The organism is Colwellia sp. 5_MG-2023 (assembly GCF_030547795.1).
GTDB lineage: Bacteria > Pseudomonadota > Gammaproteobacteria > Enterobacterales > Alteromonadaceae > Colwellia.
In genome coordinates, this window is sequence record NZ_JAUOPW010000009.1 from 57672 (window position 1) to 115342 (window position 57671).

A 57671-nucleotide genomic window follows, 5' to 3' on the forward strand; every position below is an offset into this window, starting at 1 on the left:
AGGAAATGACGCGCTTTACTATTTATCAGAAGAAAGTGGTTATTCTCATCTTTATTACAAAACGTTAAATAATGGTAAAACTAAACAGCTAACGTCGGGTAAATTTGAAGTAAGTGACGTTACTCTAACAAAAGACCAAAAACGCTTTATTTTTAAAGCCAATAAAAAACATCCTGGTATACATGAAATTTACCAAGTTGATTTGGCTAACAATGTTACGGCATTAACAGATCTTGGTGGTCAAAATAGCTATGCTTTAAGTCCTGACGAATCTGCATTGCTTATTGAACATTCTAGCTTAACTATGCCGCCAGAATTATATGTTCAATCATTAACGTCAAATGCACCAGCTACACAAATAACGCATACCGTTTCTGATGAATTTAAAGCTTTACCATGGGTTGCACCAAGTATTGTGGCTATACCGTCAAGCAAGCAAAAAGAGCCGATTTACTCGCGTGTTTATTTACCTAAGAATTATGACAAAACAACTGAGAAAAACCGCGCAGTAATGTTTACGCATGGTGCTGGGTACTTACAAAATTCTCACCTTGGTTGGTCTGGTTATTTCCGTGAATTCATGTTTCATTCAATGTTAGTACAGCAAGGCTACGTGGTTATTGATATGGACTACCGTGCTTCAGCAGGTTACGGCCGAGATTGGCGTACTAGTATTTATAGACATATGGGAAAAGTTGAAGTTGAAGATATGCGTGATGGTGTTAACTGGATTGTTGACAATGCTAACGTAGATGCTAAGCGTGTAGGCACTTATGGTGGGTCTTATGGCGGGTTCTTAACATTAATGTCAATGTTCACAGACCCTACGTTATTTGAATCTGGCTCAGCTATTCGTTTAGTATCAGATTGGGCTTATTATAATCATGGTTATACGTCTAATATTTTAAATACTCCTGAAGATGATGCCATTGCTTATGAGCGTAGTTCACCTATTTATTTTGCCGAAGGTTTAACTAAACCCTTATTAATTAACGCACCAATGGTTGATGATAATGTGTTTTTTGAAGACACTGTTCGTTTAGTTCAACGTTTAATTGAATTAGAAAAACAAGACTTTGAAACGGCTATTTATCCGGTTGAACCACATGGTTTTGTACAACCGAGTTCATGGTTGAATGAATACCGTCGTATTTATAAGTTGTTTGAAAATACATTATAAAGATAAATTTATAATGAAAACCAATTAGCTAAGCTAAATTAGTTAAACCCAATTGGATAAGATAAGTAGTTTATAAAGCTTTTTAGCGATCATCAGTGGTTGCTAAAAAGTTTTTTTTAAACAAAATAATTATTTAGAAAAGAAGATCATACGTGAATTAAAAGCGTTAGGCTTTTGGCGTAAAAGGTGAGTTTATTTCACTAATCGATAGTAATGGTTTTAAAACGAAAGAAACGTAAATATATCACCGTAAATACTAACCCACCAATCGCGCCCCATAAATGCGCATCAACAGCAACACTCGCTTCAATTAAATCACTGACATCGGTACTAGCACCATAAATTTGTTCGTGAGCTATTTTCATAAAAACGCCGATAAAAAGTAAATAACCTGTTTTATCTTTTGCAGCAATATCCATTATCGCCCCAAACACAAATATGCCATGTAATACGCCAGATAAACCAACATATTGTATTAATGACGGTGAGCCATAATAAATACCCATACTGGTAATGAAGGCGCAAAAAGTAAATAAAGCACAATAATTTTTAATGGTGTAGAAACGCCCATGTAATGCCCAAAGCATAACTAGTGCGGCTAGGTTGAGCAATAAATGATAACCGTTAGTGTGTAATAAATGTCCTGTGAATAATCGCCATATTTCTCCTTGGGCAATTAAGTTTCGGTGATAAACGAATACCTGAGTAACAGAGTCATTAATGAAAAATTCAGCCGCAAAAGCAAAAATTGAAATAACAGCAATAATTAATACTATTAACGAGTGCTGTTTCGAAAATGGAAAAGAACTTAATTTCATTTATGTTGATGCTTTAGGCTGAACTCATTGAAAGTTGAGTATACAATGTCAGCCTATTAATTTTAAGATTCTTGATGTTTTTATTTTATGGCCAGAAATTTATGCACACAATGCCAACGCCCCACAAGCGCTTGTATTTGTCGTTTTATCATAGAAACACACAATAAAACGCCTTTGTTAGTATTACAACATCCGAATGAAGTTAAACAAAGTAAAGGCACTGTCGCTTTATTAAATGGTTCGCTAACATCTTGTAAAGTACTGGTAGGCGAAGACTTTACTCATCACACTGAGCTGAATGAAATATTAGCGTCGCATCAAGTTTTACTACTTTATCCTGGTGAACACTCACAAATTCTATCTTTACCTGATAAAAAGAATGGAGGTAAGTTTACACAAACAGATAAGGCTAAGCCGCTTTTGTTACTGGTACTCGACGGCACCTGGAAAAAGTCGTACCGTATGTTTATGTTGTCTAAAAACCTACATTCATTGTCACAAGTCAGTTTACCTGATTATCTGGCGAATAATGGGCAATACTTAATTCGTAAAGTCGCCAAAAAAAATGCGTTATCGAGTTTAGAAGCAACTTGTTATGCATTAGCATTATTGGAAGGGGAAATGAAAATTACCACAGCAGACAAAAGGATGAATACGGTAGGAGCCGATAATATCGATTGTGGTAATTATCAACCTATGCTAAATAATTTCATAAAATTCAATGACTTTCAGTTATCTTTTAGAGGGTAACAGTTTTATTATTAGTGTTAAGTACCATCGTAACTTTTCATTATTCCTGTTTTAATATAAATAATAACTGTCATTAAATGCTTTCTAAACCCCTTTTAACATTATCTACGGTGAGTTTACTGTTAATTAGTAATCTACGAATATTCAATATATTCTCCTTTCATCGAATAAAACAGGTGTTTACGAGTAACAACTCCCTTTGTTAAAGTGCTATTTTTCCCGCAATACCTCTTAAAGGATACAGTATAGATGTTATCAGGATTCCCCAGAACAGTTGTTAGTACGGTTTGTTTATCTATGGTTAGTTGTTCAACCTTAGCTGCTACTAATAAAACAGTGTTATCCACGTCGAATGATAGTAAGAATATAGCAGAGGTTATCGTTGTTACCGGTACGCGTCATCAATCAGATCTTCTTTCACTAACCGGTAATATCGATCGTATATCAAGTGATGATATTGCTTTAGTTAACGCTGTTCATCCAAGTGACATTTTAAACAGAGCAACAGGCGTTCATATACAAACTAATAATGGTATGGAAACGTTACCTTCGTTACGCTCTCCGGTGTTAAGTGGTCCAGGCGCTGCAGGCGCTTTTTTATTTCTTGAGGACGGTGTTGCTACCCGAGCAGCCGGCTTTGCTAATAATAATGCGTTGTCAGAGTTAAACTTAGCTCAGGCGAGAGAAATAGAAATAATTCGCGGACCTGCCAGTGCAATTTATGGATCAAATGCGGTTCATGGCGTGGTGAATGTTCTAACTAAAGCTCCTAAAAATGGTGGGGATGTAACACTACTTGCTGGGCCTAACGACAGGTATCAACTGCAGGGAACAATTGGTAGCGAATCAGATAATCAAGGTGTTAGTGCTAGTGTTCAAGTTGTTGATGATGGTGGTTACCGTGATGATAGTGACTTTCGCTCTTTAAAATTGGGACTTCGTCATGATTATGTTAACGGAGATGATCATTTCAAAACGGTCATTGCTGGTTTTGTGCTTGATCAGAATACCGCTGGGTTTGTATCCTCTGGAGACAATGGCAATGAATGCTATAGTTCAATTTATTCAGATGAAACACTTTACAAAGATACTAACGCCATGCAAAAAAATTGTGATAGCGATGCCTATCGTGAATGGTCTTCAGTTCGTGTTGCAACGAGTTGGCAAAGAGAGTTAAGCGCAGACAGCAGCTTTACTATAACGCCATATTTTCGACTTAATCAAATGGAGTTTAGCCAGCATTATTTACCGTCAAAGGCTATTGAAGAAAATAGTCATTATAGTGTGGGCATCATAAATAACTATCATTGGCAGGTCGATCAAGACCTTGCTGTTGTAATGGGCATCGATCTTGAATGGACAGAAGGGGAGTTAACACAAACTCAACAACAGCCTGACAGCTATAGCTTTGGTAAAGCACGTCAACAAGGCTTACATTATGACTATAATGTTGATGCCTCAATTATTGCTCCTTATATCCAAACAGATTGGCAATTAACAGAACAATTGCAACTTACCGGTAGTGTCCGCTTTGATGCAACTCAATATCGATATAATAATTTAATTGCCGATGGCACGACTAAAGCCGACGGCAGTGCATGTGTAAATAGTAATAACGAGCCTATAGCTTGTTTATTTAAACGTCCTAGTGATAATAACGATAGTTTTAATAATACTAGTACTAAATTAGGGTTTAATTATCGATTAAATAACAAAATTGCATTTTTTGGTAGTTGGTCACAAGGCTTTAGAGCACCGCAAACAGCCGACATGTACCGACTTCAAAACCAACAGTTGGTTGGTGAGATTGAAGCTGAACAACTTGACAGTTTAGAGCTAGGTTTACGTGGAATAAGTAATAGCCTCACTTATGAACTTGTTATTTATAGCATGAATAAAGATAATTTTTTTTTTCGTGATGACGACGGTTTAAATGTTACGGATGGTGAAACCTCACATAAAGGGCTTGAACTGAGTATTAATTATGATTTAACTGAGCAATTTAGTGTGGCCGTTAATTATAGTTATGGTCAGCATGAATATGAATTTTATCGTGCTAGCAGTGGAGTTACTAAAGGCAATAAAGTAGACACAGCACCAGAGCAAATGGCTAATATTCGCTTTGCTTGGCAGCTTACAGATAACAGTAAACTTGAACTAGAATGGCTACATATGGGTGAATATTATTTAGATCCTGCTAACGAACATAACTATGCCGGACATGACTTATTACAACTTAGAACCTCACTAGCACTCAATCATAATACGCGTATATTTGCGCGAATAGAAAACCTTACGGATGAGCAATATGCAAGTAGGGCTGACTTCGCATTTGGAACATACCGTTTCTTTGGTGGTCAAACTCGAGCATTACACATAGGTGCCGCTATTTCTTTTTAAACAAAGTGAATGGCTTAAATTAGTTTGTATTTTAATCATACCTAAGCCATTTTTTCATGGTGATGATTTATATTACTTATGTTAATGTAATGTAAATTTATTGCGCACCTATTTATTACACGCTTAGTTTTCCTCTTTTATATTGATAGAAGACAGAGCAAAGTGTTTTCTATACTGTGAAAGCGAAAATAACGCAATAATGGATGTCGCATGGTAAATGCTAAACATTACATATTAAATACATATATTGGTTGATAAGTTTATGAATTATAAAGCAGTTAAGAGTGTACTTTTTGTTTGTATGGGCAATATTTGTCGCTCACCAAGCGCTGAAGCTGTTTTTAGGCAGAAAGCACAAGCGGAAGGTTTATCATTAAAGGTTGATTCAGCTGGTACTGTAGGTGCTCATGTTAGAGAAAAACCTGATCATCGAGCGCAAAAAGTAGGTGTTGAACGTGGCTATTCATTTAAAGGTATTAAAGCCCGAAAAGTGACAGTACAAGACTTTGATAACTTCGATCTTATATTAGCAATGGATAATGCAAACCTAGCAGAACTTCATAAAATTGCTCCTGAGCACTTACAATATAAAGCTAAACTTTTTTTAGATTTCGCTGATAACCATGACGAAGAGGAAGTACCAGACCCTTATTACGGTGGCGCTAATGGTTTTCGTTTTGTTCTAGATTTAGTTGAAGATGCCAGTGACGGTTTACTAAAACAGTTGAAGTAAGTGCTTATAAAGTTATTCAATTTGAACTGTTTTATGATTTTTAGAAAATTATCAGAATTTAAAAAGGAGTACACGTGTTGTACTCCATATAGTTATGAACCTTTGCGATAGTAAACAATTTTTTATAGCGTTTTTAATATAATAAAATCACACTACTTTAGTGATGTAACTACTTGCTCTTGGCTACCTAAACCTTCAATACTTAGAGTGATTTTATCACCTGGCTTTAAATATAAAGGTGGAGTTTGACCTAATCCAACACCTGGAGGCGTCCCTGTCGAGATAACATCACCCGGTTGTAAACTCATAAATTGGCTTAGATAACTGACAATATATGCGGGCTTGAATACCATAGTTTTGGTATTACCATTTTGAAATGTCTTTCCGTTAACAGCTAAATGCATTGATAAGTTATTTGGATCTTTCACTTCATCACTGGTAACTAACCAAGGTCCAATAGGACCAAAAGTATCACAGCCTTTACCTTTATCCCACTGGCTGCCTTTTTCTAGTTGAAAAGTGCGCTCAGAAACATCGTTACATACACAATAACCAGCAATATAATCGGTCGCTTCTTCTTCGCTAACATAGGAAGCATGTTTACCTATAACTATGGCAAGCTCAACTTCCCAGTCTAACTTATCACTGTTTCTAGGTTGTACTATGTCATCATTAGGGCCAGAAATGGCACTGGTGGCCTTAGTGAAAACTTCAGGCTCGTTTGGAATTTTCATACCAGATTCTGCAGCATGATCTGCATAATTAAGACCAATACAAAGGAACTTTCCTACATTACCCACACAGGCACCTAGTCGAATATCAGTACTGATTATTGGTAAACTTGATAAATCTAAAGCTTGAATACGTTGCAAGTTATCATCTGATAATATCGTACCGTCAATATCACTAACAACACTATGTAAACTCCTAATATTGCCATGATCATCCATAATTCCTGGTTTTTCTTGACCTACAGGTCCATAACGAAGTAATTTCATTTGATTTTTCTCTTAATTTCAGTTGTTCAGTTAAATTTTAGTAAGTTCTGTTACCTTAATTATTTAAGGTGACAAAGCCGCCATCTATCGGAATATTACTTCCTGTAATGAATGCCGCATCATCTGTACAAAGATAATCGACTAATCCTGCAATTTCATCAGGAGTTCCCATACGGCCGATAGGCTGACTTTTTGATAACTTTTCAAACATTTCTGCTTTGTTATCTGCATAATTATTTTCTAAAAAATTATCTACAAAAGGGGTATGAACTCGACCAGGAGATATACAATTACAACGAATACCATCAGCCAAGTAATCTTTAGCAACAGAATACGTCATAGTTAACACCGCACCTTTAGTCATTGAATATGCAAATCTGTCAGCAATACCAACGGAAGCAGCCACAGATGCCATATTAATAATAACTCCACTTTTTTGTGCTTTCATTGCCTCGATAGTGCCTGATATACAGTTATAAACGCCTTTAACATTGATATTGTAGAGTCGATCTAAGTCTGATTCGCTGGTGTGTTCAATATTACCAATATGTGCTATGCCAGCATTATTAACTAATATATCGATAGTGTGTTCTTCATTAATTTTTTTAAGTAAAGCTAATACTTCTTTATTGTTTGCTACATCAAGAGCATAGGCTTCAGCATTTCCGCCTGCACTGATGATTTCCTCTACGGTTATCTGAGCGGCTTCAAGATTAAGATCCGCAACCAATATTTTTATATTTTTTTGTGCAAGGCGCAAACAAATACTTTTACCTATACCACTTGCACCTCCAGTTACTAATGCAACTTTCGTTTTATTTTCTACTGTCATAATTAATTCCTAAATTGATAATTAATGTGAAGGTAATTGATAAAACTTGCGAGCATTGTCTGCCCAAATTTTATGTTTATCTTCATCTGTATACTTGCTGAGTAATAATTGGGTTAACTCTATCCATGAGTCATAGTTACCATTGACTTTGAGTACCGGCCAATCACTGCCCCACATGATTCTGTTTGAGCCAAACTCTTGAATAATGTGATCAACATAGGGTTGTATAATATTGGCATCAACTTGCCCATGAGGCGCTTCTGTTAATAAGCCCGACAGTTTAATGTAGACATTTTTGCAGCTAGCAATGCTCGTTATATGTCTTTCCCAAAATCGAGATAGTGGCGTAGATAAATTTGGCTTAGCGCAATGATCTATCACAATTTTTAACGTTGTATGTCTATTGGCAATGCTCTTAATATTTGATAAATGAACATCGTTAACTAACGCATCAAAAGTTAATTGCTTTTTTGCCATATATTCAAAAATAAGATTAAACTTATCGTTTAAGATCCAATTCACGTCGTCAATATCTTGTAGCATTGGACGAAGGCCTTTGAAGTAAGGATTCTGAGCCAAACGTTCTAAGGTTGTTATTGCGTTAACGTCTTCCATGTCAATCCAACCAACCACGCCTGCTACAAACCTTGTATTCTCGGCAATTTTAAGTAAAAAATGTGTTTCTTCTTCAGTAGCAGCTGCTTGTACTAATATGGTTTGATTAATACTTTGCTGCTCAAGATCAGGAGCCAATTGTCCAGGTAGAAAATCTTGATAAAGTACCGACAATTCAGGGGTTAGCCAATGATAGTCACCCCGCGATAGTTGCCAAAAATGTTGATGACTATCAACGCGCGCTATATTGGGTTTATTGTCTATTTTTGAATTAGCCATTACACAGTACCGGCTGAGGAGGGTAATGGTGCGTCTTTATCTAGCAAGTTTTCATCTTTCAATGTTTGCCAAAACTCTGCAGGGATAACCTCATTAAATAGCGCGATAGTTTGCTCTACACGTTTAGCACTACCTAGCCCAGGAATAACAGAGGCAACAACTGAGTGCCCCAAGGGAAATTGTAAAGCAGCGGCAGCTAAGGTGACTTGATATTGATGACAAACTGCTTCAATTTTGGCAACTTTATTAATAATATGCTGTGGCGCAGGCTCATAATCATAATAAGGCGTGTTATTACCTTTGACCCCCGTCGCTAAAATACCTGAATTATAAGGGCCGCCTAAAATAATTGACGCGCCATGAGCTTCACATTGTGGAAAAAATTGCTGAAGCGGTGCTTGCTCCAATAATGAGTATCTTCCCGCTAGCAAAAAGCAGTCAAACTGACCAATATTCATGACCCGTTCGCAAATTTCAATTTCATTCACACCTAAGCCTACTGCTTTTATATGGCCATGTTTTCTTAGCTCATCTAAGGCTTTATAACCATCAATCTCAAATTGGTCAAAGTAGCGTTTGTCACTATCTCCATGCGTATAAGCACCCAGATCATGTACCAACAAAACATCTATTTCAGCTAAACCTAAACGTTGTTGACTGTCTTCAAATGAACGCATAATGCCGGTGTAAGAGTAATCATAATGGGCATCGAAGGGCATAGGAGTAATAAAGCCATGACGCAATTGACTGATATCGGCTTTCGCGTCAGGTTTAAGCAATCGGCCAACTTTTGTTGATAACACATACTGGTCATGAGCTAAGGGTCTTAACGCATCTCCTATTCGGCGCTCACTAAGACCAGCGCCATAACGAGGTGAAGTATCAAACAAAGTCATACCCAATTTAATAGCTTTATCTAATGTGGATTTTGCTTCTTTATCTGACACAGGTTGATACAGGTTACCCATTGAAGCAGCGCCAAAGCCCAATGTTGATAAGTAAAGTGAGGTTTTACCGAGTTGTCTTTTATCGTCAATATTATTCATAAGTAATTACTTCTTTTAAGTACCGCTTTCATTAACTACATTGTTAGTAAAAATGTTACGTTTTACATCTTAGCTGTTTCATTATTTTAGTTAATTTCAGCTTATTCGAATTAATGGTATGAACTCTTCCTCATTACCTAAGGCAAGATGGGCCTATTGCAATAGGCTTTCCAGTGTCATTAAAGGCTTTATAAGTCAAAATAAACTCCTTGTGTCCTAATTGTTCTGACTTACTCATATTACCACTAGCAACACTAATCACTTGATCTAAAATAGTTTCCCCTACTTCAGTAACAGTAGATTTACCTTCAATTATTGATCCTGCATTCACATCCATATCTTCGCTTAAATTATTATATGTTTCAGGATTTGCGCATATTTTTATTACAGGAGATATGGCCGAGCCAACTACAGATCCTCTTCCAGTAGTAAATAAAATTAATAAAGCGCCAGAGGCAATCATTTCAACAATTTCAGCATTATCTGATATATTTGGGAAGCCGAACATTGGATCGCCATCAGGTACCACATCCATAAGAAATAAACCTTTCTTATTAGGAAGCTCGCCTGGTTTAATCAATCCGTTAATCTTTGATGATCCAGATTTTGCATAGGCACCCATTGATTTTTCTTCTTGGGTGGTTAATCCACCTTCAGCGTTCCCAGGTGCAAAACTACCATAGCCCATTTTAGTGTAGTATTTTTCAGCTTTTTCAACACAAGTGATTAGAGCTTTACCTAATTCTGGTGTTTCAGCTCTATCAGCCATAATGTGTTCACAACCAATTAACTCACCGGTCTCCTCAAAAATACAAGTAGCCCCTTTAGCTAATAGCATATCAAAGCAAGCTCCTACGGCTGGATTTGCACTAATTCCGCTAGTTCCGTCTGAACCACCACAAATTGTACCTATAACTAAATCTTCAATGGCTAACTCTGCGCGTTCTGCTGTTGCTATTTCATTTAATATAGCGCTGCCTTTCTCAATTCCTAACTCTATAGTCGTTTTGGTTCCACCACATTTTTGAATGATTAAGGTTTCTACTGGACGTTTACTGTCAATAATAGTTTGTAATAGTTTCTCACGATTAAACCCCTCACAGCCAAGAGAAATTAGTACTACACCACCTACATTAGGGTGTGTACAAAGCTTTTCCATCATCTGTAAAGAATAGTCATTTGGGTAACAACCAGGAAAACCAATAAGTTGTACATCATCATGATCTATTTTGTTAACAATAGTTTTTGCTACATGATGTGCACACTCTACTAAATAAGCAACAATGACAGTATTTCGAATACCTTTACGGCCATCTGATCTTAGAAACCCTTTCATATTACTCTCCAATTACTAATGATTGTCTGGTATGGCTAGGAATGTAATCACTTTTCATATTATGCAAATGCACATGCTCACCGCTTGCTATATCAGAAATAGCAGAGCCAATAGGAACACCGTATCGAATTATCTTTTGACCATTTTTAATCGCTTTCTTAGCTATTTTATGACCAACATCTATTGAAGTAGTTAAGCGGTACTCTAGTTTATCAATACATACGCTTTCTCCTGCTTTTGCTGCTTGACAACAGATAAAAACATTATCTGCATTATTCAGTAAAACAAATTTTGACATGTCTATTTCATCCTCTAAAACTTCAAATTAGGTATTTTTATAGGTATTGCAGTGGTGAAATATATATCCAATACACTAGCTTTTATATATAAAATATTATTTTATGTGTAAAACATAAGTCTTAATGTTAAACAAGTCAACTTTTTTTAATTTTTATTCAATATAATAGTTCATGTTTACACTTACTTTTTAAATTAACATGTTGATAATAGGTAGTATTTAAAAAAACATACCTTTTAAGTGTAAAATTAATTTGCATATATGAAATTATTGTGTGAGTCTATAGTTAGTTTATATACAAAAAATAATTCTAAATGTAAATAAATAGACCTTCCTTAAAGAGAAGGTTAACTTAATGATAACGGGGAGATAAAAATGAAGAGTTCAATAGGTGTTAATAGATTTGCACATAACAAGACTGCGAAGTTAGTCAATTTAGCAATAAAGGGAATGGCGATTACTGCGCTCAGTATGCCGATTATGTTCCAGGCATCTGCTGAAGAGAGTAAAGAAGAAATTGAAAAGATAACTGTGACAGGAATTAGAGGTAGTATAGCTAAAGCTACCGAAGTTAAACGTTCGTTAGATGTGGTCGCTGATGTTATTTCAGCGGAAGATATTGGTAAATTTCCAGATCAAAATTTAGCCGAATCTTTGCAGCGTATTAGTGGCGTACAGATTTCTAGAAATAGAGGTGAAGGTGACGATGTAAGTATCAGGGGCTTAAGCCCAGCATTTACACGTATTCAATTTAATGGCAGAACATTACCATCAGCTACAGGTGGTCGTAGCTTTGACTTTACTATTTTGCCTTCAGATTTTGTAAGTGCATTAGAAGTATATAAAACACCTTCTGCAAACATGGAAGAAGGCGCTCTATCTGGAACAGTTAATGTAAAAACTCCTCGCCCCCTTGATTTAGGTAAAAGTTCGCTCATTGCAAGTGTCAAAGGTATTTATGAAGAAAATTCAGGCAAAACAACACCTGATTTATCTGTGCTATATACCAATGTTAACGATGATAATAGTTTTGGTATAACACTCGGCGCGCATTACGATAAACGGACATTAGAATCTCATTTTTATGAAGCCTTTGGACTAGAGCCTGCCTCTGAATCTGCGAAAGGTTTGGATTATGATTTAAATGGCACTATTGATGGTTCACGATATCAATTTGATCACGCGACAAACTTTGCTCAAGCACAAGAAGATCGTGAACGAACTACTTTTTTAGCAACAGCGCAATGGCGTCCATCTGATAAAGTAGATATATGGTTAGAGGGCTTATATTCAGAATTTGATATTGCTGGCGCTAAAGCGTTGAACTCATTCCGTTGGACTAACGTTGTTGCTGGTGGTTCAGTATATGATAGCCAAATTTCAGGTGATTTAATTGAGAGTTTAGGCGTTATTGGTGTTGATAACCGTAACAATGCCAGAACTTCAGATTCAAACGATACTTTAACCTCTGTGTCTTTAGGCTCTGATTATCAGCTTAGTGATGATTGGCTTATTTCGGGGGAAATTGCTTATGCTAAATCTGAAAATGTTAGTTCGTCACTTTCACATGAAGTCATTGGACGGGCTAATGCAGCTTATGACTTTAGTGATGACTACGCTGGTATACCAACATTAACGTATGCTTCAGGTTACGATCCTTTAGACGGTAATAGCTTTCGCTCACTTGGCTTTAATGGTGCTCTTGACCAACCAATAAGCGATAAGAATATTGATCTTAAAATTGACGTGAAACACAGTATAGAATGGAAAATGGGAGATAGTATTTCTTTTTATAATCTAGAGTTCGGTGCAAAATATAGCTCAAGAGAAAAATTTAATGGCTTTCGCAATATTGGTGTAAGTTCAGAGTCACTGGCTGGCCTTTTAGGTGAAACATTTGATCCAAGTATTGAAGGCGGGAGCTTTAATGCTGCTAACTATATGTCTGTGTATAGCCCAAGTAATTTCTTTGATGGTTATGGTGGCTCTGCCACTTACCCAACACAATGGCTTTCTGCTAATGTAGATACATTGTTATCGCATGTTTCTTTAGCTGAATTAATTGCAGCAGGCACGCTTACAGAAGGTGGTTCAAGCGTAATCGATGTCAAAGAAAATGTATTTTCTGGCTATGCAAAACTTAGCTTTACCAGTGCTGATGATCGACTTAATGGTAATTTTGGTATTCGCGTAGTTTCAACTGATCAAGAGTCAAGTGGTAATATTCCTGACTTTTCAACAGTTAAGTTTGACCAAGGTGGTGCCCAAACTTTTGTAGACACTTCTGAAAGCTCAGTTAGCCGTTCATACACTGAAGTACTGCCAAGCTTTAACTTAGCCTATGACGTTTCTGACGATGTAATGGTTCGATTTGGCGCGGCACGAGTTATGTCTAGACCTGATTTATCGGTATTGTCTCCAGCGACAACGATCAATGTAAACATTAAATCAATTAACTCAAGTAACCCAAATGTAGATGCCTACTTAGCAGATCAACTCGATTTGTCTTTTGAATGGTATTTTGAAGAAGCAGGTATGCTTTCCGTTTCACCATTTGTTAAATTTATTGACTCGTTTGTTGTTTCTTCAACAAACCAAGAAGAGGTAACTTATACCAACTTAGATGGCAGTAATTCAAAAACAGAAACGTTTACACGATTTTTGCCAGATAACGGTAAAGGCTCAGACATGTATGGTTTTGAAGTGAACTGGCAGCAACCACTTGATATTATTGTTGAAGGTCTTGGTTTTATGGCCAACTTTACTGTGGTTCATGCTGATGAAATTCAAACAGCAGAAAATGGTCCACTATTGACCTTAGATGGTTTATCTGAAACAAGTTATAACATGGTTGCCTATTATGAGAACGAAACCTTCGGAGCAAGATTAGCTTATAACTACCGAGATAAATTTGTAAACAATGGTACTAACTATTTTGGTGATGGTTCATTTACTAATGAATATAAACAGTTAGACTTTTCAGCTAGTTACAATGTAACAGAGAATATATCAATTGATTTTGAAGCACTTAACTTAACTAATGAAGTTCAAATACAAACTAACTCATTAGGTGTTAACCGTGGTTTAGAAGATGTTGGCAGTCGTTTCACTCTCGGTGTTAGGGCTTCATTTTAAAGGGAGTTAATCTTTTAATATAGCTCAGGAGATAGCAAGTTCAGCTATCTCCTTTTTCAATTATTATCCAAATTTAATCTTAGGTGTAGTCAATGCGTATTCTTATATCGTTTATTAGTCTCTTTTTATTTTCATGCTCAGGAATGAATGAAAGTTCAGAAAAGGAAAGTAACTCTTCTATTAGCACGACAGAACGCTTAATTGTTTATCCTGAAAGCCAACAGGACAAAAATGGTTTCAGCTTAGATGACGCTCTGGCGAAAGCTAAAATATTATTATCAGCGAAAAAGAATGTTGAAATAAGACTAACTTCTGGCACCTATTACTTAACAAAACCTATTATTCTGGGTCCTGAATTTTCAGGAACCAAAGAACAGCCTTTTATCATCCGTGCAGATGAAAATGCGACGGTAATCTTGAGCGCTGCAAAATTATTAGATGTTAATTGGCAAACTAATAACCAACTGATGAAAGCTCAACTTTCGGTTGATAAAATAGACCAATTATACATTAATGGACAAAAACAAATTAGCGCACGCTTTCCTAATTTTGATTCATCGGTACAAGTGTTTAATGGTTATGCTGCAGATGCCATTTCACCTGAACGTGTCGCCACATGGAAAAATCCTAAAGGTGGTTTTGTTCATGCTCTACACGAAGGACGATGGGGTGGAATGCATTACTTAATCAAAGGGGTTACTAATCAAGGTGAGCTGACCCTTGAAGGTGGTTTCCAAAATAATCGTCAATCACCAATGCATGAAAAATATCGCTATGTAGAGAATATATTTGAAGAGTTAGATGCCCCTGGTGAATGGTATTTCGATCAAAACTTGTCGGTCTTATACTTTTATCCCCCCGCAGATTTAGACTTAAGTAATGCTAGAGTTGAAATATCACAGCTAGATAATTTAATAGAATTACGCGGTAACTCAAAAAATCCAGTAAAACATATTAATATACATGGTTTAACGTTTACCCAAACTAATCAAACATTTATGAAAACTAAAGAGCCACTTTTACGCAGTGATTGGGCTATTTACAGAGGTGGGGCAATATTATTAGAAGGTACAGAAAATATTCATATTTCTAATAATGAATTTAACAATCTAGGCGGAAATGCCATTTTTGTTAGCAACTATAATCGTAATGCTAATATTTCTGGCAATCAGATATTTGATATAGGGGCCAGTGCTATTAGTTTTGTTGGTAATGCCTCTGCCGTTAGATCCCCTAGTTTCGAATACCATGAGTTTGTTGATATTACTAAAATGGATATGAAGCTAGGGCCAAAAAATGAAAACTACCCTTCTCATTCAATTGCTAGTGATAATTTAATTCACGACATTGGTTTAGTTGAGAAACAAGTTGCTGGCGTGCAGCTATCTATGTCATCAGATATTACGGTTAGCCATAACTCGATCTATCGAGTACCACGCTCAGGTATCAATGTAAGTGAAGGAACTTGGGGCGGCCATATTATTGAATATAACGATGTTTTCGATACTGTGTTAGAAACCGGAGATCATGGTGCATTTAATTCATGGGGCAGAGATCGTTTTTGGCATCCAGAACGTGCTGAAATGGATAAATTAGTTAAAGAGCATCCTAATTTATACAAAGCTGACGTACTTAATCCAATTATAATAAGAAACAACCGCTTTCAGTGTGATCACGGTTGGGATATAGATTTAGATGATGGTTCTTCCAACTATAAAATTTACAATAATGTTGCGTTAAGTGGCGGTTTAAAATTGCGTGAAGGCTTTAATCGCACCGTTGAAAACAATATTCTTTTAAATAACTCTTTTCACCCTCATGTATGGTTTGAGAACAGTGATGATACTTTCCGCCACAACATAGTATTAGCAAGCCACAAGCCAATATTAAATAACTATTGGGGGAATGAAGTCGATAAAAACTTTTTTACCACCGAGCAAGCCTTACTAAAAGCTCAAAAATTGGGGCTGGACTCTCATTCAAAATTTGGTGACCCAAAATTTATAGCACCTGAAAAAGGTAATTATCAAGTCAGTAAAAATTCACTAGCGCTAACCGTCGGTTTTACTAACTTTCCTATGGATGAATTTGGTGTAACAAGTGAAAAGTTAAAAGCAAAGGCAGAAAAACCAGAATTCCCTAATTTATATCTCAATGCTAATGATGTCTCTAACTCAGCCGATTTGGAGTTATTTGATGCGACCTTTAAGTCAGTAATGACACTTGGTGAACAGTCAGCTCTAGGTATCCCTGAAATTGCAGGAGCGCTTATTCTAGAAATTGTTCCTAATGGTAAGGCGCATTTAAGCGGATTAAAAAAAGGTGATGTTATTTTACGTGTTATCGATAGTGAGTTTGGTGGTATGGATAAAATTACAACTATTAAAGATTTGTTGACCTCATACCGTTCGCGTAAATGGCGCGGTAACTTAGAGGTGGTGATTATGAGAAATCAACAAGAACAACTTTTAGTTATTAATTTACTCGATTGATATTTTATTTCAGTTTTTTATTAGCAATTATTTAGAGGCAAACATGGTAATCAATAGAATGTTAGTTAAATTTGTTGGCGCTTCACTACTAACAATTTTCAGTATGTCAAGTGCTTACGCACAAAATAGTAAACCTAATATATTATTTATTTTAACCGACGATCAAAGCTTTGATGCTTTAGGTAGTGCAGGCAATCCTGTAATAAAAACACCTAACTTGGATAAATTAGCTGCCCAAGGGACAAAGTTTACACATGTCTATAATCAAGGCTCATGGTCTCCAGCCGTTTGTGCTCCAAGTAGAGCAATGATTAATACAGGACGAAATTTATTTGAAACAGGTATGCAAAACCGAAAAATCCCTCTTAATGCTAGGCCTGATTACCCACTGTGGGGAGAAACATTTAGGAATGCTGGCTATGAAACTTTTATCACGGGCAAGTGGCACATCTCGCGAGACGCATTGCTACGAAGTTTTAGTGTAGGTAAAGCGGTTCATGAAGGCGGTATGACTTATGATCATTATAACGCTGTCATGCTAGATATTAATGATTCTGAAAATAGAGTTTCTGCAACCTACCCATCGAAGAAACATACGAGTGAATTAATTGCTGATGAAGCTGTTAATTTTTTGCAGAAAAATAAAGCAATTCAAGATAAACCTTTCTTAATGTATGTCGCTTTTTTAGCGCCTCATGATACACGACAATCACCAAAAAAATTTCTTGAAATGTATTCCAAAGCATCAATACCGTTGCCAAATTCTTTTAAGCAGCAACACCAATTAGATCAAGGTGATTTTTGGATTAGAGATGAGAAATTACTCAGCATTCCAAGAGACAAAGATAAAACAAAACAATTTATCGGCGAATACTATTCAATGATCACTCATTTGGATGAGCAAATCGGTCGGATACTTGATTCACTTGACTCATCACCTTATGCAGATAATACCCTTATTGTTTTTACTTCTGACCATGGTTTAGCGGTAGGTCGTCATGGATTATTAGGTAAACAAAATCAATATGACCATAGTGTTCGTGCCCCATTTATCATTGCGGGAAAAAAAATTACTAAAGGAAAAACACTTAAAGGTAGTATTTATTTAAATAGTATTTTTCCAACAACAGCTGAATTAGCAGGTATTGAAATTCCTAACACTGTACGAGCACAAAGTTTTGTTCCTTTATTAACAGGTGAACAAGATTCAATGAATAAATATATTTATGGTGCTTACCGTCATTTTCAACGCATGGTTAGAACGGATGATTTAAAATATATTTACTATCCAATGATAAAAGAAACTCAGCTTTTTGATTTACAAAATGATCCTGAAGAATTAATTAATATAGCTACCAATCCCAAGTATTCTAAGCAGCTAGTAGATATGCAGAGTAAGCTTAAGGAATTAATGACAAAATACAATGACCCTGTCGATCTTGATAGTCCAATGAAATCATACAGTGAAGCTGGCTTTAATACTGATGCTTGGTCGCTTCAGTATACAGAATATCATTAACAAGCTAGAAAGGAATCATGTCAGATTAATTTTGTATTAAAGCTAGAGATGATCCTTATTCCTCAAGCTAATGAAGTGCGTTAATTCTTTATTATTTGAATATTTACATTGAAGGAAAATTATATGAGTAAACATACGAGTTCTGAAGTATTAGCTGAATCAGACACTAAACACTCGCTTGTCGCACCTGGGATGTTAATTCCATTTTTAATGATTACTGCTTTATTTCCGCTTTGGGGATTTGCAAATGATGTTACGAACCCTTTAGTTAAAGCGTTTAAAGACATTTTTCTCATATCAAACACGCAAAGCAGTATGGTGCAATTTGCCTTCTATTTAGGTTATGGGATTATGGCTATTCCTGCGGCTATTTTTATCCGAAACTACTCGTATAAAGCTGGAATTCTATTGGGGCTTGTACTATATGCTGCAGGGGCAATATTGTTTATTCCTGCGAGTATGTATATGGAGTTTAACTTTTTTCTCGCAGCGCTTTGTATTTTAACTTGTGGCTTGGCCTTACTTGAAACAACAGCAAACCCTTATGTGTTATCTATGGGACATCCAGATACGGCAACTAAACGTTTAAATTTAGCACAAGCATTTAATCCTATAGGTTCGTTAACAGGAATGTTTGTTGCTTCGACACTAATCCTCAATAAGTTACAAGTTGAAGAGTTTAGAGCAGCAGAGAAAGCCGCTCACCCAGAATATAATGATTTATTGCCATCGGTGGTTGATGGTAAGTTAACCGAAGCATTAAAGAGTTTTTCAGTTGATGACCCCATTGCTCATCAGGCAATGCAAGCTGCAGATTTGGTAACCGTTAGAGGTCCATACGTGGCCATTGCCACTATTGTTACCGTATTGTTTTTTATTTTTTTATTTTATAAATTGCCTAATACCATGTCGCATAAGGCGCCGTTAACCTTGCATGAATTAAAAGCAACCTTTGCGCGTTTATTCAAAAATAAAATATACAGGGAAGGCGTTATTGCTCAAGCTTTTTATGTTGGGTCGCAAATCATGTGTTGGACCTTTATTATTCACTATGGCATGACTGTTGTAGGCTTAACGTCATCACAAGCACAAAACTATAACATTATCGCCATGAGTATATTTTTAGTTAGTCGATTTTTGTGTACTTTCCTTCTTGGCTATATGAAGGCAGCACAATTATTGATGCTACTTGCCATTGGTGGCAGCAGTTTAATTGTTGGTGTGATTTTCTTAAATGGTTTTGCTGGTTTATATTGCTTAATTGGTGTTTCCGCGTGTATGTCGTTAATGTTTCCTACTATTTATGGTCTTGCGCTACAAAATATGGGCGATGATGCAAGCCTAGCTTCTGCCGGTTTAGTGATGGCGATAGTTGGTGGGGCGCTAATGCCACCGTTACAGGCGTCTTTGATTGATGCTGAGCCTTTGATTCAATCTATTCCATCAGTTCAAACTTCATTCATTATGCCTCTGATATGTTTTGTTGTTATCGCTATATTTGGCTATAGAGCCTATTTCATTCATCAACCTAGGAGGTAAAACCACCGATGAATAAACAATATTGTTTAACATTAGAGCTTCAAGATGATGATGAACTTATTAGGTTGTATGAGGTTTATCATCAAGCAGGTAATGTATGGCCTGGAGTTATTAAAAGCATAAGAGATTCTGGCATTAAGCACATGGCTATTTATCGGCAGGGTACTCAGCTTATGATGATATTAGATGTTGATGAGACTTTTAGCTTCGAACAAAAATCACTGAGTGATTTGGGTAATGAGCGAGTTCAAGAATGGGAGTTACTCATGGAGAAATTTCAGAAAATTGAGCAAGGTAACTCTACTAAAAGTAAGTGGAAACTTGTAAATAGAATTTTTTCTTTGGATGAACATTAGTTTTTACTTTACGTGATTTGAATAACAAATTTCATTTCATATATACAAATTTTTTTATTGATTGATTGATTATGAGTTATAATTACAATTAATACAGTTAAGCTACTCAACTACCTTGTTGAAATGGAAGTCAAATGACTGAAAAAAATACCACTAAAGAAACTGGCTCACGCAAGAAACATTATTCAGCTCCGGCACTTGAAAAAGGCTTAGATCTATTAGAATTACTTTCTTATGAAGTTGATGGTCTTAATATCGCAGAAATTACTCGCAGACTCGATAAATCAGTAGGCGAATTATTCAGGATGTTAGCGGTATTAGAGCAACGCGGTTTTATTGAAATGCCAATGGGGAGTGACAGGTATAGATTAACATTAAAAATGTTTAGCTTATCTAATCGCTTTCCTCCAATAAAAAGATTAACGTCTTTAGCTAACCCATTAATGCAAAGTCTTTCATATACTATTGAGCAGTCTTGTCATTTAGTTATTTATTATGAGGGTAAAGGGCATGTTATTGTTCAACAAGACTCTCCATCTACTCGTATTTTTAGTGTTAGGTTAGGAGCTGAGGCGCCTTTAATGAATACCTGTTCAGGTCATTTGCTACTTGCATTTTCTAGTCCTGAAAGAAGAGAGTTGATGCTAAAGAGAATACCTAAAAGTCATCCTAAGCCGAATAAAAAAGCATTAAACAATATAGTGACAAAAATAGCAGAGCAGGGTTTTGAAAAAATTATCAGTGCACAAGCTCAAGGTGTTGAAGATATTGGTTATCCTGTTTTTGATGATACAGGTCAAATAGCTGCTGCACTAGTAGTACCTTTTATTGGTTTTCTTGATGGTTCACGTTTAGTTAGTTCAGATTCAGCTCATGAAAAAATTAAAGCTACTGCGGAAGATATGTCGCGATTGTTAGGTTATTAAGCGGTATTTATCATTTTGAGTATTTAGTTATTAAATTTTATTTTAGTATCTTTTTGCTTAAGCTGATAAAAAGTAGATAACTAATAGTACTCATGTGTGAACTTCAATTTTATAACGGAGATAGCTATTTGCTTGAGTAAAGTTTTGTAAATTACCTGAAAACAACTGCATAGCTTTGTATAGTCACCCAAGTTAAAGAATATGAAATCATTATATTCTTGCAATATTGGGTGTTTACTATGAAAAAAACCATCATTACACGACTTCTATCGGGGTTTGCGATATTTCTATCCGCTTTTATTTTTTTACCACCTGTTAATGCTGCTGAGCAACTTACCGCGACCATTATTGGCTCAGGTTCGCCGATTTATAATGAAAGCCGTGCAAGTGCTAGTACGTTAATTTCAGCAGGTGATACCCATATTTTAGTCGATATGGGAAACGGCACACAGGCTAATTTGAATAAATTAGGTTTTGATGTCCGTAACCTTTCTGCATTAATGTTCACTCATCATCATCTTGATCATAATGAAGAATTTGTACCTATGTTCATCCGTTTGTTATTAGGGCGAGGTGATTTCAACATTGTGGGGCCGCCTAATACTGTTACGCTTACCGAGTCAAATTTAAACTTTTATGAAGAGGATATCTCATACCGCTTAGGTAAAACTAATCGAAAAATTTCAGAGCGTGTAAAAGCCTTTGAAGTGAATGATTTAACCGGTGGGGAATCCTTTAAGATTGGCGATATTCTTGTTACTACGTTGAAGGTACCACATACTATTTATACCCTTGCTTATCGTTTTGACTATCAAGATCAAGCGGTTGTTATTACGGGAGATCTTACTTATTCTGACGAGTTACCAACACTAGCCAAAAATGCCGATTTTATGATTATAGATTCAGGCGGTATGGTAATGAAAGATGGACGTCGTAATACGAATAAAGGCAATAAAGTTAATAAAAATGGTAGTCAAAGTCTTCGTGGTAAAGGGAAACAGTCAACAGAGCGTGCCCATCTTAATTTAGCCGACTCAAGTAGTATGGCAGAGCAAGCGAATGTTAAAAATTTAGTGTATACCCATTTTAATGCTACTACGGTTGATACGGTTGCCAGTTTAAAAGAAATTCAAAAGAATTACCGTGGTAATGTAATTTTTGGTGAAGACTTAATGGTTATACAAGCAGGCATTGTTTCGGTGCCAACTGCACCGTTAATATCAACTTCTAATTTGCCTAAAGTAGATAGCAGCTACGCTATTGTTGATACTGGGCAACGAATTGCTTATAGCAATAATGATATTATTTCATTACCGGCGGATAATGATAAGTTTTTCGGGCAAGATTCAAGTTATATCATTAATGCACCGTCTTATACTGACAATAATGACGGCACTATAACCGATAATGTTACAAGCTTAGTATGGCAAAAAGATATGGGACAGAAACTATCTTTTGAGGAAGCGTTAACAAAAGTTAATGAAGTGAAATTAGGTGGCTATAGCGACTGGCGCATACCTACAATTAAAGAGCTTTATTCGTTAATTCAATTTTCAGGCAGTGTGAAAGGCGAAAAAGCGCTTTATCCTTTTATAGACACAAGATTCTTTACTCAACCTATTGGTGATACAAGTTCGGGCGAACGTGAGATAGACGCGCAAACCTGGTCGAGTACTGAGTATGTTGCTAAAACAATGAAAAATGATGATACGGTTTTTGGTGTTAATTTTGTTGATGGCCGTATTAAAGGTTATCCAAAGTATAACCCACGTAGCAAAGCAGCTAATAAAATGTACTTTAGGTTTGTACGAGCTAATACTGATTACGGCAAAAACAGTTTTGTTGATAATAATGATGGTACGGTATCAGACACTGCAACAACACTAATGTGGCAACAAGCGGATAGTACGCAAGGACTAAACTGGCAAGAGGCACTGGAATATGCACAGCAATCAACGTTAGCTGGTTACAATGATTGGCGTTTACCTAATGCTAAAGAGCTACAAAGTATTGTTGATTATACACGTTCACCAGAAACCTCAAATTCAGCAGCGATAGACCCTATATTTAAGGCTTCATCAATTAAAAATGAAGGTGGTGAGCTAGATTATCCGTACTATTGGAGTTCAACGACTCACCTTGATGGCCCTGTACCAGAATCAGGTGCTGTTTATGTTGCTTTTGGTAAAGCTTTAGGTGAAATGCAAGGTAAAACAATGGACGTTCATGGTGCGGGGTCGCAGCGTAGTGATCCGAAAACGGGCGAGCCAATGTCTAGAGGTCCACAAGGTGACATGATTCGCGTTGAAAACTATGTACGTTTAGTGCGTGGTGGCGAAGTTAGTATTGCAACAGGGGAATTATTAGAAGTAAAAAGTGAATATAACAATCCTAGTTCATTACAAAGCAGTTCATCACTAAGCAATTCTATATCGAAAAACACAGAAAAATCGCTAAATAGTAGCAATAAATTCATTAATCGCTTTGATAAAAATAATGATGATAAGGTTGAATTGTCAGAGTTTAAGGCGGGTGAACAACGCTTTAAGCATTTTGATAAAAATAACGATGGTTTCATCAGCGCAGATGAAGCACCAACCGGACCACCGAAAGGTGATCATTAAAATATTATTGATTTATTTACTAATTACGGCGGTTTCTATGCTACCTTTTACTGATAATGTTGGGGATAACAAAGATGATAACCGTGTCTATGCAGCAATTTCAGTCATCTTTTGTGGCTGTATTGCAAGGTGAATTATCCTAGTTTGCAAAGTTTAGGCTAGTACCTTAAAGCCCTCACAAATAAAATTAATAAGCATAAAGACGTTTCATCACAGGTTGAAATATAGTTATGCTTTTTACCTATTGTTAGCGTTATTAGGAGTTTTAATAAAATGTATTCAGCAGAGCTATCAATTTTATTATTAAATTTAATTATTATTTTACTTGCGTACTTCTCTATCTATCCAAAATTAGCAGGCAACAGCTTTAATAGAATTTCTTTTTATGACATTTTTACATCAGGCTTTGCTTTGTGCGTTGTTGGATTTAATTACTGGGAAAGTGGGCATCAATTCAACTTGTTATTTTATCCAGTAAACTGGTTTTGGTTTACGCTGTTAACTTATGCGGCAATAGAAATACCAATTATGCTTTTGTACTTTAAAAAATATGACGTTAAGCTATGAATAACGCTAAAACAAAACATACAGCAATGGGGTTTTCAATAAAATAGTTGATTAGGCTTATGGGAAGTTAATGTAAATAAGGAAATGAAATGGATGTAGACGTATTTAGTAGAACAGAAACGAGTGACAAAATAATAGGCGCTTCAACTTACAACTTGGTTATTGGTTTGACGCTGATATGGGGCTTTGCCATTAACTGGTTTATGGTGCAAAATATTTCAGTTGAATCTATTAGTAATATCAATCCAATAGTTTTTTTTATTGGTTATTTTGCCTCGTGTTTTTTCGGTATTTATTTGTTTCGTAAATCTGACAGTCCATTAGTTAGCTTTATTGGTTACAATTTTGTGGTTGTTCCTTTTGGGCTAATTATTAATTTAGTGGTTAGTCAATATAACCCCGACATTGTTCTCGAAGCGATAAGAGTTACGGGCATGGTAACCTTTGTTATGATGTTGTTAGGTTCAATGTATCCTGCGTTTTTTAATAAAATAGCAGGGGGGCTCACTATTGCTCTGTTTTGTGTGATTGTAGTAGAGCTAATTGAGATATTTATATTTAATACGCATCATGGCATTTTAGATTGGATCGTTGCCGTTATTTTCTGTGGTTATATTGGTTACGATTGGGCAAGAGCAAATGCGATCCCAAAAACATACGATAACGCGGTTGATAGTGCCGCGGCTTTATATATGGATATTATTAATTTATTTATACGTATACTAAGAATACTGGGCAGAAAATAGTATTTGAACTAATAATAAATAACGAATTGCTCAATCGAGAGAATATGGAAAATATATATATGAAATTATTAGCAAATATTTTTGTTTTTTTTGTGGCAATAAGCCATGTTGGCATTTTAGTTTTAGAAATGTTTTTTTGGAATCACCCTCTTGGCCAAAAAATATTTTTGATGACGCCTGAAGTCGCAGAATCATCAGCAGTGCTTGCGATGAATCAAGGCCTTTATAATGGTTTTCTTGCTGCGGGCTTGTTTTGGGGGCTGATCATCAGTCGTTTTGATATTAAAGTGTTCTTTTTATCTTGTGTCATCGTTGCCGGTATATTTGGTGGCCTTACTGCAAAAATGAGCATTATATTTACACAAGGATTACCAGCATTAATTGCTCTAATTTTTGTGATTATCAGTTCCCGTAAAACTGTTCATTAATAGTGTGTTAGGCTCGGTGGTGCTTGCAAATAAATCATTCAAGCATCACATTTACAGTCTTTTCCATTTTAAATTAGCTTTAGTTTTATAATACCTTATTCCATTATTCACCTAAGAAGTAAGCAGATATGAAAGTACTCACTGTTTTTTTATTCACTTTGTTTATATGCTCATGTGCAACAATTAAAACGATTAATCCTTACAATAACCATATTAATATCTCTCATTTTGGCAAGAAAAGTTATTGTAAAGATATACCAAGAATTTATAGTGGTATTTCATACAACCTTTGTCTTATGTACGGGGAACCAAGTAACAAAAAAAACATAGGTAGCTCTGTTAATAATGTTCCCTTAGTGTTTATTGATACGGTTTTCTCTGCCGTTTCAGATACAGTTGTTTTACCCTATACCATCGTTATGCAGGCTGAAAAGGGCGATATTAAGGTTAATTAATAAAAACTTCAGTTTCATTACTAAGTACACAAAGGGCGAGTAACTCATCATATGTATTGTCGATTTAAATCAATTGTTATCTTAATCTTTTTGTTTATTGTTATTGTTGGTTGTTCAGAGCAAAATAAAACAATTAAATTAACGCAAGACAGTGTCATTCTTGCTTTTGGTGATAGCCTTACTAAAGGCACAGGGGGGACAGTAAATAAGAGTTATCCAAATATTTTACAAACAACCTTAGGTATCACGGTAATCAATGAAGGTATACCTGGTGAAACAAGTAGTAAAGGTCTACAGAGGTTAGACAAAACACTTAAATTAACAACGCCAAGCCTTGTTATTTTATGCCATGGTGGAAACGACATTCTTAAAGGTTTATCCAAAGAAAAACTTGAACATAATTTGGCACAGATGATTGAGTTGATTCAGTCTTATGGCGTAGAAGTCATATTAGTTGGTGTGCCCAAACCTTCAATCAATTTATCAACGTTACCCTTATATGAAAGGTTAGCGAGCCAGTATATGTTGGTGTCTGATCTAAAAAGTTTACCTGATTTACTTAAGCAGCGAAGTATGAAGTCAGATAGTGTCCATTTAAATGACAAAGGTTATCGTCAATTAGCGTTAAACCTGGCCGCTAAAATTCAAATTATTTAATGTAAATAACTAATATCTATCAGGGAGTGCTCAATCAATGAAACTGGTATAAGTTTTTTTTGAGCAAGCATTTGTATTGTCCTTTGTAGATTTCTGGCCTGAGTATACGGCATTTACCAATCAAGGAATTGATGGTGGTTTTTATCAGTCAGACTTCACGCTAACAACAGCTAGCGGATCTGCTTTGCTAGTGTTACTAAGCGATAACCTTGAATAATTTCTACGTCTTGTTGAATCAGTGGAAGGGAAAATTACTAAACCTATGTTCTCTTTTCCTGGCGGTCTTAGATTTCAACTAACTGACTCCTATGGTAATGAATCAGCGGTATGGGCGAAAGCTAGTGAATCGTTTGAGCCTTGCTTAGCTAATATTTAGTTATTATCCCACTATATTAATTTTTAACAATATAGTGGGAATTATATTCTCTAATGCTTTTATATTATATTTCTAGTGAGTAGCGTTTTCGCCCCAAATTTCTTGTAAGCGTTTATCTCGACCACAACCCCAACGATAAGCGTTATAACGAACAGGACTATTTTTATAAAAGTCTTGGTGATAGCTTTCATCTCCCTTAATAGGGTAAAAAGTACCAGCAGCTAAAATAGGGGTAACAACGAGTTGATTTGGGAACTTTGCTACAACAGCTTTTTTTGTCTGTTCAGCTAATGCTCTTTCTTGTTCATTGGCAACAAAAATGGCACTTAGGTAGCTTGGTCCTTTATCGCAAAACTGGCCTTTAGCATCAAAGGGATCAATATTTACCCAAAAATGGTCCAATATTCCTTGATAGCTTACTTTTTTTGGATCATAGGTTATTTCAACTGCCTCATAATGTCCGCGATGATCGCCTTGATAAGTAGGATTTTTTACTTTACCCCCTGTAAAGCCTGAAACAACCGAGGTAACGCCAGGTAATTTTTCAAAGTCAGATTCCATGCACCAAAAACAACCGCCAGCTAAAACGGCCTTATCTGCATTCGCTATGGATGTATAAAAAAGTAACGATGTTGATAAAACTAATCCAAGTATTTTTTTCATAAAATTTCGCTCTAATTAATATTTATATAGATGTAATTAATAGACCTGAACTAGATAAAAAATATTTCAATAACAGTTAAATTTTAATGAAAAGTTAGGGTGATTTTTCATATTTGAATGAACAAAAAAGATACAAATCCAACGTGTGAAAGCAGGGCTTTTTTTGTATAAATATTAACCATTTTGTTTTTTTATTTGCATAAAAAAAGTACTGAAATTTATAAAAATAGAGTAAAAGTTCTAATTTTTTTATGAATTTCAAAAAAAAATTATGCATCAAAAATAAATGATTTAAAAAATATGGCTATCTCTGAAGGCTAGTAATAACAAGGGCTTCAAGTTTTTTGTTATTTTATCAAGTCAAAAAAAATTTATTAAAAATTATCTAAGTTTCCTTGAGGTTCGCATGGAACACTTGGCAGTTAGATTAACAAATACTACAATACGGCCTTACTAAAATACGACAAGGATGCATTTTAGTACAAGTTATTACGCAGTTGAAAAAAATAATTTCAAGCAGTTAATTGCGTAAAAAATGTGTCTGTTTTATCGGGGTAAATTCATTCTCTATGTTAATTACTAATTCGCAAAATGACATACTAGCAATCTAATATGTACTGAACAGTAAAAACCTCATAGATAATACATACGTCATAAAATCTCTATAATCTTAAAAATAAAAGTGGTTGAATATGCAATTAGAACGCATTCGAAATAGTGAGTTACATCAAAAAATAATGTCGGCGGAAGAAGCTTGTGATTTCATTGAAGATGGAATGACAGTCGGTATGAGTGGTTTTACTCGTGCAGGAGAGGCTAAAGCTGTTCCTAAAGCATTGGCAGAAAAAGCAAAATTAAACCCTATGAAAATCAATCTAATGACAGGTGCATCATTAGGTAATGATTTAGACAAACTGTTGACGGAAGCAGGTGTTCTAGCACGTCGTATGCCATTCCAAGTAGATAACACATTACGTAAAGCGATCAATAATGGTCAAGTAATGTTTATTGATCAACATTTATCTGAAACTGTAGAGCAAATGCGTAATAAACAATTGCCTCTACCTGATGTAGCCGTTATCGAAGCTGTTGCAATTACAGAAGATGGACACATCGTCCCTACAACTTCTGTAGGAAATTCTGCAAGTTTTGCTATTTTCGCTAAAAAAATAATCGTTGAAATTAACACGTTGCATCAGCCAGAGTTAGAAGGTTTACACGATATTTATATTCCTTCTTACCGTCCAACGAGAACACCAATTCCATTAGTGAAAGTAGATGATCGTATTGGTAGTACTGCTATTCCTATTGATCCAGCAAAAATCGCTGGTATTGTTTTCACTAACCAAAGTGATTCATTCTCTACGGTTACTGACCCTGATGAAGATACGGCAAACATTGCAAAACACTTAGTTAACTTTTTTGAACAAGAAGTTGCAGAAAAACGTCTTCCTGAAAATTTAGGGCCACTACAAGCAGGTATTGGTAACATTGCGAATGCTGTAATGATGGGACTATTAGATTCTGACTTTAAAGATCTAACAATGTATTCAGAAGTTTTACAAGATTCTACATTCGATTTAATGGATGCAGGTAAACTAGACTTTGCGTCTGGTTGTTCTATTATTTTATCTGAACGTTGTAATTCACAAGTATTTAATAACTTAGAAAAATATAGAGACAAACTTGTTTTACGTCCTCAAGAGATGTCTAACCACCCTGAAATTGTGCGTCGTCTAGGCATTATTGCAATAAACACAGCATTAGAGTTTGATATTTACGGTAACGTAAACTCAACGCATGTTTGTGGTACTAAAATGATGAACGGTATTGGTGGCTCAGGTGATTTCGCTCGTAACGCAAACCTTTCTTTCTTCGTAACTAAATCAATTGCTAAAAACGGTGCAATATCAAGTGTTGTTCCTATGGTTAGCCATGTTGATCATACTGAGCATGATGTTGACATTTTAGTAACAGAGCAAGGTCTAGCTGATTTACGTGGTTTAGCTCCACGTGAAAGAGCAGTAGAAGTTATTAACAACTGTGTTCATCCTGATTATCGTGAAGCAATGTTAGATTACTTTAAGCGTTCTTGTGAGCGTGGTGGACATACCCCTCATTTACTTGAAGAAGCTTTCAGCTGGCATACTCGCCTTGAAACTACAGGTACAATGAAAAAAAGTTAATTCGTTATAATGCTAGATGTTAGCAACTAACGATATAAAATTTTTTAGTCTCATAAAAAGCTCATTTTATTTAATAAAATGAGCTTTTTTTATAAATGAAGTTTAAGTTTCTATAAATAAAAATTAATGGCGCTTAAGCATAAAGGCATATATTTATACAATAGCAATAGATAAATTTGTATAACTCTACATTAAAGAAAGCGAATTATTAAACACTCATGAGATAAATCAAAGAAAACATTACTGCCATTTTAATACTAGCCATAATCCACTATGGATAAAATTTCACAGTTAACTCGTATGATCAACGTTATGGAATACCAAAATATACGGGTGTTATAAAATAAATTAAATGCTCTTATATAATATTACTTAATTATTAACATAGTGTTGTATGATAGAGAATAGTCTCCGCTCAATAAGTCCAACTAATTGTAATTATAGTATTTAAGGAAAATAATCATGAGTATTTCAATAGGGTTTAAGCAAAGGATAATGTTGGCTTCGACGCTGTTAGTGGCCGTTTCTTTGTTGGTTACTAATTGGCTTGATTATACTAATAATCGCAATAAAAGTATGGCTAGGGTTGAGCAACAGGCAAGTTCAGAAATTAATCGTATCAAAAATGATATCAATATATGGCTAACTAATAGTATGACTGTTGTCTCTAATGCGAAAGAGCAGCTTAATAGTAATGATACAGATAAAAAAATAGAAATTGCTAAACTGCTGGTGGCTTCCACACCTTTAGATGCTATTAATTTTGCAGACAGTGATGGCTTAACTATTGGTAATGCAGGTGTTATTAAGGACTATGATGCTAAGCAAGAAGCATGGTATCAAGATGCTAAATCTGCCAATCGGTTAATGATGACAGAAATATATTTTGACCAAGGTATATCTGATAAATATATGTTTAGTTTTTTAGATGTCCAAAACAATGGTGTTATTGGTGGGGACATATTTCTAGAAGCTGTAAATGCCTTTATCAATAATGTTGATTTTTATGGTGCTAATGTAAGCCTTTATGATGGTAAGGGTGGGCTTATTAGTACATCAGGAGAGGGAGCTTTTGGTGATAGAATTTCTGATAATAAAGCGTTAATAAATATTGAACAAAAAGTGTTATCCACTAGTAGTGGCACATATCGTTATGAAGATGATGGTGATAAACATTATGCTGCATACTCTGAATTAGACTTACTTGGCGGTGGTAAATGGCACATTGTTATTGATATTGATGAATCGATATCTTTCGCCTTTTTAGATGAACTATTGTTTTCTGCCATGTTAACCACATTCATCTTAATCGTATTAACAGTGATACTGTTAATTTTTACTCTATCAAAAATATATACACCAATTATAACGCTAAAACAAAGAGTTGAAGATTTAGCTAAAGGTAATGGTGATTTAACTCATCGTATAGAGGTTAAAGGAGATGACGATTTAGCAAAAATCGCTGAATCAGTTAATACGTTTATCAGCCAGTTACAATCAATGATGATTCAAATTTTAGCTTCATCAGATCATATTTCAAAAGAAATTGATCAACTTAAAAATATGTCAGATTTAACTGCTCAATCTCTAACAATACATAGTAGTGAAACCGAACAAGCAGTGACCGCAATTACTGAGATGAGTGCTTCTGCCAGTACGGTTGCAGATAATGCGAAACAAACAGCATTAAGTACCAAAAAAGCAAGTGACGAAGCTTTATCATCTAAAAACTTGGTGCTTACATCTTCACAAAGTGTCGAAACCTTAGTAAATGAAGTTGAGTCTGCAGCAGCATGTATTAATACCATGAACGATAATACACAAGAAATTGTATCGGTATTAAGTGTTATCGGCGCAATTGCTGATCAAACGAATTTATTGGCTTTAAATGCTGCAATTGAGGCAGCACGTGCAGGTGAACAAGGACGTGGTTTTGCAGTTGTAGCGGATGAAGTTCGCTCTCTTGCTGCACGAACGCAATCGAGCACTGCTGAAATCAATGATTTACTTGCTAAATTAACCAGCGATGCAGCACTGGCGGTTAAAGCAATGGATTTAACGAAAGAAAGTTGTCAATCAACTACCGACAATACATTATTGGTTGGGACAGGTTTAGATGCTATGGCGGGCTCTATTATTGAAATCAATGAATTGAGTACTCATATCGCCACGGCTTCTGAAGAACAAAGTCATGTAGCAGAAGAAATAAATAGAAATATGGCTTCAATCCAAGAAATGGTAGTCAGCTTGACCGAAAACGGTTTATTAACGGTCGCAAGTACAGATGAATTGTTAGCAGAGAATACTCAATTGGTTAATTTAGTCAGTCGTTTTAAATTGAGTTAATGAATAACTCTGATAGTGTTATAAATCTGTAAATTAAAACTTTATAGGTTCGTAAGTAATATAAATCATAGTAAGGAAAGTTAATGCCACATTTTGTAATGGACTGCTCAGAAAGCGTCCTTGAATATCACGATGAAGAATTTATTATTGAACAGATACATCTTATTGCAAACTCTACAGGTTTGTTTGATGAAGGTGATATAAAAGTCAGAATGAACCCATTTAAAAAATATTCTGTAGCGAATAAACGTGAAGATTTTATTCATGTATTTGCGCATATAATGCAAGGACGAACTACAGAGCAAAAGGCAAATTTATCGAAACAAGTAGTTAATAAATTAGTGCTTTTGTTTCCAGAGATCTCTAATATAGCAATGAACATTAGTGACTTTGAAAAGGCTACTTATTGTAATCGCGCTATGTTGTAGTGCAGCCTATTTTTAATCTTACAAGAATTTATAAATGTTAAGTTACTTATGGAAATCATTTTAATTCGACACGGGAAGCCAACGTCAGCCAACAATCCGATGGTGAATGCTGCTGAGTATGCTAAATGGATCAGGCGATATAATTTTTCAGACGTTGCTGATAATAGCCGGCCTAAAAGTATAAATACTAATTACATATCACAGTACACGATATCAAGTGATTTAAAACGAGCAATACACTCTACAAATATTTACGTGGGTAAAAAACCAGATGAAATTAATAGGCTTTATAGAGAAATGGAAATACCTAGATACAAACTGCCATTTAGCTTAACCGCTTGGCAGTGGGTATATTTTTGTAGAGTGCTATGGATGTTTGGTTTTACAGGTTCATTTGAGACTTTTAAACAAGCCAAACAGCGCGCTAATATTGCGGCGAGCGAATTAATAAAAGCAGCTAATAAGCAAAACACGGTAGTATTGTTTGGCCATGGATTTATGAATCGTTATATTAGAAAATCACTTATTCAAGCCGGTTGGACGTTAACATCTAAAAGTAATGATTACTGGGGTGTTACTCGCCTTAAAATTTGATGAACATTATGAAATTAGCAACACCAACTGATCTGCAACTTGTTGAGTTAATGTCTTGGTTTACGAGTGAAAAGGAGCTCACGGTTTGGTCTGGCCCCAATTTTAGCTATCCCTTTGATCTAAAATCGTTTAAACGTGATTTAAAGCTTAACACTTTAGCGTCATTTTCGATGGTTTCAAACGAAGGCGATTTGCTAGCATTTGGACAATATTATTTAAGGTTAGGTAAGTGTCATCTTGGCAGGTTAGTGGTTAATCCTCGCTTTCGGGGGAAAGGAATTATTGCTAGTTTGATAAGTCAGTTGAGCGTTTTAGGTAAGTCAGATTTAAATACGCAATCATGCTCACTATTTGTTTTAGCTCATAATAAAAATGCAATTAAGGCCTATACCAAGCTTGGCTTTTGTATTACCGATTATCCAGAAAAAATAGCATTAGCAAATTGCTTATATATGGTGCAACAATAACTACAAAGTAGAAGGTTAACTTCAAGCTATTTGTTCGCACACGCCTTATAAAAACAGTATTTGTTTATCCACATCATCATACTTTTCGTTAGTTCCATTAGTCCATTAGCTCTGTTAGTGAAGCGCTTATGTAGACTTTACTATCAGATGTCATAATTTAACTTCAATGTCTTTCAATCACTAATTGTGTGTTTTTTAACCGCGGTTAAATCTTATATAAATTTATAACGATAATTGACCTATTGTACCAATCGGTATAGAATTAGGTGCAAGTTACCGATTGGTACAATAGGTGTTTTTTAATTTTCAATAGGAGCAAAAAGTGGACGGTTTAATTAAAGGTAAAGTAGCATTAGTGACTGGGGCTAACCGTGGGATTGGCAGAGCAATTGTCGACTCACTTATTACTAATGGCGCTGCTAAGGTTTATCTTGCTGTACGTAAGCCTGAGTCAGCTAAAGAAATTGAAGCACAATATGGTGATAAAGTTGTTACCTTAGCTGCAGATGTTGCTGATACAGCATCTATTCAACATTTAGCTACTCAAGCTAGCGATGTTGATATTCTAGTAAACAACGCAGGTATTATGCATATTACGTCACCATTAAGTGAAAATGCCGAAGCGTCGTTACAGGATCAATTCAATGTTAATGTTTTTGGTTTGATGCGTGTAGCCAATGCATTTTCAGATATTTTAGAGCGCAATAAAGGTGTGCTAGTGCAGTTAAACTCAATTGCTTCTGTTAAAACGTTTGGTGATATTGCGACTTACTGTGCATCTAAAGCCGCGGCATATTCGATCACCCAGGGTTTGAAAGATAAATGGTCTGATAAAGGTATTCGTGTATTGAGCGTTCATCCAGGTCCAATTGGTACTGATATGGGGAATTTAGCTGGTTTTGAAGGTGCACCTGAGGCAACAGTGGTTTCAGAGGCCATTATTACTGCGCTAAATAATGGCGATTTTCATACCTTTCCAGATCCTGTTGCAAAGCAAATTGAAGCGGCTTATCAGTCTTTCTCTGATGCGATTATTACTAGCGATATATCAGTGTAGAGCGTTGATTTAATCAGGATATTCTTTGATTTACACTTGTGTAACGCGAATCAGAGAACATTAAAAATCGATTAATGTAAATTAATCGATTTTTTATTGAGCTATTTTAAATCTTATTCTTCCAACGACAATAAAGTGCTGATAGCTAGGGGATATCTGCTATCTAGGCAATACTGACTGTTAACCTATAAGCTGAGCATTTTCTTCTTTAATCTTGCTAACTCAATGGCATTAGAGCGTACGGTGAGTTTAATATGATCAAATTCATAATCTTCTTTAGTCACACTCATAGTAGAGCGTATTTCACCAACGATGCCTTTAGCGGTATAAGGAATAACAATTTCTTCTTCAATCATTTCTTCTTGAGCAATGTTAACAATATATTGATGTAATTTGTTAACATCGGTCGGATTACGAGCTGATGTTAACATGGCCTCTGGAAATTCTTCCATCAATGCGTTTTGTTGCTCAATAGTGAGTTGATCAGACTTATTAAGTACGAGTAGTTTTTTACTTTCTTGCACACCAACTTCTGCTAAAACCTCGTGTACTACATCAAGTTGTGAGCGAAATGAAGGATCTGAAGCGTCAACAACGTATAGTAATAGTGACGCATCATGCGCTTCTGCCAACGTAGAATGAAATGAGGCAACGAGATCATGGGGTAACTTTTTAATAAAACCTACGGTATCAGAGACTAATATGCGAGGGTGGGTTACTGGAAATAAGGCACGAACAGTGGTATCAAGTGTTGCGAAGAGTTTATTTTCACCTTCAACATTACTACCAGTAATAGCGCGCATCATCGATGATTTACCCGCATTTGTATAACCGACTAACGCAACACAAAAATTTTCAGAACGTTGTGTACGTCGACCTTTCATTTCATCTTGAACGTTGACTAGCTCGCGTTTTAATTCTGCTAGTTGATCACGTACTTTACGGCGATTTAGCTCTAGCGTAGTTTCACCGGCACCTTTACCCATTTGGCGCTCTTTGTCACCACAGGATGTTTCACGTAGACGCGGTGCGACATAATTTAAACGTGCAATTTCAACTTGCAACTTAGCTGTTTTTGTACGCGCATGACGACTAAATATTTCAATAATCACGCCGGTACGATCGAATACTTCTACGCCCAATTGATTTTCGACGTTACGTAGTTGAGAAGGTGTTAAATCACAATCAAAAACAACAACGTCGGCACAGGCAAAGGGAAGGTTCTCTGATGGTATAGTAGTTAATTCATCGTCATCAAGTGAAACTTCGTTTTCTTCACTCATTTCAATAATACCTTTATTACCGGTGAGCTCAGCTATTTCAGCTAGTTTGCCTAAACCGAGTACATTAACTCTTTTTGTTGAACTTTGTTTTTGTGACTGGGTGCCAACTACTTTGAACCCCAATGTAGTTACTAAGCGCGCAAGCTCTGCAAGTGATTCTATTGCTTCATCACCTTTAAATTCTGGTGTACAAACAGAAATGAGTAAAGCGTGATTAAGTGATGCTTTTGCGGTTAATTGCATAATTTTTTGTTGTTAATGCACTAACTAGTGCAAACCTAATTTTTAATCTGAATATGTATTGATCTTACGCTGTTATCGCTTCGCTTTATAGGGGAGATAATGTTTATTTTAGTAGTCAGATATAGTTGCTATATTTAAAAGAGGTAAGCGTATTTTATTATTTTACTGTGTTGAGTTATCTTCAGGGGATAAGAACAAAAAGGATAAAACCGGTAAAGTCTTATCCTTGTATTTTGATTTTTTTATTCGGTTATTCAGTGATAACTTGATAGATGGTTACCGAGCCACTGACTTCATTACCAATAATCAGTAATGGCATTCCACTAGGACTTTGTTCACTCGGTACAAACGCGATACTTTCAGGGCCTAAATCACCAGCACTTTCAATCATTGTGCAGTCCATCCCTTCATTTGGATCACAAGGGTTATCTAAATCATCATCTAATTCAAAGTCTATGTCAAAATCACGATTATTATAAAAAGATGAAAAACTCACATCAAACGGATTAGTAATGTCATAAATGAATAAGTTTCCAGAGCGTTCGCTGGCTATAAAGCCATAAGTTCTTTCACCTATTTTTCCAACAGCAATAGCTTCAGGCTCGCCACCTTTATCATCAGATCGATTATCACCTTTATTTTCGGTATGAGCACTATTAAAGTTATTACCGAGTACTGAGGCAGAAATTTTACCAAAGTCATCACCTGAATCAAAAATAAGATTGATATTTTGGTCCCAAATTGAGAATGAACGAGCGCCATAGCTATATAATGCTTCATAAGTACCATCATTATCAGCATCGCCTAAAGCGGTAGTGACTTTTAATCGACCTAAACCATCGTCACCGCCACTGGCATCGTAAATTGATTGTAATTCGGCAGATAAACTTTTATTCAATTCTGTAGGATCAATGATATCAGCGACTCTAACTTCTTCTGAGTAAGCATCATAATCGCGAGAATCACCTTCGTTTGCTGATAATATAAAAGTTGCGCCATTCCATTGATACGCGGTGATCGTATCAGGTTGGTACATGCCAAATAAATTTGTAACATGTTGGAATGATGCGATTTCGTCTTTATTGGAAAAATCTAATTGAAACTCATCCCAATCTTTAAAACCTAACGGCTTAATTTCAATAGTATTTTCTTCTAAATTTAAAATACCAATAGCATTGTTTTCTTGTAATGATATATAAGCGGTTTTGCTATCGTCACTCACTGTTATATATTCTGGCTCTAAGCTTTGAGCAAGTGTTGTGCCTATTGGGCCAGCAAACTTTAATCCAGCTGCTTTTAATAGTGCTAATCGTTTCGCGTCGGTATTAAAGTCATTGTCATCAAGTAAATCACTACTAAAAGTGATATCACTCGTTAAGTTTATTGTGCTACTTAAATCCTCAGGTACTGAGTTATTGATATTGATTATTGAGATAGAACCTTCAGGATCAACAGAGTAATCATTTTTTGGTTCGCCTTCATTAGCAACTAATACTTTTTTTCCATCTGGGGTAAAGGTAAGCATGTCAGGTAGAGCGCCTACTTTAACGGCTTTAATAAACGAGCCTACACCTTGACTATTCAATTGATAAAATAATACGGCACCTTCTTGAGTTTTGTCATTAGCTTCGACCGCAATGGCTAAGTTGTTCTCAAAAATAGCAATAGAATTTGCCGCACCTAAGGTAATGGTTTCTCTTGTGTTATTCGAAAGTAACACTTGCACTTCACTAGGAAAGTTAAAGGTAGTTGATGATAAACTAGTATCAGTAATTGGGTTGCCAACTTCTGTGGTTGGAAGGCTTACTAAATTAATTACTTCTATTTGGTTACTTGCACTATTAACCGCAAAAGCAGAGTTAGAGGCTTGATGAAATTGTACAATTTCAGCAGCACTTCTACCTGCTATTTCACTACCTCCGGCACTAAAGCGTCCAACTACTTCAACACTCACCTGCTGCGTAGCATCTTTTCCTGGAATACCTTGAGGTCCAGTAGGGCCTTGCTGACCGGGAGAACCTGCTATTCCGGCTTCGCCATTGTTACCGTCATCACCAGTAAACTGGCAAGCAGAGAGAAGTGATATGATTGATAATGCTATTATTGATTTTTTTATAGACATGTAAATTCCACTTATGTATTTTTATTTTAAAACGCATGAGTGTAATCACATTAAATGACATTTTTATAATAAATTAATGAAGGAAATATTACAGCTGAAAAACAGGGGGTGATTAATAAATGAGCATATTTTAATGGTGAAACCACGCAAATATGCTCAAAGAGTTAGTCTAGGTATTAGCTGATATATTTAGTTTAAAGGCTTAGTTCACTTGTAGATTGTCAACATGCTAACCAAATTACTGTTTTAGTTTTACAGCGTTAGCGAGTAAGGCTAATATATCTTCACTAACTGTTAAATCAATACAAGCATCGGTGATACTTTTACCGTAAACGAGAGGAACATCTGCTTTAACTACTTGATTTCCTGCTTCGATAAAGCTTTCGATCATAACACCAAATACACTGTCGCTGCCTTGGTGGATTTGTTCAGCTAATGAACGAGCCACATCAATTTGCTTGTTATGATCTTTATAGCTATTACCATGGCTACAATCTACCATAATACTTTGATTAAGTTGTGCTTTTGCTAGTTTTTCACAAGTATCTTTTATGTCTTCAGCACTATAGTTAGGTGTTTTACCGCCACGTAATATGACATGGGCGAACGGGTTACCATGTGTACGATAAATACACATTTGTCCACTTTTATCGGGAGAATAAAGTACATGGGGCACGCTTGCTGCTTGAATCGCATCTAATGCTATTTTTACATTGCCATCGGTGCCATTTTTAAAACCAACAGGGCAGGAAAGGGCAGAAGCTAGCTCTCGATGAACTTGGCTTTCAGTCGTTCTCGCACCAATAGCCCCCCAACTTATAAGATCAGAGATATATTGCCCGGTAACCATATCTAAAAATTCAGTCCCTGCAGGTAAGCCCATTTCATTGATATCAACTAGTAACTGGCGAGCAAGATTTAGCCCTTTAGCAACGTTAAATGATTTATCTAAGTCTGGGTCGCTAATGAGTCCTTTCCAACCTACCGTTGTGCGTGGTTTTTCAAAGTAAACACGCATCACAATCAATAATTCATTACTGTATTTATCACGTAATTTTTTTAACCGTTGTGCGTAATCAATAGCGGCTTTAGGATCATGAATCGAGCAAGGCCCAATAATAACTAATAAGCGCTTATCTTCGCCTGTGATTATTGCTTCGACTTCTTGTCGACTTTTCATAATAAAATCGGCGGTGCGCTTACTCAGTGGTATTTGCTCTGCTAATTCGGCTGGTGACACTAAGTTTTCAATTAAACTTGTGCGTAATTCATCTGTTTTTATAGTCATGGGATTAATTATTTTGTTGCATTATACGCAGCAGTTTAAAAAGTGATAAAAATCCTGCGTATAAAGTAGGGTATGTGGCTAAGATAGCTAAATTAAGGGGTAATGTGAACTATTTTAACAATTTAAATAATGGTTAATTACCTTTGTTTGTTAATATATTTGTGCGTTAGTATTTATATCTTTGCAGTCCTGTTTCATTTAGGATTTTAGCGGTAATCTCTTCTACTGAAAATTTAGTGGTATTAATAAAAGGAATCTTCTCTTTTTTATACAATTTTTCTACTTCACGTACTTCCATTTTGCATTGTCTTGCTGAGGCATATTTAGAGTTAGACATTCTACCTTCACGAATATCGACTAAGCGTTGGGCATCTATGGTTAAGCCAAAAAGTTTCTTTTTATATGGTTTTAAGAAGTCCGGTATTCTAAGTTCATCCATGTCATCATCAGTAAAAGGATAATTAGCAGCTTTAATTCCATACTGTAAAGCTAAATAAAGTGAACTTGGTGTTTTACCTGAGCGAGAAACCCCAACTAAAATAACATCAGCTTCTTCATAATTGGTGACATTTGAACCGTCATCGTTGGCTAATGCATAATTTACCGCTTCAATTCTATAATCGTAACTATTTTCTTGAATGCTATGTGTTCTATGCGCTTTAGGCTTAGCTTTCATATTTAATTTTTTTTCTAACGGTTCAACAAAATGCTCTAAAAAGTTAAATATAACACCATCACAACTATCAATTATTTCGCGGATTTCGTTATCTACAAAGGTATGAAATACCAAAGCAGGCTCTTTAGAGCGAGCAGTTGCTTTATTGATTTTCTCTTTTGTCGCGAGTGCTTTTTCCGTTGTTTCAACAAAAGAAATCGTTTGATGCTCAAAAGTTGTGGGAAATAACGAAAGTAAAGCGTGTCCGAAGACCTCTGAAGTGATAGCTGTGCCATCGGAAATATAAAAAGCTGTACGCATTTAAGGTCCTTATAATATAGTTTTGAAAGTAATACTGAAAACTTCTAAGTTTTATATCATTTTTGGTTTTAGTTTCAATAGTTGGCAGTGTAGAATGTTCCCAGTTATAAATATAGTAGTAAACTTTAATTAGCTTTTTTATCTTTTTGTCGATTCAATGGAGAATTGTTGTGCAAGAAAATGTACTTTGGTATGAAAACTTGGGAATGGGTGATGTTGACCGCGTAGGCGGAAAAAATGCATCACTTGGAGAAATGATTTCAAATTTGTCAAACGTAGGAGTGCAAGTTCCTACAGGTTTTGCGACAACATCTTTTGCCTTTAATGAATTCTTAGAACAAAGTGGTATTAATGAGAAAATATACCAACTTCTTGATACCCTTGATGTTGATGATGTTAATGAATTATCAACATGCGGAGAAACTATTCGCCAATGGATTATTGACACACCTTTCTTACCACAAATGCAACAAGACATTGAGCAGGCTTATAATAAATTAGCTGGTGACTTCACTGACGATGCTTCTTTTGCTGTACGTTCATCAGCAACCGCTGAAGATATGCCAGATGCTTCATTTGCAGGACAACAAGAAACCTTTTTGAATGTTCGTGGTCTTGAGGCCGTTATGATAGCAATTAAGCATGTCTTTGCTTCGCTGTTTAATGACCGAGCTATCTCTTACCGCGTTCACCAAGGTTATGATCATCGTGGTGTTGCACTATCTGCGGGTATTCAACGCATGGTACGTAGTGATATTTCAGCTTCAGGTGTTATGTTCACTATTGACACCGAATCAGGCTTTGAAGATGTTGTATTTATTACATCGAGTTTTGGTTTGGGCGAAATGGTAGTACAAGGTGCTGTCAATCCAGATGAATTTTATGTGCATAAACCAACATTAGCGAAAGAAAAGCCTGCTGTTATTCGTCGTAACATTGGTAGTAAAGCCATTAAAATGGTTTACACTGCATCTCAAGAGCATAATAAACAAGTTGAAATTGTTGATATTGATGAGAAAGATTCTAATCGTTTTTCATTAACAGACAATGAAGTGCAAGAGCTAGCTAAACAGGCTGTAATTATTGAAAAGCATTATGGTCGTGCAATGGATATTGAATGGGCTAAAGATGGTTTAGACAATAAACTTTATATTGTTCAGGCTCGCCCTGAAACTGTTAAAAGCCGTGAAAACACCAATGTAATGGAACAGTTCCAATTACAAACAAGTACTAATGTTATCTGTGAAGGTCGTTCTATCGGGCATAAAATCGGTAGTGGTGAAGCTAAAGTACTATCTTCAATTGAAGAAATGGATAAAATTTTACCTGGTGATGTACTTGTTACTGACATGACAGATCCAGATTGGGAGCCGATCATGAAGCGAGCTTCTGCCATTGTTACTAACCGTGGCGGTAGAACTTGTCATGCAGCGATAATTGCTCGTGAAATGGGTATTCCAGCGGTAGTAGGTTGTGGTAATGCAACCGATTTAATTAAAACTGGCGATGAGATTACTGTTTCTTGTGCTGAAGGTGATACCGGGTTTATTTACCAAGGTAAACTTGATTATACGGTTACCACGTCTGAAATCGATGCAATGCCAGAATTACCGCTTAAAATAATGATGAACATTGGTAACCCAGACCGAGCATTTGCTTTTGCCAAATTGCCCAATGCAGGTATTGGTTTAGCGCGCTTAGAGTTTATTATCAATAAAATGATTGGTATTCATCCAAAAGCATTATTAAATTTTGATAAGCAGTCTGCTGATTTACAAGACGAAATTAATGACATTATTGCCGGTTACGAAAGCCCAGTTGAGTTTTACATTGCTAAACTTACTGAAGGTATTTCAACGTTAGCATCCGCTTTCGCACCAGAAAAAGTGATTGTTCGTATGTCTGACTTTAAATCGAATGAATATGCTAATTTAGTAGGTGGCGAAGAATTCGAACCTGATGAAGAAAACCCAATGATTGGTTATCGTGGTGCTGCACGTTACATTTCAAAAGATTTCCGTGATTGTTTTGCATTAGAGTGTGAAGCAATTAAACGCGTAAGAAACGAAATGGATTTAACCAATGTAGAAGTAATGATTCCGTTTGTTCGAACTCTTGAAGAAGCAGCCGATGTTATTGATATTTTGGCAGAGCACGGTTTAAAACGTGGTGAAAATGGCTTACGTATTATTATGATGTGTGAATTACCGTCAAACGCTTTACTCGCTGACCAATTCCTCGATTATTTTGATGGTTTCTCTATTGGCTCTAACGATTTAACTCAGCTAACACTCGGTCTAGATAGAGATTCAGGGTTAATCGCTCATTTATTTGATGAACGTGATCCTGCAATAAAAATCTTATTATCAATGGCAATTAGTGCATGTAAAAAACGTGGTAAATATGTCGGTATTTGTGGTCAAGGCCCGTCAGATCATGAAGATTTTGCTGCATGGTTAGTTGATCAAGGCATTGATAGTGTTTCATTAAATCCAGACACCGTTTTGCCAACATGGTTATATTTAGCCGATAAGTTAGCCAATAAATAAGCGGCATTATTGTTAATGAATAAGGCATCACTAGATAACTAGTGGTGCTTTTTTTTTGATAAAAATTAACTTGGCAATCCATTATTACGTAAATTTTTCACATTACGATTAATAATATGTCTTAAGGCAATTCTGTACAGTAGTTTTTTAAAGCCCTTTAGATTACTGCCGTGGATATTATAAAAATCGTCAGGGGTGTCGAATATGCCAAAATCATCGGCAATACCTCCAGATTGAATATAAGTAGACTCAGTTGTTATTTCATTGTCGGGTTGCTGTAAATTCGAAACATTAATACCATAGCCGTTAAAATTTTTATTGTTTGGATAGGCTTGTTGTACCTGAGTTAGTAATGTTTTATCAATAATGAAACCTTCATGGTTTAGCCATACACCCTTAATTTTTACCTCTACCCAGCTATGCAAAATACGTTTTGGCGCAAGTAACATTAAGTCATTAGGAATAACGCCTCGTTGCAAAGCATTATAAATGGTAAAACCATGGAATTTACAGGGAATATTTAATGCTCTCAGTAAGGCCATAAATAATGTACTTTTAGTATTACATTGACCATAACCATCATTAAGTACATCACTAGCAGGTATGGCGTCATCTCGGTTGTAACCAAACTGTATTTCATCACGGATAAAATAGTATACCGCTTGCAGTGCTTGCTCTGGTGCTAATGTTCGCCAAGCTTTGTGTTCGATAAGGGATTGAATAGTTGGGTGCTGATAGTTAAGTAGTTCACTGCTTGCTATATAGTTCTTTGTCATATTAACCTCTAAAATTTAATTTTATATTTCATTAATTTTTAGAGAAGCATAACGAAGAGAAGCTGTGAATTATTGAATAAACTAGCTATGTTATTTTATTTAAAACAACTCAATAATTGTTTGCTGGTCATGCCAAAGGTGCTTTTAATGGTTCGACACAGATGTGCACTATCGCTAAAACCGGTAAGATAAGCTGCTTCCGTTATATTTCCCCCTGTGCTAATTGCCTGAATAGCGCATATTAGTCGACGCCATAATAAATAAGGCCGCCAGGATACACCTAACTCTTTAGTGACAAGGTGTAAAAATTGGCTCTCTGAAATTGCTAACCAATTCGCGACATCTTTTGCGCGCCATTGCTCGGGTTTCAGACAATCTCCGGTTAAACAGCTATCTAGTCGCGCAAGTAATTTTAATAAATGCTTACTTCGGCATTGATAAGGATTATTTTTTAGCGACTCAACTAAAAGTGCGTACTGACCAAGATTTGTCAGTAACGCACTTATGCTTACCTCTTCGCTGGGGATTAACATAGGCAAAGGGGGCAATGCCTTAGTCAATATTTGCGCTGAAAGTTCACGCATTGTGTTCCCAAGTTTACTCTCAGGCTCTGCAAGTATGATCCAACCTTCAGGCATTGATAACTGATGCGGTTCGTTTGGCGGGATAATTTTTCCGGTTAATAATATCTCACCATTTAATGTGCTAGTTTTACTAGGAATACAGAGTTGCCATAAAGAGTGTTTATGAGGCTTGGTATCAATTGCTGTGCCATGAGCCATGACTAAGCCAGGTGACAAGTAGAAACAATGGTGATTATTAAATGCTAAGGTCATGGTGCTATATTACGTAATAAGTTTTGTCATGTTTACTATACGAGATAATTCTAGGTATTAATGTAAACGAGTTAAGGTTACTTCGCAGGGAAATTATTAATAATGGAAAATAATTAATTTTCAACATAAATAGGCAGTTTTGACAATTCTAGACTAAAGTTAGGTTGTTATTAATATTTTAGGGCCCTTAATCCATATGGATTCACCTATAGATACTACTCTTTTAAATCATCAGTTTATAGTCAATGATCCGCTTCATTATTTATTTGATGCGGTAAAGGCTATTGCTGTGCAAGGTTACGATGAAGAGAGATGTGTTATTTATTGGAATAAAGGGAGTGAGTTATTATATGGCTATACAAGTGAAGAGGCATTAGGGCAAAAACTAGAAGATTTAATTATTCCACATGACATAAGGAAACCTGTTGTTGATGAAATTACCGTTTGGTTGCAAAAAGGCACTGAAATTCCTGCTTCTGAAATAACGCTACGTCACAAAAATGGTAAGGATGTCCCTGTATTTTCAAGTCATGTGATATTTACTAATAAATACAAGAATAAACAATTGTATTGTATCGATGTAGATTTAGCCGATGTAAAAACCGCACAGGCACTTGTCATTTATAAAGAGCGCATGCTGAAAGCCGCATTTGAAACAATTCCCGATTTATTTTTTTTAATGGATGAAGAAGGTGTTATTAATTATTACCATACCAGTAAGAAGAAGAATTTATATAAACTACCGAAAGACTTTATTGGTAAACCAATGGGTGATTGTTTACCCACTGATATTGCTGATAAATTCATTAAACACATTAAAAAAGTGGTTAAACAAAATACAGTCGAGTGTTTTGAATACAAATTAACTATGCCTCAGGGCCTTGTTTATTTTGAAGCAAGAATAAGCCATTTACATGAATATAAACAAGTAGTGGTTATTATTCGTGATATTACAGAGCAGCACAAATCGGCAGAAATTATCAAACATCATGCCTATTATGATGCGTTAACCTTATTACCAAATCGTTTTCTTGCATTAGATCGATTATCCCAGTTGTTAAGAGAAGCTGAGAGAAATAATGAAAAAATAGCCATACTTTTCATTGATTTAGATGATTTTAAAAAAGTAAACGATACCTTGGGTCATGAAATAGGTGATAAATTATTGATTGAGTCTGCGAATAGGTTAAATAAGGTTGTACGTAAGGAAGATACGGTTGGCCGGTTAGGTGGTGATGAGTTTATTGTCTTATTGAAAGATGTAAATGATAACCTTAATGTGTTAACCGTTGTCGAAAATCTATTGAAATGTTTTAGAGAGCCTTTTAGTTTAGATGGTCGAGATTTAACTCTGACACTAAGTTTGGGGATTGCATTATACCCTGATAATGGAACAACTTCTTCTGAGTTGCTACGTAATGCTGATATAGCTATGTATCAAGCCAAATCGTTAGGACGAAATACTTACTCATTTTTTACCAAAAAAATGAACAAAAGCATGCTACGTCGGTTAGAAATTGAAGAGCAAATGCATGGTGCATTAGAGCGAAATGAGTTTGAAGTACATTACCAACCCAAAATTGATATAAAACATAATAGTTTAGTTGGTGCAGAAGCATTATTGCGATGGCATAACCCATCTCTAGGTAATATTACCCCAGATGAATTTATTCCTATTGCTGAACATACCGGGCTAATTGTACCAATTGGCAGTTTTGTGATTAAACAGGCGTTAAACTTTCTTCATCGGTGGCAGAATATTCAACAAAATCCATATACCATGGCAATCAACATCTCACCACGTCAATTTCGAGATACAGAGTTACTTACTTTTGTTGAAAATACGCTTACCACTGAGAATGTTAGTGCTAAAAGCATTGAGTTTGAAATTACAGAAGGCGTATTAATGAATGGGCAATCTTATATTCAGGAAGCATTAATTGGATTAAATAAATTGGGCATAAAGCTTTCTATGGATGATTTTGGCACTGGATATTCGTCATTAAGTTACTTACGACGTTATCCTTTTGATGTTTTAAAAATAGATAGAAGTTTTGTTAAGGGTATTACCATCGACAAAGCCGATCTGGATCTGGTAAAAGCAATAATATCTATGGCGCACAGCTTAGGTATATTAGTTGTAGCTGAGGGCGTAGAAACGAAAGAGCAAGTCATTATACTGCATGAATTAAATTGTGATTATTTACAAGGGTATTATTATAACAAGCCAATGACTGAGCCAAATTTAATTGCGTACTCAAAAAAACTATTATGCTTTTAATGAGATTACTTTAGCTAAGTTAATTATTAGCAATATCTAACTAAACATTTTTGTAAATAATTTGTTCAAATAAACCGTATCAAGGATTAATCTAAAGCTAATTTATGTAATAAGTCTTAAGTTGAAATTACGGCGAAGCTGGCTTGGCTTAAGGTTTTTAAATCCTTTGGTGCAAGTGCTATTTCTAAACCTCGTTTACCACCACTAACATACATTAACTCAAGCGTTTCAGCACTGCTATCGATGACTGTAGGTAAACGTTTTTTTTGGCCTAACGGACTTACACCACCTAGTACATAGCCAGTTGTTGCTTCTACTCGTTTAGCGTCAGCCATTTTTACTTTTTTTACTTTTAATACTTTAGCAATTGCCTTTAAATTTAACTTTAAATTTACGGGAACTATTGCAACAGCAAGTTGATCAGTATCACAACAAACAACCAAGGTTTTAAATACTTGTTGCGCATTAAGGGATAATTTTTCTACGGCTTCCAGACCAAAGGAAGTGGCATTAACGTCATGATCATATTGCAGTACGTCAAAGGGGATTTTTTTTTGCTTTAGTTGTTGAGTTGCTGGTGTCATTTTCTCAATCTATAGTTTTTATTGTTAATCATTAATGGTTTATTGTCGCCTTTCAGGTAGAATTATCAACTATTATTTTCCTCATCATTAATTTTCCTTTTTATGCGCATTATTCACACATCTGATTGGCATTTAGGTCAATTTTTTTATGGTAAAAGCAGGGCTAATGAACACCAACAGTTTTTAGATTGGCTATTAACTCAAGTTGAAGACAAGGCTGTTGATGCTATTATTGTTGCCGGTGACATTTTCGATACCGCAACACCGCCTAGTTATGCAAGGCAAATGTATTTTAACTTTATAAGTAAGCTACAGCGATTTAATTGCCAACTTGTTGTATTAGCGGGTAATCATGACTCTGTCAGCATGTTAGCAGAATCAAAAGAGCTATTAAGCGCATTATCAACAAATGTTATCGCTAACGTCACAGATACTTCAATTTCTGCTAATTTAGCTGATCAAGTTTTTGCCATAAAAAATAAACAAGGCATCGCACAAGCTGTTATTTGTGCTATCCCATTTATCAGACCACGTGATGTAATAAAGAGTCAAGCAGGGCAGTCAGCCACAGATAAATCTAAGCAGTTGCAACAAGCTATTGTTGAACACTATCAGCGTTTATTTGAACAAGCTCAGCTGCTCGTTGCTCAACATGAAAAAAGCGATAACGGCATTAAGTTACCTATTATTGCGACCGGACATTTAACCGCACTAGGTGTAACCACCTCAGACTCAGTACGAGATATTTATATTGGCACATTAGAAGCTTTTCCCAGCAATGCATTTCCTGCTGCCGATTATATTGCGTTAGGGCATATTCATCGCGCTCAAAAAGTAGGTAAAACAGAGCATATTCGCTATTGTGGATCGCCAATAGCGCTTAGTTTTGATGAAGCTAAACAAAAGAAACGTGTATTACTTGTGGATTTTGATGAAAATAATCTATCGACGGTAACTGATTTAATTATTCCAACGTTTCAACCGCTAGCGATGTTAAAAACGACACTCGACACCCTCAATCAAGATCTTGAAACACTTGTATCAACATTAATTAGTGACGACAACGACCGCAAACTTTGGCTAGATATTGAATTAGCAAATACCGGGCTGTTAAGTGATTTACAGCCTAAAATTACCACGTTAGTCAAAGACTTTCCTGTGGAAGTGTTACTTGTTAGAAGGCAGAAGCAAGTAAGGCAACGTATATTGTTAGAAAAACAACAAGATCACAGTACATTAAATGAATTAACGTTAGACGAGGTTTTTGACTCGCGTTTACAGCAAGAAGTTTGGCTCGATGATGACACTATTGACACAGAGTCAACTGATTCAGAGTTAACTAACGTAAAATTAACACGTAAAGAGCAGTTACAAACCTTGTTTAAGCAAACCGTTGCGCAAGTATTAAGTGAAGGTGAATCATGAAAATATTGCGATTACGATTTGAGAACATTAATGCGCTTAAGAATGCTTGGCAATTAGATTTTACGCAAGAGCCATTTGACTCTAATGGACTTTTTGCTATTACCGGTGCTACTGGTGCAGGTAAAACAACTATTCTCGATGCTATATGTTTAGCTTTATATCATGAGACCCCACGTATTAAAGTTTCAGCGGGTCAAAATCAATTAATGACACGTTTTACCGCTAATTGTATGGCTGAAGTAGAGTTCGAAGTAAAAGATCAGGGATACCGTGCTTTTTGGAGTCAAAAACGTGCAAGGAATAAAGCGGATGGAAACTTATTAGCGCCTGTTGCTCAGTTGTCTCTAATTGATGGGACAATTATTGCTGAAAAATTAAAAGATGTTAAAGATAATATCGCCAAGATCACTGGTTTAGATTTTTCAAGATTTAGAAAGTCGATGATGTTATCACAAGGGGAGTTTGCTGCCTTTTTAAACGCCGCGCCTAATGATAGAGCGCAATTGTTAGAGCAACTAACCGGCACACAAATTTATGGAGATATTTCAAAACAAGTTTTTACTAATCATAAAGCGGCTGAAAAATCATTACAATTAATGCAGGCTACATCTCAAGGAGTCACATTATTAACAACGCAGGAATTAAGTGATTTACAAGCACAAGAGCTTGAAATAGAAAAACAAAGTAATGAAATTATAGATGAACAGTCAGTTTATTCGTCATTAAAAAATGTAGTATTAATAAATCAAGCACATCAAAAAAAATCCATTCAGATAAATGATTTAACAATACAAATCAAAAGTGTACAAGAACAAGTCGGTTTAGGAAGAGCTGCTCTTGATGAGTGTTTGCAAGCACAAGAAAAAGAGGAAGTTAACCATAAGCTTATTGAAAGTAAACTGATTGAAAAAATATTGCCGTTAGACAATGAAATAGCCAATATAAACACGCAATTATCACAAGTTTTAGAGCAAGAAAGCAAACAAACGCAAGAGTTAAGTCAGTTAACATTAAACCAACAACAAACCCAAAGTAACAAAAAGCAATTACGTGCAGCTATTGATGAATTACAAAGCTATACCAGTGAACATCAACCCCTTCTTCAAGTAAAAGAAAAACTGCCTTTATGGTCAAATCAAGTTAGTCAGCTGACTCAAATACAAGTTCATATTGATAATAAAACACAAGACTTAATCGCAATACAAAATAAGCATCAACAACTTGTTAACGAACAGAATAAACAACAAACGTTATTAAGTGATAGCACATTAAAAAATAGGCAATTACAGAGCCAACAAGTAGATCTTGATAAGAATAAACAACAATTAGTGACTCAAAACATAGCTGTATTAGATACGGCTGAATTAGCAGGAGAGTCACTAACTTCTGATAGTTTAAATGCTAAAATCAACCAGTGGCAACAGCAACAAAACTCTTATAGCCAAGCTTTTCAGTTGGCTAACCGTTATCAGATGCTTTTTCAGGAAAAAGCACAACTTAGCAATCAAAAGCAATTAGCAATGCCCAAATTGGCTGAGTTGAAATCACAATTAATTGATTTACGGAAACAATTTACTCAGTTAAAACAGCAAAAAACTGATGTTGAAACCTTAATTGCTCAACAACAAACCATTATGGCATTAAGCGAACATCGGGATAAATTACAGCCTGAACAGCCTTGTCCATTGTGTGGCTCTAATGAACATCCTGCAATAACTGAATATCAAGCGATTAGTGTTGATACGCAACAAATGCGTTTACAGTCTATTAATGGTGAACTCAGCCAGTTAGAAGAACAAGGCAAATCACTAGCACAGCAAGAAACTCAGCTTAATGTTGAGCTGAAAACCAAGGACGATCGTGGTCAAATGATTAAAGCAGAAGAAGCTGAGTTACTCGCTGCTTTTACTCGTTTGAATTTACCTCCTTTATTGTTAACTAATAATCAGCTTGAGTTATCAGATATCACATTAATTGAACAAGCATTAACAAAAATAAATAATGAACTGGAGCTTTTGCAACAATTTCAACGAAACTTTAATCATTACGTACAACAACAAATCAATATTGAGCAGCAACAATCTCAAGTCAGTCAAATATTGTTACAAGGACAACATCAATCAGCACTTATTGCAGAAAAAATTAACCATAATAACCATGACAACAACGAACAAAATAAAGCGATAGAACAATTACAATCTGATCAAAGCTTTATGTACAAAAATTTATTTGCTGATATTCAATCAATGCAATTGCATCAATTTTCATCACATTTACATGATCGCTTAAATAAAGAGAGCAATGAAGGTTTGAGTGACAATACAGCCGAGCAATTAAATGATGTTATAGATGCAAATTCAAATGAAAATACTAATCTACATCTTTGCCTTAATTCGGGGATTTGGTTAGAAGAGCTAAAACAACAAGTCATGTTATTTGAACAAAAAATTGCAGAGCAAGAAACGCTTTCTAAGCAGTTATCTTCAGTTGAACAAGCAGATATATTAATCTCTGAACAAGTGCACCAAGCGGAAAGCCGTTTAATTCGTTTCAAACAACAGACAACAGAATTTAAACAGCAATTAATGAGCAAAAAAGAGTTACGCGTAACTGAATTTTTTGCGTTGGGCTATATTGATGAGCAATCACAATCGTCTGAATTTATTAGAAATAAAATATTAGAAGAAGAAAAAATAACAAAAAATAGATTAATAACACTAAATAAAGAACAACAAGCCATTGAAGCTCGTTTACAACAGCTTTTAGGTCAAAAAGAAAGCGTAAATCAGCAATTATTAGAGCATGGCAACGCTAAAGTCGAGGCAGAAAAATTACTGGTTGCTAGCACGAAAAACAGTCAGATGAATGTAGATAAATTATTACTGTTATCCTTATCAGAAATTGAAGTTGAACTGGTAAAGCTTAATGAAAAATTAAAACAACAGCAGTTGCATTTAGGGCAAATTCAACAAGCCATTAATCACGATAAAGAAAATAAAATTAAGCAACAACGTTTACTGGCTCAAATTGAAACTGAGCAAATTGCAGTAGATGAACTCGGCTATTTAAATGGTTTAATTGGCTCTGCTGATGGCGCTAAATTTAGAAAGTTTGCTCAGGGTCTTACGCTCAATCATCTGGTTTACTTAGCAAATGAACAATTGAATAAACTTGATGGTCGGTACCAGTTACAGTGTCAGCAAAGTGACACCTTAAGTTTAGAAGTATTGGATACCTGGCAAGGTGATAGTCTTCGTGACACTAAAACGCTATCGGGTGGTGAAAGCTTTTTAGTTAGTTTAGCGTTAGCGTTAGCCTTGTCAGATTTGGTTAGTAATAAAACCAGTATTGATTCTTTATTCTTAGATGAAGGTTTTGGCACATTAGATAATGATACGTTAGAAATAGCGTTGGTTGCATTAGATAACCTTAATGCAAGCGGTAAAATGATTGGCATTATTAGTCATATTGAAGCATTGAAAGATAGAATTGATGTACAAATTAAGGTTGAAAAACAAAGTGGTTTAGGTATTAGTTCACTTGATAAACGTTTTTCATTTACACCTGACATAACGGGTTAACAACCTGGCTTGAATTAACAAAATTAATATGTGTTAAAGCCAGTTAAAGCTAGCGTTGCTTAGTAAATTGTCTCTATTATATATACCTTAAAGGAACATCAGTCTTGTCTATTTCAGATCTGTTTACATCAGAATACACTTGGATTTATTTCACGTTACTTGCTGCTACTATGCAAGCAATTCGAACTGCTGGTCAAAAACAATTATCCGGTAAACTAAACTCTATGGCTACCACGGCAGTGCGTTATGTTTACGCGCTACCATTTGCTTGGGCATATGTCTGGTGGATGTTAGATTTTAGAGAGGTTTCAGTACCAACGCTCAATAATGATTTTCTATTTTATGCTTTAATTGCCTGTGTAAGCCAGATCATTGGTACTGCTTGTTTAGTTGCTGCTTTTCGATACAAAAACTTTGCTGTTGCAACAAGTCTTGCCAAAACGGAAGCGATACAAGTGGCTATGGTTGGCGCATTATTATTTGCTGCGCCATTAAGTCTCATGGGGTGGTTTAGTGTTATTGTTGGTGTTATTGGGGTTTTATTTGTCTCGAAGGTTAAATTTAGACCACGTGATTTCTTAACGGGCTCTGATGCTAAAATGGGCTTGTTTTATGGACTTTCGGCAGGGTTAGGATTAGCCATTACAACATTACTAATTCGAGAGTCTAGTTTAGCTCTTAATATTGATTTATTGGTGAGTGCAGCAATTACCTTGGTATTTATGATCACGGTTCAATCAATTATTTCTGTTATTTATGTTTATTTACAAGATAAAACACAGCTAAAGTTAATGTTAGCTCATTGGCGTTTATGCTTATTTGTCGGTATAACAAGTGTACTTGGTTCTATTGGTTGGTTTACTGGGGCAAGTCTGCAAAATGCAGCTTATGTCAAAGCATTAGGTCAAGTAGAGTTTTTTATCACACTGGCATTAACTTACCGTTTATTTAAAGAGAAAATCACTACAATTGAATATATAGGGATGTTGTTGATCATTGTTAGTGTTGTTATTTTACTGCTGTGGGCTTAAATTGAGATAAAATACTGACTCTTAATTTATAGTGTTTAATGCTAAAATAAGTGCCAATACTTCGTATGAACGTTTAATTAACATTTATCCTGTACTTATCTAGTATAATACGAAGCCGAAATAGCACCAAATTCATTTATAAACCGTTAAAGAGAATTACATGAAAATTACAGATAAAACCGTTGTTCAGTTCCATTATGTTCTAAAAAATGAAGCAGGAGAAGAAATAGAATCTTCTCATGGTAGTGATCCTCTTGCCTACCTACACGGAGCAAATAATACTTTAGCGGGCTTAGAAAAAGCGTTAACTGACAAAGAAGCTGGCGATAAATTCAGCGTAACTTTACAACCTGAAGAAGCTTATGGCGAACGTCAAGAAGACTTGATTCAACGTGTACCAGTAAAACATTTACAAGGTTTACCGAGCAAAAATGCTAAATGGAAAGCCGGCATGATTGCAGTTGTTCATACTGAGCAAGGTCAACGTCAAGTGACGGTATTAAAAGCAGGGAAGTTTATGATCACTGTAGACATTAACCCACCATTAGCTGGAAAGGTCATAACATTTGATATAGACGTTGTTGATGTTCGCGCGGCAACCGATGAAGAAGTACAACATGGCCATGCACACGGTGTAGGTGGTCATCACCATTAGAACACACCGGCCAACTTTGTCTTCTTGACGAAAACTATATAGCTGCTAAGGTATTGGTAGCTATATTTTTATGCTTTTATAATTTTTTAGTTTAACTATTTTTCAGTTTAATTATTTAAGCAACCAACTTAGAGTAATACCAGTCATGACTACAACTACCACAACAGCACAAACTACTCGCGTTCTTAACACCTTAAAACACACCTTACTTTCACTATCGCTTATTTCTTCTTTTAATTTATTAGCACAAACTCAAGTCATCCATGCGGGTACTTTATTACCCGTTGCCGGTAAAGGTACGTTATCTAAACAAACCTTGGTGATTACCGATGGCAAAATTACTGAGATTAAAAAAGGCTTCGTTAACCCCAATGATATCAATAGAGACGCTCAGTTAATTGATTTATCATCAAGTTTTGTTATGGCGGGTTTAATGGATATGCACGTGCATTTACAAGGAGAATTAGGACCTAAAAATGACAGTCAATCTCTACGTATGTCTGATTCCGATGCCTTAATGCAAAGTATTTCTAATGCTAAAAAAACCTTAATGGCAGGCTTTACTACGGTTAGAGATTTAGGCGCAAGTGCAGAGCAAATTTTTGCACTACGTGATGGAATTGCTAAAGGTTGGGTTGATGGTCCTAGAATCGTTGCCTCAGGATCATCTGTTTCAGTCACCGGTGGACATGGTGACGTCGACGGATTAAGTCCTGATATTCTCGCTATGCGAACCAGTAAAACTATTTGTGACGGGCCTTTCGACTGTCGAAGAGCAACACGTCACGCTATTAAATATGGAGCAGATGTGATTAAAATCACCTCAACGGGTGGGGTTTTGTCAGATACCAATACAGGTACTGGCCAACAAATGTCAGATGATGAATTAAAAGAAGTGGTTAACGCAGCACATGCACTTGGCAGAAAAGTAGCCAGTCACGCACATGCAGCAGAAGGTATAAACGCCGCACTTCGCGCCGGTGTCGACAGTATTGAACACGGTAGCTATGCAAATAAAGAAACCGTCAAGCTTTTTAAGAAATCTGGCGCTTATTTAGTACCAACCTTATTAGCGGGTAATACGGTTGTTGAAATGGCTAAACACAGTAACTTTATGTCTGAAGCAATTAAGTTAAAAGCGATTCGCGTTGGCTCTGATATGACAGAGACCTTTAAAAAAGCATATAAAGCGGGTGTTAAAATCGCGTATGGAACAGACAGCGGTGTTTCTCATCATGGCGATAACGGTAAAGAAGGCGTGCTAATGGCACAAGCGGGGATGAAAAACAGTGACGTATTAAAATCCGCTACTGTTAATGCCGCCGACTTAATTGGTATGTCTGCAAGTTTAGGGACATTAGCGCCAGGAAAAATAGCCGATATCATTGCGTTTGATGATAATCCGCTAAAAGATATTAAAGCATTGTTAGATGTCGATTTTGTAATGAAAGGTGGCAAAGTCATTAAAAACTAATTTTTAATGACGGTTGTTATTTTTAGTCTTTTAAATGAGCTGCTACTCAGCTGCATACTTGCGTCATTCCGTAAGTCACTGTATACGGAATCTCTATCATTTTTCTCGTCTTGCTTGAGCTGGATATCAAGTTCAAGAAGACGAGAATAGCTTAATTGATTCAGGTTAGTTCAGGTGATTTCGTCATTGGCCTGCTACTTTGCTACATAGTTGCGTCATTCCGTAAATTGCTTTATACGGAATCTCTATCGTTTTTCTCATCTTGCTATGACTTGTGCCTTAAAGTCACGCTGAAATAAAAAGTTAAGCGGTTGCAAAGTTTTATACGTATTTTTCAATACTGATAATAGCCTGACTGTAATCACTTAATGCATACTCAGCGCAGTTATCCTCGTCACGCCAGTCAACACCAATCACCATCGGATCGTTAGATAAATCTTCTACCCAAAATTCTAACCAATCAGCAACTGTGATGGGTGCAACTACATAATCAGCCCATTCATCAGCAATATGTACGCTTGCTAATTCAGTTGTTGACCATAAAGGCATTACGTCATGCTCTTCAAAATTTACAGAATCAAGAATAACCCACTCTTGTGATTTAGGTTCTTGTAATCCGTAAAATGTTTGAGTGGTTTCAACGTGTTTAATAAATTGGTTTAGCGGCTCTGGTAATGACATAGTTTAAGTATCTTTAAATCAAAAAAGGGATGTTAACATAGGCTGTATTAAACCCTTAACTAATTTTCAAATACAAAGAAGCCAGCTATATTAGCTGGCTTTGATTTAACAACTGCTTTTAATTCAAGCTTTTTGATTTAAGTGATTAACCAGTAATTAATCAGTAATTAATCAGGACATTCGTTTATAAAGTATCTCAAAATAAAAAATAACACAGGTTAAATAGAACTTTGAGCGACTGTCTTCGTTAAAATTTTTAAGAAAAGGGATAATGGCATTAGCGTTCGAATAAAAGGAAAGATGAAATCTATGAATAAGTAGCCAAATTAACGAACAAAAACACTCGTTCTTTGGAACAGTGTGCCTTGTATTTACATATCAGGCTATTTACTATATAAAGCTAGCTTCGAGCTTATCCAACACCCGAATAAAGTGTCGGCTTCGCGACACCTATTCTTATTTGTTATGTTTTCCTTAACCCAATATTTCCAATAGCTTAAGGTAATTTTCATCACCTATATTATTGGGGCTCAAAGTTGGGTTTCTTGGGTTTCTTAATAAGAAGGCATTTTGATAAGTATCTAGTTCTGGCACGAGCTCTACCCATAGTTTTTTACTTCTCATGATTACAATAGGATAACCTTTTTTTATGTGTTCTTTTAAAGTATGAGCAATGAAACGTTGGGTATGTAATTGTTTAGGGTTTCTTTTAAACCTAACAGAATGATAAGGAGTTAGCTGTAAACAACATATATTATTAGCTACATTTTTAAGATTTAAATCTTGAATAATCCATTTTAGCTTCTTGTGCCACCAATCAGTTCCAGGACAATCCAATTTAGGATTTAGATAATAAAAAGGATAATCTAACTCTGTTTGATTAATATTTTTCCAATGATGTTCAATATAATTTGTATTTTTATGTACATCAAAATCACTATCACTAAGCCCTGGATTTAATGCTAGCAACATTAATTTTGAATTAAGAGAGCCAATATACGGATCTGGAAGAAGTACATCACTGTATTGAAAGTCAGTTT

General features: G+C 35.7%; 48 protein-coding genes (2 of these 48 cut by a window edge). 31 read left to right on the forward strand and 17 right to left on the reverse strand.

Annotated elements, in window-relative coordinates; translation table 11 throughout:
- Positions 1 to 1180 carry the 3' end of a prolyl oligopeptidase family serine peptidase gene (locus Q4496_RS08635; protein WP_303602394.1) on the forward strand. Its footprint begins 1307 nt before the window's first position, so only the last 1180 of its 2487 coding nucleotides appear in the window; the start codon falls outside the window, past its left edge; its stop codon occupies positions 1178 to 1180.
- A gap of 200 nt (positions 1181 to 1380) precedes the next feature.
- Here the strand turns inward: Q4496_RS08635 and rrtA are convergent, their stop codons facing one another.
- Positions 1381 to 1998 carry a rhombosortase gene (gene rrtA / locus Q4496_RS08640; protein WP_303610263.1) on the reverse strand — a complete coding sequence of 206 codons (618 nt, stop codon included), beginning with the start codon at positions 1996 to 1998 and terminating at the stop codon, positions 1381 to 1383.
- Positions 1999 to 2085: 87 nt separating this feature from the next.
- On the opposite strand from rrtA, the gene Q4496_RS08645 reads away from it, so the two are divergent.
- The 3 genes from Q4496_RS08645 (at position 2086) to Q4496_RS08655 (ending at position 5881) form a co-directional block, all read left to right on the forward strand.
- Positions 2086 to 2748 carry a tRNA-uridine aminocarboxypropyltransferase gene (locus Q4496_RS08645; protein WP_303610264.1) on the forward strand — a complete coding sequence of 221 codons (663 nt, stop codon included), beginning with the start codon at positions 2086 to 2088 and terminating at the stop codon, positions 2746 to 2748.
- Positions 2749 to 2997: 249 nt separating this feature from the next.
- Entirely contained in the window at positions 2998 to 5148 is a 2151-nt protein-coding gene (locus tag Q4496_RS08650; RefSeq protein WP_303610265.1) for a TonB-dependent receptor, read from the forward strand.
- 262 nt (positions 5149 to 5410) lie between these two features.
- Positions 5411 to 5881 (forward strand): low molecular weight protein-tyrosine-phosphatase, encoded by a 471-nt coding sequence (locus Q4496_RS08655; RefSeq protein ID WP_303610266.1) that lies wholly within the window; start codon positions 5411 to 5413, stop codon positions 5879 to 5881.
- 152 nt (positions 5882 to 6033) lie between these two features.
- Here Q4496_RS08655 and Q4496_RS08660 read toward each other — a convergent pair whose 3' ends face one another.
- The 6 genes from Q4496_RS08660 to Q4496_RS08685 all read right to left on the reverse strand — a co-directional run bounded on the left by Q4496_RS08660 (position 6034) and on the right by Q4496_RS08685 (position 11285).
- Positions 6034 to 6879 carry a fumarylacetoacetate hydrolase family protein gene (locus Q4496_RS08660; protein WP_215972799.1) on the reverse strand — a complete coding sequence of 282 codons (846 nt, stop codon included), beginning with the start codon at positions 6877 to 6879 and terminating at the stop codon, positions 6034 to 6036.
- Between the two features lie 55 nt (positions 6880 to 6934).
- Positions 6935 to 7711 (reverse strand): SDR family NAD(P)-dependent oxidoreductase, encoded by a 777-nt coding sequence (locus Q4496_RS08665; RefSeq protein WP_303610267.1) that lies wholly within the window; start codon positions 7709 to 7711, stop codon positions 6935 to 6937.
- Between the two features lie 21 nt (positions 7712 to 7732).
- Positions 7733 to 8605, reverse strand: coding sequence for an amidohydrolase (locus Q4496_RS08670; RefSeq protein ID WP_252727453.1), 873 nt, complete (start codon positions 8603 to 8605; stop codon positions 7733 to 7735).
- Complete coding sequence (locus Q4496_RS08675) at positions 8605 to 9651, reverse strand: aldo/keto reductase (RefSeq protein ID WP_215972801.1); 1047 nt, start codon at positions 9649 to 9651, stop codon at positions 8605 to 8607. The genes Q4496_RS08670 and Q4496_RS08675 overlap by 1 nt, the downstream gene beginning before the upstream one ends.
- Before the next feature lie 133 nt (positions 9652 to 9784).
- Positions 9785 to 10987, reverse strand: coding sequence for a UxaA family hydrolase (locus Q4496_RS08680; protein WP_303610268.1), 1203 nt, complete (start codon positions 10985 to 10987; stop codon positions 9785 to 9787).
- A gap of 1 nt (position 10988) precedes the next feature.
- Positions 10989 to 11285: a UxaA family hydrolase gene (locus Q4496_RS08685; protein ID WP_303610269.1), complete on the reverse strand. Its 297-nt coding sequence runs from the start codon at positions 11283 to 11285 to the stop codon at positions 10989 to 10991.
- A gap of 375 nt (positions 11286 to 11660) precedes the next feature.
- On the opposite strand from Q4496_RS08685, the gene Q4496_RS08690 reads away from it, so the two are divergent.
- The 14 genes from Q4496_RS08690 to Q4496_RS08755 all read left to right on the forward strand — a co-directional run bounded on the left by Q4496_RS08690 (position 11661) and on the right by Q4496_RS08755 (position 27105).
- Positions 11661 to 14420 (forward strand): TonB-dependent receptor, encoded by a 2760-nt coding sequence (locus Q4496_RS08690; protein WP_303610270.1) that lies wholly within the window; start codon positions 11661 to 11663, stop codon positions 14418 to 14420.
- 92 nt (positions 14421 to 14512) lie between these two features.
- On the forward strand, positions 14513 to 16912 hold the full coding sequence (locus Q4496_RS08695) for a PDZ domain-containing protein (RefSeq protein WP_303610271.1): 2400 nt from the start codon (positions 14513 to 14515) through the stop codon (positions 16910 to 16912).
- Positions 16913 to 16970: 58 nt separating this feature from the next.
- A complete protein-coding gene (locus Q4496_RS08700) occupies positions 16971 to 18431 on the forward strand; it encodes a sulfatase-like hydrolase/transferase (protein ID WP_303610272.1) in 1461 nt (486 codons plus the stop codon).
- 123 nt (positions 18432 to 18554) lie between these two features.
- Positions 18555 to 19970: an L-fucose:H+ symporter permease gene (gene fucP, locus Q4496_RS08705; RefSeq protein ID WP_215972807.1), complete on the forward strand. Its 1416-nt coding sequence runs from the start codon at positions 18555 to 18557 to the stop codon at positions 19968 to 19970.
- 8 nt (positions 19971 to 19978) lie between these two features.
- The gene (locus Q4496_RS08710) at positions 19979 to 20326 is read left to right on the forward strand and encodes an L-rhamnose mutarotase (protein ID WP_303610273.1); all 348 of its coding nucleotides are present in this window, start codon (positions 19979 to 19981) and stop codon (positions 20324 to 20326) included.
- 134 nt (positions 20327 to 20460) lie between these two features.
- Entirely contained in the window at positions 20461 to 21252 is a 792-nt protein-coding gene (locus tag Q4496_RS08715; protein WP_215972809.1) for an IclR family transcriptional regulator, read from the forward strand.
- A 239-nt stretch (positions 21253 to 21491) separates the two neighbouring features.
- Complete coding sequence (locus tag Q4496_RS08720) at positions 21492 to 23876, forward strand: DUF1566 domain-containing protein (protein WP_303610274.1); 2385 nt, start codon at positions 21492 to 21494, stop codon at positions 23874 to 23876.
- Positions 23877 to 24149: 273 nt separating this feature from the next.
- Entirely contained in the window at positions 24150 to 24443 is a 294-nt protein-coding gene (locus tag Q4496_RS08725) for a hypothetical protein (protein ID WP_303610275.1), read from the forward strand.
- 89 nt (positions 24444 to 24532) lie between these two features.
- Positions 24533 to 25189, forward strand: coding sequence for a Bax inhibitor-1 family protein (locus Q4496_RS08730; RefSeq protein ID WP_159820052.1), 657 nt, complete (start codon positions 24533 to 24535; stop codon positions 25187 to 25189).
- 59 nt (positions 25190 to 25248) lie between these two features.
- Positions 25249 to 25617, forward strand: coding sequence for a DUF1304 domain-containing protein (locus tag Q4496_RS08735; protein ID WP_303610276.1), 369 nt, complete (start codon positions 25249 to 25251; stop codon positions 25615 to 25617).
- A gap of 128 nt (positions 25618 to 25745) precedes the next feature.
- Positions 25746 to 26072 carry a YceK/YidQ family lipoprotein gene (locus Q4496_RS08740; RefSeq protein WP_215972812.1) on the forward strand — a complete coding sequence of 109 codons (327 nt, stop codon included), beginning with the start codon at positions 25746 to 25748 and terminating at the stop codon, positions 26070 to 26072.
- Between the two features lie 51 nt (positions 26073 to 26123).
- Complete coding sequence (locus Q4496_RS08745) at positions 26124 to 26729, forward strand: GDSL-type esterase/lipase family protein (protein WP_303610277.1); 606 nt, start codon at positions 26124 to 26126, stop codon at positions 26727 to 26729.
- A gap of 76 nt (positions 26730 to 26805) precedes the next feature.
- Entirely contained in the window at positions 26806 to 26946 is a 141-nt protein-coding gene (locus tag Q4496_RS08750; RefSeq protein WP_252727455.1) for a hypothetical protein, read from the forward strand.
- Between the two features lie 21 nt (positions 26947 to 26967).
- The gene (locus Q4496_RS08755) at positions 26968 to 27105 is read left to right on the forward strand and encodes a hypothetical protein (RefSeq protein WP_303610278.1); all 138 of its coding nucleotides are present in this window, start codon (positions 26968 to 26970) and stop codon (positions 27103 to 27105) included.
- Between the two features lie 72 nt (positions 27106 to 27177).
- Here the strand turns inward: Q4496_RS08755 and msrA are convergent, their stop codons facing one another.
- The gene (msrA, locus tag Q4496_RS08760; protein ID WP_215972814.1) at positions 27178 to 27768 is read right to left on the reverse strand and encodes a peptide-methionine (S)-S-oxide reductase MsrA; all 591 of its coding nucleotides are present in this window, start codon (positions 27766 to 27768) and stop codon (positions 27178 to 27180) included.
- Between the two features lie 692 nt (positions 27769 to 28460).
- On the opposite strand from msrA, the gene Q4496_RS08765 reads away from it, so the two are divergent.
- The 6 genes from Q4496_RS08765 (at position 28461) to Q4496_RS08790 (ending at position 34846) form a co-directional block, all read left to right on the forward strand.
- The gene (locus Q4496_RS08765; protein ID WP_303610279.1) at positions 28461 to 29954 is read left to right on the forward strand and encodes an acetyl-CoA hydrolase/transferase family protein; all 1494 of its coding nucleotides are present in this window, start codon (positions 28461 to 28463) and stop codon (positions 29952 to 29954) included.
- A gap of 462 nt (positions 29955 to 30416) precedes the next feature.
- Positions 30417 to 32300 carry a methyl-accepting chemotaxis protein gene (locus tag Q4496_RS08770; RefSeq protein WP_215972816.1) on the forward strand — a complete coding sequence of 628 codons (1884 nt, stop codon included), beginning with the start codon at positions 30417 to 30419 and terminating at the stop codon, positions 32298 to 32300.
- An 83-nt stretch (positions 32301 to 32383) separates the two neighbouring features.
- The gene (locus tag Q4496_RS08775) at positions 32384 to 32728 is read left to right on the forward strand and encodes a 5-carboxymethyl-2-hydroxymuconate Delta-isomerase (protein WP_303610280.1); all 345 of its coding nucleotides are present in this window, start codon (positions 32384 to 32386) and stop codon (positions 32726 to 32728) included.
- 48 nt (positions 32729 to 32776) lie between these two features.
- On the forward strand, positions 32777 to 33322 hold the full coding sequence (locus Q4496_RS08780; RefSeq protein WP_303610281.1) for a histidine phosphatase family protein: 546 nt from the start codon (positions 32777 to 32779) through the stop codon (positions 33320 to 33322).
- Positions 33323 to 33330: 8 nt separating this feature from the next.
- A complete protein-coding gene (locus Q4496_RS08785) occupies positions 33331 to 33789 on the forward strand; it encodes a GNAT family N-acetyltransferase (RefSeq protein WP_303610282.1) in 459 nt (152 codons plus the stop codon).
- A gap of 322 nt (positions 33790 to 34111) precedes the next feature.
- Complete coding sequence (locus Q4496_RS08790; RefSeq protein WP_303610283.1) at positions 34112 to 34846, forward strand: SDR family oxidoreductase; 735 nt, start codon at positions 34112 to 34114, stop codon at positions 34844 to 34846.
- Between the two features lie 185 nt (positions 34847 to 35031).
- On the opposite strand, the gene hflX is transcribed toward Q4496_RS08790, so the two are convergent.
- From hflX to Q4496_RS08810, 4 genes are all read right to left on the reverse strand, one after another.
- Positions 35032 to 36372: a GTPase HflX gene (hflX, locus tag Q4496_RS08795; RefSeq protein WP_303610284.1), complete on the reverse strand. Its 1341-nt coding sequence runs from the start codon at positions 36370 to 36372 to the stop codon at positions 35032 to 35034.
- A gap of 250 nt (positions 36373 to 36622) precedes the next feature.
- Complete coding sequence (locus Q4496_RS08800; RefSeq protein WP_303610285.1) at positions 36623 to 38494, reverse strand: choice-of-anchor I family protein; 1872 nt, start codon at positions 38492 to 38494, stop codon at positions 36623 to 36625.
- 238 nt (positions 38495 to 38732) lie between these two features.
- Positions 38733 to 39782 carry a 3-deoxy-7-phosphoheptulonate synthase gene (locus tag Q4496_RS08805; RefSeq protein ID WP_215972823.1) on the reverse strand — a complete coding sequence of 350 codons (1050 nt, stop codon included), beginning with the start codon at positions 39780 to 39782 and terminating at the stop codon, positions 38733 to 38735.
- Positions 39783 to 39948: 166 nt separating this feature from the next.
- Positions 39949 to 40758, reverse strand: coding sequence for a pyruvate, water dikinase regulatory protein (locus Q4496_RS08810; protein ID WP_215972824.1), 810 nt, complete (start codon positions 40756 to 40758; stop codon positions 39949 to 39951).
- Positions 40759 to 40928: 170 nt separating this feature from the next.
- On the opposite strand from Q4496_RS08810, the gene ppsA reads away from it, so the two are divergent.
- Complete coding sequence (ppsA, locus tag Q4496_RS08815) at positions 40929 to 43307, forward strand: phosphoenolpyruvate synthase (protein ID WP_215972825.1); 2379 nt, start codon at positions 40929 to 40931, stop codon at positions 43305 to 43307.
- Positions 43308 to 43372: 65 nt separating this feature from the next.
- Here the strand turns inward: ppsA and Q4496_RS08820 are convergent, their stop codons facing one another.
- Together Q4496_RS08820 and Q4496_RS08825 are read right to left on the reverse strand one after the other, a co-directional pair.
- Positions 43373 to 44083, reverse strand: a complete 711-nt coding sequence (locus tag Q4496_RS08820; RefSeq protein ID WP_303610286.1) for a transglutaminase family protein — start codon at positions 44081 to 44083, stop codon at positions 43373 to 43375.
- 95 nt (positions 44084 to 44178) lie between these two features.
- Positions 44179 to 44919 carry a helix-turn-helix transcriptional regulator gene (locus Q4496_RS08825; RefSeq protein ID WP_303610287.1) on the reverse strand — a complete coding sequence of 247 codons (741 nt, stop codon included), beginning with the start codon at positions 44917 to 44919 and terminating at the stop codon, positions 44179 to 44181.
- 196 nt (positions 44920 to 45115) lie between these two features.
- Between Q4496_RS08825 and Q4496_RS08830 the strand changes: the two genes are divergently transcribed.
- Entirely contained in the window at positions 45116 to 47200 is a 2085-nt protein-coding gene (locus Q4496_RS08830) for an EAL domain-containing protein (RefSeq protein WP_303610288.1), read from the forward strand.
- A 116-nt stretch (positions 47201 to 47316) separates the two neighbouring features.
- On the opposite strand, the gene ybaK is transcribed toward Q4496_RS08830, so the two are convergent.
- Positions 47317 to 47784: a Cys-tRNA(Pro) deacylase gene (gene ybaK / locus Q4496_RS08835; protein ID WP_215972829.1), complete on the reverse strand. Its 468-nt coding sequence runs from the start codon at positions 47782 to 47784 to the stop codon at positions 47317 to 47319.
- Between the two features lie 102 nt (positions 47785 to 47886).
- On the opposite strand from ybaK, the gene sbcD reads away from it, so the two are divergent.
- From sbcD to Q4496_RS08860, 5 genes are all read left to right on the forward strand, one after another.
- On the forward strand, positions 47887 to 49209 hold the full coding sequence (gene sbcD / locus Q4496_RS08840; RefSeq protein WP_303610289.1) for an exonuclease subunit SbcD: 1323 nt from the start codon (positions 47887 to 47889) through the stop codon (positions 49207 to 49209).
- A complete protein-coding gene (locus Q4496_RS08845; protein WP_303610290.1) occupies positions 49206 to 52790 on the forward strand; it encodes an SbcC/MukB-like Walker B domain-containing protein in 3585 nt (1194 codons plus the stop codon). The genes sbcD and Q4496_RS08845 overlap by 4 nt, the downstream gene beginning before the upstream one ends.
- A gap of 104 nt (positions 52791 to 52894) precedes the next feature.
- Positions 52895 to 53821: a DMT family transporter gene (locus Q4496_RS08850; protein ID WP_252727456.1), complete on the forward strand. Its 927-nt coding sequence runs from the start codon at positions 52895 to 52897 to the stop codon at positions 53819 to 53821.
- A 160-nt stretch (positions 53822 to 53981) separates the two neighbouring features.
- Positions 53982 to 54476, forward strand: coding sequence for a peptidylprolyl isomerase (locus tag Q4496_RS08855; RefSeq protein WP_215972832.1), 495 nt, complete (start codon positions 53982 to 53984; stop codon positions 54474 to 54476).
- A gap of 145 nt (positions 54477 to 54621) precedes the next feature.
- Positions 54622 to 55950: an amidohydrolase family protein gene (locus Q4496_RS08860; protein WP_303610291.1), complete on the forward strand. Its 1329-nt coding sequence runs from the start codon at positions 54622 to 54624 to the stop codon at positions 55948 to 55950.
- Between the two features lie 321 nt (positions 55951 to 56271).
- On the opposite strand, the gene Q4496_RS08865 is transcribed toward Q4496_RS08860, so the two are convergent.
- Together Q4496_RS08865 and Q4496_RS08870 are read right to left on the reverse strand one after the other, a co-directional pair.
- The gene (locus tag Q4496_RS08865) at positions 56272 to 56631 is read right to left on the reverse strand and encodes a DUF2750 domain-containing protein (protein ID WP_159820101.1); all 360 of its coding nucleotides are present in this window, start codon (positions 56629 to 56631) and stop codon (positions 56272 to 56274) included.
- A 474-nt stretch (positions 56632 to 57105) separates the two neighbouring features.
- Positions 57106 to 57671, reverse strand: the 3' portion of a protein-coding gene (locus Q4496_RS08870) for a hypothetical protein (protein ID WP_215972834.1). It continues 91 nt past the right edge of the window; 566 of the gene's 657 nt are visible here — the last part of the coding sequence; its start codon lies beyond the right edge, outside the window — the gene reads right to left on this strand; it ends in the stop codon at positions 57106 to 57108.

Coding starts and splice junctions, on each gene's coding strand:
- Q4496_RS08730 (WP_159820052.1), top strand. CDS start 24,533: ATGGATGTAGACGTATTTAGTAGAACAGAAACGAGTGACAAAATAATA.
- fucP (WP_215972807.1), top strand. CDS start 18,555: ATGAGTAAACATACGAGTTCTGAAGTATTAGCTGAATCAGACACTAAA.
- Q4496_RS08745 (WP_303610277.1), top strand. CDS start 26,124: ATGTATTGTCGATTTAAATCAATTGTTATCTTAATCTTTTTGTTTATT.
- Q4496_RS08660 (WP_215972799.1), bottom strand. CDS start 6,879: ATGAAATTACTTCGTTATGGACCTGTAGGTCAAGAAAAACCAGGAATT.
- Q4496_RS08775 (WP_303610280.1), top strand. CDS start 32,384: ATGCCACATTTTGTAATGGACTGCTCAGAAAGCGTCCTTGAATATCAC.
- Q4496_RS08715 (WP_215972809.1), top strand. CDS start 20,461: ATGACTGAAAAAAATACCACTAAAGAAACTGGCTCACGCAAGAAACAT.
- Q4496_RS08845 (WP_303610290.1), top strand. CDS start 49,206: ATGAAAATATTGCGATTACGATTTGAGAACATTAATGCGCTTAAGAAT.
- Q4496_RS08765 (WP_303610279.1), top strand. CDS start 28,461: ATGCAATTAGAACGCATTCGAAATAGTGAGTTACATCAAAAAATAATG.
- Q4496_RS08770 (WP_215972816.1), top strand. CDS start 30,417: ATGAGTATTTCAATAGGGTTTAAGCAAAGGATAATGTTGGCTTCGACG.
- Q4496_RS08710 (WP_303610273.1), top strand. CDS start 19,979: ATGAATAAACAATATTGTTTAACATTAGAGCTTCAAGATGATGATGAA.
- Q4496_RS08865 (WP_159820101.1), bottom strand. CDS start 56,631: ATGTCATTACCAGAGCCGCTAAACCAATTTATTAAACACGTTGAAACC.
- Q4496_RS08645 (WP_303610264.1), top strand. CDS start 2,086: ATGGCCAGAAATTTATGCACACAATGCCAACGCCCCACAAGCGCTTGT.
- Q4496_RS08655 (WP_303610266.1), top strand. CDS start 5,411: ATGAATTATAAAGCAGTTAAGAGTGTACTTTTTGTTTGTATGGGCAAT.
- Q4496_RS08805 (WP_215972823.1), bottom strand. CDS start 39,782: ATGACTATAAAAACAGATGAATTACGCACAAGTTTAATTGAAAACTTA.
- msrA (WP_215972814.1), bottom strand. CDS start 27,768: ATGAAAAAAATACTTGGATTAGTTTTATCAACATCGTTACTTTTTTAT.
- ybaK (WP_215972829.1), bottom strand. CDS start 47,784: ATGACACCAGCAACTCAACAACTAAAGCAAAAAAAAATCCCCTTTGAC.
- Q4496_RS08860 (WP_303610291.1), top strand. CDS start 54,622: ATGACTACAACTACCACAACAGCACAAACTACTCGCGTTCTTAACACC.
- Q4496_RS08700 (WP_303610272.1), top strand. CDS start 16,971: ATGTTAGTTAAATTTGTTGGCGCTTCACTACTAACAATTTTCAGTATG.
- sbcD (WP_303610289.1), top strand. CDS start 47,887: ATGCGCATTATTCACACATCTGATTGGCATTTAGGTCAATTTTTTTAT.
- Q4496_RS08695 (WP_303610271.1), top strand. CDS start 14,513: ATGCGTATTCTTATATCGTTTATTAGTCTCTTTTTATTTTCATGCTCA.
- rrtA (WP_303610263.1), bottom strand. CDS start 1,998: ATGAAATTAAGTTCTTTTCCATTTTCGAAACAGCACTCGTTAATAGTA.
- Q4496_RS08830 (WP_303610288.1), top strand. CDS start 45,116: ATGGATTCACCTATAGATACTACTCTTTTAAATCATCAGTTTATAGTC.
- Q4496_RS08820 (WP_303610286.1), bottom strand. CDS start 44,083: ATGACAAAGAACTATATAGCAAGCAGTGAACTACTTAACTATCAGCAC.
- Q4496_RS08740 (WP_215972812.1), top strand. CDS start 25,746: ATGAAAGTACTCACTGTTTTTTTATTCACTTTGTTTATATGCTCATGT.
- Q4496_RS08855 (WP_215972832.1), top strand. CDS start 53,982: ATGAAAATTACAGATAAAACCGTTGTTCAGTTCCATTATGTTCTAAAA.
- Q4496_RS08780 (WP_303610281.1), top strand. CDS start 32,777: ATGGAAATCATTTTAATTCGACACGGGAAGCCAACGTCAGCCAACAAT.
- hflX (WP_303610284.1), bottom strand. CDS start 36,372: ATGCAATTAACCGCAAAAGCATCACTTAATCACGCTTTACTCATTTCT.
- Q4496_RS08650 (WP_303610265.1), top strand. CDS start 2,998: ATGTTATCAGGATTCCCCAGAACAGTTGTTAGTACGGTTTGTTTATCT.
- Q4496_RS08685 (WP_303610269.1), bottom strand. CDS start 11,285: ATGTCAAAATTTGTTTTACTGAATAATGCAGATAATGTTTTTATCTGT.
- Q4496_RS08670 (WP_252727453.1), bottom strand. CDS start 8,605: ATGGCTAATTCAAAAATAGACAATAAACCCAATATAGCGCGCGTTGAT.
- Q4496_RS08725 (WP_303610275.1), top strand. CDS start 24,150: ATGTATTCAGCAGAGCTATCAATTTTATTATTAAATTTAATTATTATT.
- Q4496_RS08825 (WP_303610287.1), bottom strand. CDS start 44,919: ATGACCTTAGCATTTAATAATCACCATTGTTTCTACTTGTCACCTGGC.
- Q4496_RS08665 (WP_303610267.1), bottom strand. CDS start 7,711: ATGACAGTAGAAAATAAAACGAAAGTTGCATTAGTAACTGGAGGTGCA.
- Q4496_RS08680 (WP_303610268.1), bottom strand. CDS start 10,987: ATGAAAGGGTTTCTAAGATCAGATGGCCGTAAAGGTATTCGAAATACT.
- Q4496_RS08735 (WP_303610276.1), top strand. CDS start 25,249: ATGAAATTATTAGCAAATATTTTTGTTTTTTTTGTGGCAATAAGCCAT.
- Q4496_RS08690 (WP_303610270.1), top strand. CDS start 11,661: ATGAAGAGTTCAATAGGTGTTAATAGATTTGCACATAACAAGACTGCG.
- Q4496_RS08800 (WP_303610285.1), bottom strand. CDS start 38,494: ATGTCTATAAAAAAATCAATAATAGCATTATCAATCATATCACTTCTC.
- Q4496_RS08720 (WP_303610274.1), top strand. CDS start 21,492: ATGAAAAAAACCATCATTACACGACTTCTATCGGGGTTTGCGATATTT.
- Q4496_RS08675 (WP_215972801.1), bottom strand. CDS start 9,651: ATGAATAATATTGACGATAAAAGACAACTCGGTAAAACCTCACTTTAC.
- Q4496_RS08785 (WP_303610282.1), top strand. CDS start 33,331: ATGAAATTAGCAACACCAACTGATCTGCAACTTGTTGAGTTAATGTCT.
- Q4496_RS08810 (WP_215972824.1), bottom strand. CDS start 40,758: ATGCGTACAGCTTTTTATATTTCCGATGGCACAGCTATCACTTCAGAG.